We start from the raw sequence: 54482 nt of genomic DNA on the forward strand, positions 1-54482 counted from the left end.
GTCCGTGAAGGAAAAGGCAAACCAACGTAGCGCGGTGGCGATGCTTGAAATAAGCAGCACATGGGTGATCCGGACTCGCTCGAAAATTCGTTTGGCAAAAAGCAGGAACGGAACTTCGCTGAGTGCAGAAATAACCATCGACCAGCCTAGCAGAACATTGTCGCCCCCCATAGCCTTATAATAAACGGGGAAAAATGTATAATAATAACCTAATGTAATTTGCAGCACTACGCTAATCGCCAAGTAGACCATCAATTTTCGCTGTTTAAACAACACCCAAAACTTCACCTTATTACCTGTAGACTGATGGCCGGAAACCTTGGGGAAGCGCAGCAATAAAAACAGGGAAACCAGCATAACCAACGCATATACAGGAAATATATAACTAATTTCGTGCTGGGCTACGTAACCAAAGGCGATAGACATCAAGGCAAAACCAATCGTGCCACCTAGACGAATTGGGCCATAGGACCAGCGCTTTTGTTTATCCAGCTCCTCCAGTGTAATCGCATCACTAACAGCAAAGATCGAAGTTTGGAAAAAGGTTAATAAACCAACCATCGCCATTAAATAAACAAACGCCGTAGACAGCGGGAACAACAGCATCACAATGCCACAGCCGACAATCATAATCATTAAAACCGAATTTTTACTCTTAGCCCGATCTCCCTGCAAGCCCCAGAACGGCTGGGCTAATACAGCAACTAATGGCCCTAAGCTCAGCAGCGTGCCAATTTCGGAGGGGCTAGCCCCGATTGACTGAAAATACAGAGGAATAAAGGTGCCATATACGGCATTGCCCATATAAACAACGGTATAAAAAAGCAGAAAAACGACCATCACAGTTGTCCTGACGTTATGCCTGATTCCATCCTAGCTACAAGCCAACGTTTAAATTCATAAGGTGCTAAAGGCTTTTGCAAGTAATAGCCTTGAATAATATCGCATCCATACGATGCCAGCATGTTCCAGCTTTGCAAGTCTTCAACCCCTTCTGCTACCACTTTAAGACCCAGATTATGCGCAAGAAATATAATGGAACGTACAATCATCGAATCCGTCGCATCATTTGCCATATCGGCAACAAACGATTTATCAATTTTGATGGTATCGACCGGTAACGTTTTCAGATATGCCAACGAAGAGTAACCCGTTCCAAAATCATCAATGGATAATTGAATCCCCATCTCATGAATGTTCATTAAAACCTCTTTAGCGCGAACCGGGTCCGCCATAATGAAGCTTTCGGTGATTTCCAAGGTAATTTTCCGAGGGGATACCCCATATTGCTGCAGCAAGGCTTTTAAGCGAATAGGCAGCTCCGCATCCTGCAAATTTCTCGCCGATAAGTTAACGGCAATCTCGATATCAATATGTTCCGCTTCCCATAGCTTGCTTTGCTTAAGCGCCTCGTTCAGCACCCAGGTTGTAATCGCATTAATTACGCCTATTTGCTCGGCGATCGGAATGAAATCCGAGGGTGGAATGAGGCCTAGCTTAGGATGTTTCCAACGCAGCAAAGCTTCAGCGCTTAGGATCGTATTGGTTTTTAATTCAGCTTTAGGCTGGTAGACGAGATAAAGCTCATTTTTTTCGATCGCCGCGCGCAGGTCACCCATCAATAATAGGCGATAGGGGTCTTTTTCGTCCTGCTCCTCACTATAAATCGAATAGCCGCTTTTAAGGCGCTTTGCGCTGTACATCGCAACATCGGCACGGCGCAGCAAGGTCTGGATATCTTTACCATGCTCCGGGAAGGAGACGATGCCCATACTAGCTCCAATCGATAAATTAACCTCTTCCACAGAGACGGGCTGGTCAATGTTCGCTAAAATAATCTGTGCAGTAGACAATCCCTGAGTAGGTGTACAGTTCGGGATCAGTACAGCAAATTCATCACCACCCAAGCGGAATATGGTTTCAGCATTAGATAACCATTGCGTTATCAAATTTCCTATTTTCAATAATAATAGGTCACCAAATTGGTGCCCTAATGTATCATTAATCGCTTTAAAATGATCCAAATCCATTAATAATAGCGTAAACCCTTTTCGTTCATCAAGGACGAGGCTATTAATCATTTCATATAGCTTTTTGCGGTTAGGCAATTGGGTTAGATGGTCATGGGTCGCCATATGCTCCAATTCAAGCATCTGGTTGAAGCGGACGGAAATGTCTCGAATGGTGCAAACGAATATATAATTGCCGTCGAGCAATGAGGTTTTCAAATGGATATCAGCACGGAAGGAACGGTTGTTTTTGCTGAATAAGGTAATTTCACACTTTTCTATACTCATGACCTGGGTATTGCCATAGGCCTTCAGCAATTCAAGAGGGATCAGAAGTTCCGCTCCCCGCCCCAAAACCTCACTTATTTGATAGTCAAACATACTTTCTACGGTCGGATTAATACTAATAATTTCATGGGCGGTATTGATGATCAGGATCGTATCGGCAGAGGTTTCGCCAATCAACCGATGCAGTGCCTCTGATTTTTTCAACTCTTGGGTGACCCTGACCAGCTCCTGATTCGCGTTTTCCAGAGCCTTGGTCTGCTCAAAAAGAGCTTCGGTTTGCTGCTTCATCCCTCGGGCATTTATGAATATTTTAATTAATTGCTCGACCTTCAGCTTTAATACATCCGGATCAAAGGGCTTAAACACATAATCAATAGCTCCTGCCGTATAGCCAGAAAATACATGCTCGGGCTCCTTATTGATCGCGGTTACAAATATGATGGGGATGTCTTTGCTTTTTTCCCGTGATTTGATCAGCTTGGCTGTCTCATACCCGTCAAGGCCAGGCATCTGCACATCCAGCAAAATAAGCGCATACTCCTCTTTCATCACACATTTTAACGCTTCTTCCCCAGAAAGACATTTCGTTAAATGTACATAAGGATAATCCAGTAACGCCTCCAAGGCCAACAAATTTTCCGAGCGATCGTCTACCAAAAGGACATTTATCATATAGTCTTGATTCATTACCGTTCACCTCTCTACATGTTAATTGATCCGTTTATATATTTTCTGTAAGGAGCTCATGTTGATAAATTGGGAAGCATGCTTCGTAAACCGCAGTGACTCTCTACTGCCTAATGCCAAAAAACCACCCAAGCCCAAGCTATCATAGAGCAGGTCATGTACATGCTCCTGCAGGCGATGGTTAAAGTAAATAAGGACATTCCGGCAAAAGATAACATGAAATTCGTTAAAGGAACGATCATCCACTAAATTATGGTGGGAAAATACAATGTTTCTTAACAGCTTGGCATGCAGATAAACCTGTTCATCCTTAGAGGAGAAGTAAGAATGAAACTGTTCCTTGCCTCCTGAAGCAAAGTAATTGCGTGTATAAGCCTGCATCTTGGAAAGCGGTAACGCACCAGTTTTAGCTTGAGCGATAACCCCCTCATTCATATCCGTAGCATAAATGCGGCAGCGTTCATACAGCCCTTCCTCTTGAAGCAGGATGGACAAGGAGTAGGCTTCCTCTCCTGTTGCGCAACCAGCTACCCATACACGTATAAAGCTTTCCTTTCTCAGCTCAGGAATGACTTCATTTCTGAAATAATTAAAAAATTGCGGATCCCGAAACATCGCGGTTACATTAATAGAGAAATCGGCAACAAGCTTATACGCATATTGCGGAAACTTTTGCAATCGGTCAATCAGCTCGGCGGCATTGGCCATACGCTCGGTAATTAACCGCCGCTGCAGCCTTCTCTGGATCGTAGCCATTGCATAATCTTGGAAATTGTAGCCTGTCGTTGTATAGATCTCGGATAATATTAAGCTAACAGCTTCCTGCGGCAGTTCATAATGGAAGGGCACCTCTGCTCGCTCCAATTCCGTTTCCTCCATCTCTATTCCTTAACATGCAACCTCTACTCCTTAACATACAACCAAACCTTCAGTAAAGATAGCAGCTGTTTAATATCAACCGGCTTTGTAATGTAATCTGAAGCTCCTGCTTGAATACAGAGGTCGCGGTCATCCTTCATCGCTTTCGCTGTTACAGCGAGAATGGGCAGGTCATGGTATTGCGGCATTTGGCGAATCCGCCTTGTAGCCTCATATCCGTCCATCTCTGGCATCATAATGTCCATTAGGATCATTTGAATTTGATCATTTTTAAGCAAAACCTCAATCGCTTCGCGGCCATTCTCTGCATAGATAACGTCAAGCCCATAGGACTCCAAGACACTAGATAAAGCAAACACATTACGAATATCGTCATCCACTAAGAGGATGGTAATATCATTGAAGGGCAGCGATGATTTCTTGGGCGCGGTTATTTCTGGCTGCTCAGGTGCAACAGAGTCTTCAGCTGTTGTAGCTACTAACTCTCTCGCATCTACAACTAAAGCTTTTACAGGCTCTATAGCCTCAGTAGCTGCAACGTCCATAGGAATTAAGAAAGTGAAGGTACTGCCTTCGTCTATCTTGCTTTGCACGTTGATTTCACCGCCTAATAAATGGGCGATTTCTCTGCTGATTGACAAGCCAAGCCCCGTGCCTCCATATTTGCGGCTTGTCGTGCCATCTGCCTGGACGAAGGCCTCGAATACAATATTCAGCTTGTCCTTTTCAATACCGATTCCCGTATCTTGGACGGCAAATTCGATCATGGGCTGCCCTTGTTCTGCAAACGACTTAGAGCCGTTTGGATTCGTGGATATGGTTAAGGCCACACTTCCACGCTCCGTAAATTTGAAGGCATTGGATAGCAAATTTTGCAAGATTTGCATCAGCCTTTGTTGGTCAATCAGGATGGTGCTAGGAACCCCAGCATTCAGCAGGACATGAAATTGGATACCCTTCTGCTGGGCGATCGCTTCGAAATTGCGCTTAACTGCACCAACCACATCGGAGAGCACCACACGTTCAACCAGCATATCCACTTTTTTGGATTGGATTTTGGCTAGCTCCAATATTTCATTAATTAAAGCCAATAAATCTTGCCCGGATGAGAAGACCGTCGAAGCATACTCTACCTGCTTCGGGGTAAGATTCTTGTCCTTATTATCCGCCAGCATCTTGGCAAGAATCAGCATACTGTTCAGCGGTGTCCTTAGCTCATGGGACATATTGGCCAGAAACATCGATTTGTAGCCTATCGCTTCCGTTAACTCCACCGTTTTGTTCTGAAGCGTTAAGGTCGTCAATTCCAGTGAGCTGTTTTGCAGCTCCAGCTTCTGCGATTTTTCCCTTAGCTCTTCATTGGCCTGCTCCAAATCAGCTTGCTGGTTTTGCAATTGGTGCTCGGATTCTTCAAGCGCAGCCGTATGCTCCTCAAGCTCCGCATTCATATGTGCTAATTCCTCTTGCTGGCGCAAGAGCTCCTCGGACTGCTCCTGAAGATCCTTTGAGACTCTTTGTGATTCCAGAAGCAATGCTCCTATTTGCGATTTGTTTTTAATTTTATTGATATGAATGGCTAACAACGCTGAGAGCTGCTCCAAAAAATCGATCTGTATAGCCGTTAATGTGTTGAGACTGGCTAATTCAATAACCCCCTCAAGCTCATCGCCAACTAATAGCGGCATAATCAACACCTGCTTAGGAACGCCTGTAATAAGACCTGACTGAATTTCCAAGTATTCGGGCGACACGTCTGTCAGCTCAATTCGCTTCTTCTCCAAGGCGCATTGCCCGATAAGCCCCTCTCCCATTTGGAATGAATCGGAGCGGGTAGTTGCACCCGGTTGTCCAGCTGCGTATGTAGCCATTTTAACGAGCTTGTCCTTGGTTGCTCCTTCTGCCACGTCTGCCTTGATGTAAATCACACCAAAGGCCGCACCGAGCTGCGGCATAATTTGGAATAAGGCATCTGCTGCTGCGGCTTGAATATCCTCTATTTGTTGGATAGAGGTGAAAAAATTAGAGATATTCTCATGAAGCCATGCATGCTCCCCAAGCTGCCTTGTCCACTCCTGCTCTCGTGCGCTTTGTACCTCTAGAGACTCAACCATTTGATTAAATGCCTTGGAAACCACACCAATCTCATCATTGGACTTTACTTCCAGCCGCGCACCTAAACCAATAACCCCTAAAGAGAAACCTCCCATCACATCGGAAACTCTTACTAATCCTCGTGTAATTTGCCTTGTGACGGAAGTGGTAAGAATGCCGCCCATAATGAAAAACAAAAAGGCCGCGATTGCCAACAGCAGAATCGAACGATTGTTAGCAAAAGCAGATTCTTCTACAGCCTGCTTCATGATAAACTGGTTAATACTAACCAGGTCATTAACTTGATCGAACAAATTTTGCTGATACCTTTGCCCATCCTCCGTCAGTAACTGAGAGGTTTCTTTGTTGTTACCTTCCTCAAGCATAACAATTATCTTTTGCTGAAAATTCATATATTCTAGTGCAGCTACCTTGAGGTGATCGATGATTAACCTATTTTGTTGGTCATTGGCCATTTTCTCCAAAGCCAATAAAGCTACCGTACCGCGGTCGCGGGCTTCATTCAATTTGGTCTGCTCTTGCTGCTTGACAACCACTGATTCTGATAAAGCATAGTTTCTAATGGCTTTGGCAATATTGTTGACTTCCATTCGGATCTCTGTCGAATGCTGCACCTTTACATATTGCTCATTTACAATTTTGTTAATGGAGCCATATAAATGTTGGATGGTATAAACAGAATAGCCCAGAAGCAACACCATGCTTATAAATAATGCCGAAAATAGTAAAAACAGCTTGCTTTTTATTTTCATAGAGTCCCCCGTTTCTATCTCTTATTTCCATATTATCCTGCTTGCATTTTCTTTTCAATATATATCCCTTATTATAGTAAAATTTCCCGAATTGACGGCTAATTTGTCAAAGCATGTAAAAAAACGTCAGGGAAGAGAATTGCTCCTGACGGGACTTTATGCTGTTAACCCCATGCAAAAAAAAAAACAGCCCTATAGGCTGCTCATCCGCTCCGTTTTATATTTCTTCAAACCATTGTAAGCCATCTCCAACTGGCTATTAATATGCGCTTCCGATGATGAATCCTTCATCAGGCCGCAGGCTCGGACAAGGCTGTCAATGACACTAAAGAGCTCAGGGTCGGTGCGGTAGCAATCCGTGGAAATGTCCTGCATCTCATAAATCTTATCCATAACGTCCGGGTAAGCTTTTAATTGCGTCATGTTCATCCATTCCCTTCTTGAATTAAGAATTAAGAATCACATAAATAGTGCACATTATATAGAAAAAAATGTTATTTAGTGCGTGTTAATAATTATAATAACGCTTACAAGTGGTAATTGCAATATGCTATTTGAAATATTTTCAATTTAAATGGGCTTAAATCCAAGCCTGGAGTACCCTCATATCCAGTTAATGATAACACGGGTTTCTTCCAGTATAATAAGAGAGAAGAAAGCACTCGAATAAGGAGGTGGCCTGATTGAACGTATTGATTTTAGGCGGAACAGGTGTGATTAGCAGGGAGATCGTAGCGCAGCTGCTGAGCGCTGGCCATGAGGTTGTAGTCTTTAACAGGGGAACCCGGAAGCTGCCATTTTCCAGTGATGTGGAATGGATAATCGGGGATAAATCGGATAACCAAAGCTTTAATGAAGCGGTGAAGAAGCGGACGTTCGATGTCGTTATCGATATGATCAGCTTTAATGAAGCCGATGCCCGCTCTACGGTAAGCACCTTTAACGAACGCGCTGGGCAGCTGATTATGTGCTCCAGCGTTGCTGCATACAAAAGACCTTATAAATCCGCTCCGATTAAGGAGGATGCAGAAGAGCTGTTCGATAACCCCGAATTCGCCTATGCCTTTCAAAAGGCTGAAATGGAGCGTTATTTACAACGCAATATCGGTAAAGGGCAGCTTCCGGTCACCATCATTCGGCCCTCATTGACCTATGGAATTGGCGGCAGCAATCTGGGTGTGCTCAGACAAAATTATAATATTGTGCAGCGCATCCGCAATAACAAGCCACTACTTATGTTTGGTGACGGAACAACCCCTTGGGGATTTACTTTTGCTCCCGATTTGGCTAAAGCATTTGTTGGCGCTGTTGGGAATAAACGAACCTACAACCAGGCTTACCATGCTACGAACGAAGACGTGCACATATGGAACAACTTATATGAAGAGTTTGGCAACATTATCGGGATCGAGCCGCAAATCGTCCACATCTCTTCCGAACTTCTCGTAAAAGCAAACCCTAGCTTATTCGCGCATTTAGTATTTGAGAAAAGCTACTCTGGGCTGTTTGACAATAGCAAAATCAAAAGGGATATCCCCGGCTTTGAAGCGAGCATATCGTTAAACGAAGGCCTGCGGATGATGCTCAATTGGTATGAAAGCGAAGGCAGCATTGTAGACCCGGAAAAGGAGCAGCTGGAGAACCGGTTAACAGATATTTATATGGAGTGGAGTAAGCAGATGGAACAGTTCGAAGCTTAAAAACAAGCCGTTCAAATCCGTATGGGAGGATTGAACGGCTTTTTTTTGCCAACTACATATAAACAAGCTTAATTGCTTACAACGACATCATCCACTTGCATGGCCATACTGCCTGTTGTGCTGTGAGTGGCGAATTGAATCGTATCAATTGAGAATACGGCCGCTGCGAAAGTGCCAGAAGCAGCTCCCGAGTTGCCTCTAAAAGTCTGCTTCTATACCGCTGTACGTATATTTTTTACACTAATGGTTTTTACTTTTGTTGCCGCCAAGAAAATTGGGGATGCCAGCCTAAGACCTGCTTCGCCTTGGCGTTGCTGACCAGAGCCTGGTGCCCCTCCAGGCTTTCACGGATAGCTACATCTGGATAATAGGTGCTAATCAGGCTTTGTGTATCCATCTCACAGAGAGTGTCATCTGCGGTTATATTCAAATCGTTGCAGCCTAGATGGTCCTTCTCCAACGCCGCCAAGCATGCAGACGCCGCATCCCGAATATCGATATAGCTCCATAGGCTTGATTTTTGCTCGCCTGGATCGCTGGCATTTTGTTCGATTTGCTCATATTTATCCAAGGTGACAATCCAGGAAAATCGCAGTGAGGTGATTTGCATTCCATTTTTGCGATGAAACATAGCAGCAGTGGCTTCATTAACGATTTTGGATAAGCCATAGCACTCCTCAGGTAGCTGGGGGAAGCTCTCATCGACAGGAAAATACGGGTAATGAAACGGCTTTTCCGCCCAGGCGTAGCCATAGGAGGACTCACTGGAGGCCGAAACCACCTTCGTTATCCCTAATAGCGTGGCAGCTTCCAGCACATGATAGGTGCTTAATACATTACTGGCAAATACAACCTCATTCGTAAAGCCCCTTGGAGCTGGAATCGCCGCCAAATGGACTACTGCATCAGCTCCTGCCAATGCACTAACAACCTCACCAAAATTCACCAGATTGACCTGCAGGCATGTACACTTGGGCAGCTTCATCGGATGCTGGTCAATGGCAATGACTTTATACCCTTTTTCTAATAAAGCTCCTGCAACCTGGCTTCCTAGTCTACCGTTTGCTCCTGTAACTGCTACTACCTTCATTGCATCAACCTCCGTGATTACCCATAGGATAGGTTACCCACATAGGATGGGATCGTATCTCCTTTCAATATACAATAGGAAGCCGCCGAATAGATCACAAATAAAAGCAGCCCAAGAATAAAACCTTGAACTGCTGCTTTCCCATAGAATCTATAGCCCAGATTCCATTTACTTCCTCATTTATTGTTTTCAGTCACTTTTCACGCATTTATCCCAGTCCACCTTGGACATGTACACATTATCCCTTCCACCCCAATCGGATGAAAAAACAACGTATTGATCGTCACGTCTAATGAAAATTGCTCCTTGCTCGTTGCATCATGCTGAGAAATCATATAAGTCAGCCCATGGACAATATTCAGATGATCCAGAAATTGATCCAGCCCTTCCAAATTTCCCACAGTTGCTGCTATACCTACAACGCTGAAAGCCCGCCCTGCGAGGGACGAGCTTGAAATGTCATAAAAGCAACTTTATTTATTGGATGGCTCGGCTACCTTAACTAGCTGCTTACCCAAATTATCACCGGTAAATAGCCCTATGAACGCATGCGGTGTTTGTTCAAAGCCATCTACGATATTTTCGGCATATTTCAGTTTTTTCTGTTGCAGCCATTGTGCCAGCTGGCTGACCGCTTCAGGAAATCGGGCGGCGTATTGGCCGACGAGAAAGCCTTGCATCAATGCAGTATTGACCAGCAATACACTTTGGATGCGGTTGCCAACATCCGCCTTGCCTAAATTGTACAAAGCAATTTGCCCGCAAATCGGAATTCGCGCATTTTTGTTGATAAGACTAAGTGCAGCATCAGATATAGCTCCGCCTACATTGTCAAAATACACATCGATTCCATCCGGGCAAGCCTGCGCCAGCTCGGCATGAAGATCCGCGGTTGTTTTGTAATTGATCGCGGCATCAAAGCCTAATTCTTTAATCAAATACTCGTTCTTTTCGTCCGATCCGGCTATGCCTACAACACGTGCCCCTTTGATTTTGGCAATTTGCCCAACGATCATGCCAACAGCTCCCGCTGCTCCTGAGACCACAACAGTCTCTCCCTCTTTGGGCTGGCCGATATCCAATAAGCCAAAGTATGCAGTTAGCCCTGGCATGCCAAGTACACCTAATGCAGTCGTAATAGGAGCTATATTAGGATCAATGACGGTTAATCGCTCTGGTTTGGCAACGGAATATAACGTCCACGTCGAATTGCCTAATACCACATCCCCCTTTTGAAAGCCTTCGGCATAGGATTCCACCACCTCACTGATGACGCCTCCGGCTATTGCTTCATTTAAGGCAAAAGGTGGAGCGTACGATTTGGCATCATTCATCCTGCCGCGCATGTAAGGATCTACCGAAATATATAAAGTACGCAAGAGCACTTCCCCTTGCGCAGGCGAAGGTATCTGCGCTTCCTCAATGGAAAAGTTGTCTAGGGTTGGCATTTCCTTCGGGCGGCTTACTAATTTGATCACCTTATTAGCTGGCATTTTCTAGTCTCCTTTATGGATGATTAAAAGCCTATCCTGCTTTAAAATCTATAGTTGCTTGTTTATAGTCTTACTAACTATTACCCTAATCCCCATATTTTACACCAAGAACTCTACAAATGGGCAAGCTGCCGGATGGTATGTATCAAATCCTTAACGATAAAATCTGCCGCTGACTCCTTTTGGATGAGCTCGATGCGTTGCTTTATTTGGGATGCAAATTTTTCTTTGGAGAAAAAATGCCGGAGCTGGACAGCCAATTCGTCTGTGCTATTGGATATGGCGGCGATTCGCTTTTTCGCGAGATATAAAGCATTTTCCTTCTCCTGCCCCGCAAAAGGCTTAAAAATAAAACAAGGCACCTGTAACACAAGCGCCTCCGATAACGTAATGCCGCCAGCCTTGGTAATCATACAAGAGGAAATTAACATGAGCTCATGGATGTTATCTACAAAACCAAAGATGCGTAAAAAGGGCTCATTTGCATATTTGGTTTTTAACCTCCGTTCCAGCTTTTCATTTTTTCCGCAAACGACCACCAATTGACATTCCTGCATAGATAGCAAAGAACGGATCATTTTATTGATAACTTTTAATCCGTAAGCGCCCGCCATTAGTAATACCGTTTTCCGATCCGGATCTAGCTTATGAAAGCTTTCACTTAGCTTATTAGGAGCATCTTCAAGAGCATGGCGGCCAAATTGTTCACGTAGCGGGATTCCACTTACTTGAATGCGTTGCGCGGCAATACCACACGTTACCATTTCCGTTTTAAGCTCCTCCGTTGCCACATAATATTTGTCAATATCGGGGTGGAGCCAACGGGAGTGTAACGAAAAATCCGTAATAACGGTAAAGCTTGGAATATTTAAGCTTTTGCACAATAACGGAGCGGCACCAAAAGGAAATGTGCTAATCACCGCATCCGGCTGCTCTTGTTGAATCAGTTGTTTGAGCCTCTTTATCCCTAGTCTGTTGTAAAAGCGATTCCAGACGTTATTAGGTTTAGCATGACGAGTTATGTAGTAGCTCCAGCCATAATAATCGAACCCGAATTGGGAGGCTGCCGTACTTTTCATATAAAGCTTAGTGGAAATTTTATTGAGAAGTGGATGTGCTTCTTTCATCAGGTCAATAATTTTCACTTGCTCGATACCTGCTTTGCCAAAGGACTGTCTCAGGGCGCGGGATGTCTGTACATGACCCTCTCCATAGCTGGCAGTAAGAATTACAATTCGAGTTGGACTGCTCTTCATTTCGATTTCCCCCTGATGATTTCGAGCCTTTCGCCAAAAAATCCCGACCCTGGGAAGGACGAGAATGACCTCACGAAGCCTATTTAGCTTGAGCGCCGCCCGTTCCTGGACGAAGAATCAAGTTCTTGTCACACCTTATTTGCTCCAACCATTATCGAAAATAAATATCATTAAAAGTATAGGTTCATTTGGAAGAACCGTCAATTCCTATTTCATTTAGCTTTTGGCTGTAAAAGCCATTGATTTATCTCCTGATCCTCGCCATATGCGCCCATTATAGCATATCTATCAGGCTTCTTGGACTACCTGCTGTAACGGCAAGCTTAAAGTAAAACGGCTGCCTTTCCCTTTTACACTTTCCATAGTAAGGCTTCCACCAAGCAGACCTGCGAGCTTTAAGCTGATCGATAAACCAAGCCCAGTCCCTCCATAACGACGAGTAGACGCTCCATTTTCCTGCTGAAACGCCTCAAATATTAAATGCTGCTTGTCCAAGTCAATGCCAATCCCGGTATCCTGTACACTAAAGACGATACATCGGGATTGGGGATTATCGTTCATGCGTACCCGCAGAGAAATACTGCCTTGCTCGGTGAACTTAACAGCATTTATCAACAGATTGCGCAAAATTTGAATCAATCTTTGGGCATCCGATATAAAGCTGTCAGCAACATTGGCTTCCACATCTACTTGGAATTGGAGCGCCTTCTGTTTGGTGATTGGAATAAACTGATAGTTAATTAACTGGATCATTTCTTCTATAGAGACCATTTCCCAAATGATTTCCATCTTGCCGGTTTCGACCTTGGAAATATCCAAAATATCGTTAATCATTTGCAGCAGCTCATTGCCAGAGGCATTAATAATGTCTCCATAGCTTTTTTCCTCTTGCTGGCCGTTCGAATCATCTTCTTGCAGCAGCTGGGACAACGCAATAATGCTATTGAGTGGTGTCTTTAATTCATGGGACATATTGGCGATAATATCGCCTTCCTTTTATAAGTCCACGATTTTCGGTTATACAATTTAATGAGAAGAGCGGCCAAGCACCCGAGTAACAAAATATTAATAGAGCCCGTAATGGCTGGATTCGTAAACCCTGTAATCGTATACCTGGAAAGGGCAATACCCAAGCTAATTATAAGCACTAGCCTCGGATCCCGAAAAATCAACGTACCGAATATGATCGGCACCGCCCTCAGGTCGAATATTGTGGATTCTGCCCCTTTAACAGCAAAAACCATCGTAAGCCATCCCGAAAATATAAAAACACCTACCAATACCACCTGTTTCGTCTTCCAAGTCGCATTATGAAATATATATTTAAAACATAGATTGAATAAATAGGCACTAGTGACCAGAACACTTAGACTGATAAGAAAATTCGTATAATAATTAATAATTGTCACCTCCTACTGCCATTGTACAATATAAAAAGTTGAAGCTCTAGTTGAATTAACTATCCCATGTTGGCCTTATAATAAAAAAGGCGATTATGTAAACTGGTTCAAGCAGCTTCCGTGGACCATGGCATTGACCAAAAGTAAGCTAATACCATTAGAGCCCCCGCATCCACCTTTATAGTGGGTACGGGGGCTCTTTGTTGAATTTGAACCTGCCTCTCAGCAGCAAGAACGTATATCCCATTATTTTACAATTTAACTATATAATCTAGGCCCATAATGAATAGAACCACTGACCCCAACAGTACCAAGATCCATATTAAGCTTGTTGTATCTCTTTTCTTTTTTCTTTTTAATGCTTCCTTCTTTAATACTTTTTCCACAGATTCCGCAAGCAAGTTAAATTTCTCTTCGACAGTATGAATGACAATTCCGCCACAGTGCGAACAAAGCCTTTTGAACTCCGTTTGTTTAAAACAATTAGGACATTCGACCATAATTCGTGACCACCTTTAATCGTTAATCAGGTACAGCTGCTTAATTCGATAGGTATACCAATATTTCTTATGTTATCATGAATATAATGGAAAAGCTTCGAAGAGTATGTACTGAGCTTGCATTAAATATCGATCAGAAGGCTTAACAACTTTTCCGGCAATAAAAAAGAAGCCCCTAGGGACTTCAAGTAATAAAAGATAATGCCACCTTATACACATCCTGCAGCACTTTGCGATCGGTAGCGGATTTGCCCATAACGAACAGCCCCTGCCTCGTATTAGCCAAAAATCGGGAAAGCTGGCGCAGGCTGTGCTTACTCTTAATGCTCCCCGCTTGCTGTGCTCTTAACAAAAAGCTGTAAAACAAGTTTTCCACACTAAGATTATACGCTTCTACACGTTTGGAAATATTAGGATCCATAGGTGCGAGCTCAGCCGCTACATTGATCATGAAGCAACCACGCCGATGCTTTTCATCTCTCATGGCATTATCAATGATCATTTCGAAAAACCGTTCCAAAACCTCTTTCGGAGCCCCAGGCTCTTCCAGAATAAAAAACGAATGACCCTTGGCGTTCTGCCAAAACCGATCCAGACAGGTTAGAAACAATTCATGTTTGTCTCCAAACGTGTCGTACAGGCTGCCTCGGTGAATCCCCGTATATTTGCATAAATCCTGAATGGATGTGCGTTCATAGCCTTTCTCCCAAAAGAGATGCATCGCCTGATCCAGCACAAGCTCTTGGTCAAACTCTCTAGGCCTTGCCATGATGGACAACCTCCCCCCATGGAAACCATTATATCCATTTAAGAATGATCAATCAACTATGCACACTGACAGCTTCTCAATAGTCCGTTAGCTGAGCTTAGCACGGTTAGGCAGTTAGCGACGGCGGTTAGCGACGGCTAGCCAACCTGGTTCCCAAGCCCGCTCCATGTCATCCAAGGTTTGTCCGGGAGCTACAATCTTATCGATGGCATCCAGTACATCTGTACTTAAGCGCAGCTCGATACCTTTGAGGGATTCTTGAAGCTGACCCCTTGTACGTGGGCCGATAATTGTCGAAGTCACTGCAGGATGTGCCTGCGTGAAAGCAACCGCCATATGTGCGAGTGTTAGTCCTGCTTCATTCGCCAAATCCTGCAACAGATGGATCTTCTCGAATTTCACCCGGTTTTCTGGTCGATGTGGATCGACTACATTCCCTAGTACATTTCCCTTAAACCGCTCCGCTCTAGAGCCTGCCTCTGCCGTTTGTCCTACGCTATACTTGCCTGTCAATAGCCCACCCGATAGGGGACTCCATACCAATACACCCAATCCATATTTTTGTGCTGCCGCTAGAACATCAAGCTCTATCGAACGGTTAAGGATCGAATATGGCGGTTGCTCGCTTGCAAAACGTTCCAGCTTCCACCGTTCACTTGCCCATTGGGACTCGGTAAGCTGCCAAGCCTGAAAACCGGAGGTGCCGATATAACGAATTTTCCCTTCCTTGACGAGATCCGTTAAGATCCCCAGTGTTTCTTCTATATCTGTATCGAGATCCGGCCGATGAAGCTGGTATACATCCACATAATCCGTTTGGAGCCTTCGCAAGCTGTCTTCCAACGCGTTTTTAATCCATCGCTTCGAATTGCCCCTTCGATTAATTCCGTTGCCCATCTGCATACCCACTTTGGTTCCGAGCACAATTTCCTCACGCCGACTTTTCAGAGCCTTGCCCACGATTTCCTCGGAGACCCCGCCAGCGTACACATCGGCCGTATCAATAAAATTAATGCCCGCCGCAATGGATTCCTCCACGATGCGTTTGCATTCCTCCTCATCCGTATTTCCCCAGCTGCCAAATGCTCCAGTCCCCAGCGTAATGCTGCTTACCTTTATACCCGTACGCCCAAAATTCCGATATTCCATTTGTCCTCAACCTCTCCTTTGTATGAATAGCTGTCACTATATCAATTAAAGAACGATAGGTCAAGTATTTCATCCAAATATTTCAATATATAATTAGTTATTTTCATATTTTAAGTAATATCAAGCAAATAAGGAATATATAATCGAGAATTTTATTGTTTAATACCATAAACCTATTTTAATCAAAGAATCCACAAAAATAATACTTGACCGACCATTCTTTAAAGGCTATAGTAAAAAAAAATGAAATATGAACGAATCCATTATGCGCTTGGCCGGTTATTTTATTAAGAAATATAGGAGGATTTAAGATGCCAAACGTGCAAAAGGCTTCCAAATTTTATTACGGCTGGGTTGTCATTGCTATTGTATTTCTTACCCTGCTTGTATCCGCGGCTATTAGCACCTTCCCAAGCGTCTTGATGCAATCTTTGGAAAAGGAGTACAACTGGGATCGCAGTACGATCTCCGGGGTTATCTCGATCCGAATTTTATTATTCGGATTAGTTGGTCCCTTCTCCGCATCACTGATGGCGCGGTTTGGTATACGGAGGATGATGGTATCCTCCATGCTTGTGCTGATCTTCAGTCTTGGCTTCACACCCATGATGACAGAGGTTTGGCAGTTCGTACTGCTATGGGGCATAGTTGGCGGGCTTGCGACGGGTACATTAGCCAATGTATTGGGTGTGACCGTTGCCAATCGCTGGTTTGTCAAGCACAAAGGGCTCGTTATTGGCCTGCTGACGGCCAGCGCCGCCACAGGGCAGCTGCTGTTCCTTCCGTTGCTTGCGCAAATCACGACGGAAATAGGCTGGCGATATGCGGTATATACCATTATCGCAGCCCTGCTGTTCTTACTCCCCGTCGTGGCCATCTGGATGCGAAACCATCCCTTTGACGTTGGCGCCGCCGCCCTCGGTACAACTGAAATCAGCAAGCCGGCTCCCTTCATCGGCAACCTGTTTCTTACGCCGATTCTTGTCCTGGGCTCCGCGATGCGAAGCGTGACGTTCTGGCTGCTCGCCGGCACCTTTTTCCTTTGCGGCTTCTCCACGAACGGGTTGATCGGCACGCATCTGATCCCTGCCTGTGGGGATTATAATATTCCCATCGTAATGGCGGCAGGGCTGCTCGCGCTTATGGGGTTGTTCGACCTCGTGGGCACCACGCTTTCCGGCTGGCTGTCCGACCGCTTTGACAGTAGATGGCTGCTGTTCTGGTATTATGGGCTTCGTGGGCTCTCGCTTATTTTCTTGCCCTATGCACTCGAAATGGGGTATATGCAGCTTACGATATTTGCTGTATTTTATGGGCTCGATTGGATCGCCACGGTGCCACCTACCGCCAAGCTAACCTCCGATACATTCGGGCGGGAGAAAGCAGGAATGGTATTTGGCTGGATATTGGTGGCCCATCAGGCAGGTGCGTCAACTGCCGCATATGGCGCTGGTGTTATGCGGGAGCTGTTGGGCAGCTATACGATTCCTTTTGTATTCGCGGGCTTTGTTTGCCTATTTGCGGCTTTAATAGCGCTCAAAATCCGTTCCCTGAAGAAAGCAGCACCCGCTGTTGCTTGATCCAGGCAAATCCAGTTCATACAGTCAATAAGATTGTGACTTTTGTACAGCATCTTTGCCCATTGCTTGGCCAAGATCATAGCGCAAAAAAACCGTCCGGAAATAGCACCGAACGGTTTTTTTGCGCCTGAAGTCAGCTTCTCCTGCGCTTGGTAACAGATCTTCAACCAACTAAAACTTGTTTTAAATATATATATGCGATATATTGCATATATACTATTTTTGAGGTGATTGGATGCCTATTCCAAGTGATTTTTCCAAACCAACTAGAATTTCCGCTAAAGAACGTGCGTTTTCACAAATCCAAAGATGGGTAATTGATGGAACCCTCCAGCCTGATGAGAAGCTGGTTGATGCTGAATTGGCAGAAGCTTTAGGTGTAAGCCGGACACCGATCCGGGAAGCTTTACAGCTATTGGAGGTGCAGGGTCTAGTAGAGATGCATCCTGGCAAAGATACTAGGGTGAAATCGATTAAGAAGGAAGACATTCTTAAAATGTATTCCACGCTTGCCGCTTTGCACGCGCTTGCCGCCGAGTCCGCAGCCAAGCTTATAGTGCCGGAGCTGACTGAACAACTTAAGGGCTTTAATGCCCAATTCGCCGAAGCGATTGAAGCCGGGCAGCCGTATCAGGCGATGGAGGTTGATGAGCAATTTCACAATGCTATCGTCGATATTGCCGACAACCCTTACGTAGCCTCATTCAGCTCTTCGCTTCAAATTCATATTCGCCGCTTTAAATATGTGTTTCTGAAGCAGCCAATCACTGCTACTTATGCCTCTGTACATGAACACACGGCGATCATTGAAGCTCTGGAACGACGTGATCCTGAAGCAGCGTCTAGCATGATGAAGCAAAATTTATTAAGACCTATGGGCGAGCTATACGAATTGATCAAAATATGAGGAGCTGGTACTTTTGTCGGACCAAGATATGAACAAGGATACAAACAAAGAAGATTTACGTATTCGCAGTATCGTTATTAGTGAAGGGGTTAACCGCGTCCCCAACCGCGCCATGCTGCGGGCAGTTGGTTTCAAAGACGAGGATTTCAAGAAGCCGATGATTGGTGTGGCAAGCACTTGGAGTGAAGTGACTCCCTGTAATATGCATATTGATAAATTGGCATTGGAAGCCAAAAGAGGCATCCAGGAAAGCGGCGGCGCGCCGCTGATCTTTAATACGATTACGGTATCTGACGGCATTTCCATGGGCCATGAAGGCATGCTGTTCTCCCTGCCAAGCCGTGAGGTCATCGCCGATTCGATCGAAATCGTCGTAAATGCAGAGCGCTTCGACGGTGTGGTTGCCATTGGCGGCTGCGATAAGAACACCCCGGCCTGCCTTATGGCGATCGGCCGAATGAATTTACCGGCTGTTTATGTATATGGCGGAACGATCCAACCCGGCAAGCTCGATGGCAAAGACGTGGATATCGTGACAGCCTTTGAAGCTGTCGGCCAATACCATGAAGGTAAAATCGACGCGGAGCAATTGTACCAGGTAGAATGCCAAGTTTGTCCGGGAGCTGGCGCTTGCGGCGGTATGTACACAGCTAATACGATGGCTGCGGCTGCTGAAGCCATGGGCATGAGCCTTCCAGGATCTTCTTCAACCTCGGCCATTGCGAACTATAAAGCCTTTGAGTGCGCGGAAGCCGGTAAGCTTGTAATCAACCTTTTGGAGAAGAAAATTTATCCAAGGGATATTATGACCAAAAAAGCTTTTGAGAATGCAATTACGGTCGTTATGGCGCTTGGCGGCTCCACCAATGCCTTCTTGCATCTGCTAGCGATCGCGCATTCGGTCCAAGTTGATCTATCTCTGGACGATTTCGAGGCGATTCGCGTGAAGGTTCCTCATCTGGCCGATTTGAAGCCAAGCGGCAAATATGTAATGCAGGATTTAAGCGATGTCGGCGGTGTGCCGGGCGTGATGAAATTGCTGCTGGAGCAAGGACTTTTGCATGGCGACTGCATGACCGTCACAGGCAAAACCATAGCCGAAAACCTAAGCGAGGCTTCGCATTTAGTGGCAGACCAAACCATTATCCGCCCTTTTAACAATCCGTTAAAGAAAAGCGGCCCGCTGGTCGTGCTTAAAGGAAATTTGGCGCCAGAAGGTGCTGTAGCTAAAATGTCCGGCATGAAAATGCTTCGTTTCTCAGGTCCCGCCCGTGTCTACGACAGTGAGGAAGAAACCACACAAGCGATTATGAATGATGAAATCGGCAAAGGCGATGTTGTGGTCATCCGCTATGTTGGTCCTAAAGGCGGACCCGGCATGCCTGAGATGTTATCTGTGACTGCCATGGTGGTAGGCAAAGGTCTTGGCGGTGAGGTTGCCCTGATTACAGACGGAAGGTTCTCGGGAGGCTCGCACGGATTTGTAGTTGGCCATGTCGCACCTGAAGCGCAAGTCGGCGGTCCGATTGCCCTGCTTCAAACAGGAGATATTGTAACCATCGATAGTGAGACGTTGGAAATTAAATTTGACATTACGCCCGAAGAGCTGCAAATCAGGAAAAATAACTGGGTCAAGCCGCAAGCCAGGTACCCCTTTGGTGTATTGGCAAAGTATGCCAAGCTTGTATCATCGGCTTCCAAAGGTGCAGTAACCGATTTGGATTTGGAACTTTAGGAAAAGCAGGAACCGGTATATTCATAGCCGGTTCCTTTTTTATCGATATCCTTCAATCGCAAATTATGACTAGAAGCTAGTGTTTTCAATGCAGGAACAGCCTGGAAATCAGCAAATATTAAGCAAGGCGCTGGCGATTAAGTCGGTAATCGACCGTAATTTTAATCTGATAATTCCAGGTAGTCGGACACCTCACAATTTACTAATTTCGGCGTTTAAGCTCCATGATCCGCACAAAGGCCTCCTCCACACCTAGCAAATTCGGCTCCATGCTGCCCCGTTCTTTATATTCAACCAAGCCTTCGGCAGCATGCTTGCCTACAAGGATTCTTACAGGAATGCCGATAAGGTCAGCATCCTTAAATTTCACACCAGCGCGTTCATCACGGTCATCCAGTAGCACTTCAATACCAGCATTGCCTAAACGGGTATACAATTGCTCTGCCAACGCCATTTGTTCTGGAGCCTTGACCGATATTGGAATTAAGTGGACCTGATAGGGGGCCATGGAAACAGGCCAAAGGATGCCGCCAGCATCGTGGTTTTGTTCGACTACAGCGGATAAAATTCGGGATATTCCGATCCCGTAGCAGCCCATCACCATGATCTGCTCTTTTCCTGATGAATCCAAATAGGTAGCTCCCAATGCCTTGCTATACTTGGTACCAAGCTTAAATACATGGCCCAGCTCGATCCCGCGGGAAAATTGTAAAGCACCCTGACATCGGGAACATAAATCGCCCTCAGCCACATTCCGAAAATCGGAAGCCGTATGTACCGGAAAATCCCGGCTTGGGCAAACATTTCGTAGATGGTAGTCCTTCTCATTGGCTCCCACAATCCCTACAGGCATGGCCGCTACCTCTTTATCCACGAGAAGAGGAATCGTTAATTGGATAGGTCCAGCAAATCCAAGAGGCGCCCCAGTTATCTGCTCCGTCATGGCAGCATTAGCTAATTCCAGCACTTCTGACCCCAAAGCGTTTTTCACTTTAGTCTCATTGACCTCATGGTCACCCCTCACCAGAACAGCAACTGGGTTGCCATCCGCTATAAATAGTAAGGTTTTTATCAATTGCTTGGCTTCCACACCTAAGGCTTGGACAAGCTCCTCAATTGTACGTACGTTTGGCGTATGGATTTTTTCATAAGCGGTGATCGAGGCGTACGGGCTGCCTTCAGTATAAGGAATAGCCTCCACAACCTGTATAGCCTCCGATATGGACTCGGCCTTTTCAAGATTGGCGGCGTAATCGCAGCTTTCACAACTTACGATGGTATCCTCGCCAATATCGGCTAACGCCATAAATTCATGCGTGCCTCCATCTCCACCAATCGCACCCGCATCTGCCTCAACTGCACGAAAGTTCAAGCCCAAGCGTCTAAAAATCCGGCAGTAGGCTTCATGTAAAACCCAATAGGTTTTATCCAGGCCTTCCCCATCCAGATCAAAGGAGTAAGCATCCTTCATCAGAAATTCCCGTCCCCGAAGCAGTCCAAACCGAGGTCTTCGTTCATCGCGAAATTTAGTTTGGATTTGGTACAAATGAAGCGGAAGCTGCCTGTACGAATTAACCTCATTGCGAATTAATGCAGTAATAACTTCTTCATGTGTAGGCCCTAATACAAATTCCCGTTCGTGGCGATCCTTAAGCCGAATAAGCTCAGGACCGTATATGGCATAACGACCCGATTCCTGCCAAAGGTCGGCTGGCTGCATAGCTGGCATGAGAATCTCCTGCGCATCGGTGCGGTCCATCTCCTCCCTAATGATATCAGCCACCTTCTTCAATACACGCCAGCCTAAAGGCAAATACGTATAAATACCAGCGGCTACCTGCCTGATGAATCCAGCGCGCAGCAGCAATTGATGGCTGATTGCCTCAGCATCCGATGGGGCTTCTCGCATGGTTGGCAACAATAATTTACTTTGGCGCATGTTTGAATTCACTCCTCTTTCGTAGTGTAGACTGGTGTGGACGACAAAAAAACACATTCGAAAGGGACGAATGTGCTCGTGGTACCACCCTAATTAATCGTCATCACAAATAACGATTCTCATTTAGATAACGGGATGATCCCGATAGGGGCTACTAAATCTTTCACCGCTACAGCTCGCAAGGTAGGCAGCTATCATTCGTATCGAGAAGCCTTTCAGCAGGAGGCTCCCTCTCTGTATCGACCGATTATGAAGCTTATGTCCTTGGTCTATGCTATTTCTGGTATTAACATAATTTCCAGAATTTTAACATTAAACCATACTCGTGGTCAAGAGATTCGTCATCCCTGAATAATTTTAAATAAAAAACAGTTAACCACAAAAACAATTAACATAACAAGTTAGTTTATATAACATTTAATGTTGATTTATATAACATTATGATTTATGATATATTTCGAAACCATACTTAATTATAGAAAAGAGGAGCAAAGACATGAAAAGTAAATTTTTATTATGTGCGATTGCGGCAAGCGTAATGATCTCATGCTTTAATTTATCTTTTACTCCAAGCCAAGCAAATGCAGCAACCCCAGAAGGATTACCTAAGGTTACCATTGTGGGTATGGGCGGAACGATAACCAGCACCGCTTTGGGTCGCGAGCTTTTTCAATCCTATGGCACGCCCAAAGTTTCTATTTCGGATATACTCGCAAGGCTTCAACCCGAAATTGCTAAAGTCGCAGATGTGAATGTGCGTGAAGTATACAATATTGGTTCAGCCGAAACTACAACTGCCAACCTCTATAACCTAACGCTTGCTATTGATGAGGTATTGGCAGATCCAACCGTTGACGCTGTTGTCGTTAACAACGGCACTAACATTATGGAAGAGCTTGCCTACTGGACAGACCTCACTGTACAAAGCCAAAAGCCGGTTGTTTTTACTGGTTCTATGAGACAATCCAATACGTTTTCCTTTGATGGCGAAGCTAATTTATTCAACGCAATCAGGCTTGCAGCGAGCCGTGAAACGACATGCTACGGCACGGTCCTGATGATGAACGATGAGTTTTTTGCTGCACGTGAAGTAACGAAAACAGACGCCTTGCGTCTTGATACATTCGATGGCGGTCGTTACGGTGCACTTGGAACTGTCGATGAGAATCGCATTCGTACCGTTAGAGCACCGGCTCGGATTATGAGTTGTGGCACTGAAGCATGGAAAACCCCTTTCAACCTGAAGAATGTTAAAGCTGAGGATTTGGCTAAAGTAGAAATCGTATATAGCTATACGGAGGCCGATGGATTGCCAATTACTGCGTTAGCAAATGCCGGAGTAAAAGGAATTGTAACAGCTGGACATGGTGCTGGCGGTATATCTACCTCTCAAAGCCAGGCTCGTAAAGAGGCCATTGAAAAGGGTGTCGTATTCGTGAGCGCAACCCGTGCTGGCTCCGGAGCTGTCTATGACACGAAAGCACCAGGAATTATTGGCGGCGCTGATCTTCTACCCCAGAAAGCGAGAATTTTGCTTCAATTGGGGCTTACCTTCTCCAAAGATACCGAGCAAATCAGAGGTTGGTTTGAATCGATCGGATTACCAGAATTCAATATGTCTAAACATTAGAGACGACTTTATTAACAAAAAAACGTCAGGAGCTACTCTCCTGACGTTTTTTATTGCACTAACTCCTGCATGGATGCGCCGGAAACGGACACTTCATTCGCACCCCATCAGCCTTTCAGTTACCCCTTCACCGATCCAAGCAGCATCCCATTGAAAAAGAGGCAGTCCAGTTGCATTAATCATAACAACAAATTAAATTGATATGCATTTAACACTTCTTCCCTACAATGATACAAGAGGGTTTAAAGGGAGGGATTTTATACATGAATATTAAAAGGTTACAGATCCATCCAGAATGGTTAGGCAGGGCAAGAATGGTGATTCCACCACCTCATTTTGCTGTCGCCGTAAGAAAAAAACTGATAGGATCTTTCGTAATCGTTATACTTTTGGGCTTTTTTGGATGGACCAGTCTGAGCAGGATCGCATCGATACAGCAGGATAACGAAAACATCACAAATTTTTGGCAATTTAACATAGAAACAATGAACAAGATAAATGGGCTCGCTGAACAAATGCCTGCCCTCCAGGGGAACAGGAGCTTGGAACCAAATGAAGACATTAAAAAGCAGTTGATGCCTGAGGCGTTAATGCTGTTCACCGCCGTTGAATTAAATCTCCAGCATTACGAAACGAAGATTAGAACCGAAGAGGAACAGGTTTATTGGGATATGCTGTCTAACGCGTGGAAAAACTACAAAGATTTTCATTCCAATGCCTCTATACTTTCAACCCAAGTGATTGTCGTCGATGACCCTGGAACGAACACTGATCCATCTACGAAAATGCTCACCAGTACCCAGGATGCCTACGATAGGATGCAAAAGCAGCTTGATCTGTTGATCAAGCTGAATCGTGAAGGAAACTTGGCTTCCACCGCTGAAAACGAACGTCTTTATAATCAGGCGCTGGCAGAGACGGTGATGACTTTTCTCTTTGCTGCAGCCATAGCCGCCGGATTGTCACGGGTTATATCCAAACTATAAAATCCAGGATGCTGCCTAGGAGCGGAAAATCGAAAGGATCTATCCCACAATTATACTTAAAGCATGGCAGGCTTTCTCTAATGGCATCAATTACACCTCTCTTTTGAATGACCCAAACTCAATCGCAACTGGAGCCGATGGTGGAGCACAGCACAAAGATAAGTCCTTGGCATCCCCCGCTGATTCAAACTCCGAATCTTCTTTGGTATAAAAAATCTCCCAAGCGTTTCCATCAGGGTCATACACCCACACTTTATCTTGGATCGCATAACAGCAAGTGGTATTCATCTCGTCAATAAGGAGCAAGCCTGACTGCCTCAGCCTTTCACCCATAGCCAGCACTTCTTCCGTACCATTAACTTGAAAGCCTAGGTGGTTCAATACGCCTTCTTTTTCAAAAGCACGGACATTCAGCGAAAAATGCAAAGCCGGTTCTTCCAATTCGAATTTCGCATAATTATCCTTGATTTTCGAAGGCTCTACTCCAAAAAAGCTTCGATAAAAATCCAGTGATTTAACCAAGTCCGTACAATTTATGGAAACATGCATTCTTTTAATCATCGACAACACCTCTTACTTTCCTTCAGTTATATATTTTTCGATTCGTGACTTAATCGCATCCCGTACTTCTCGGAATTTGTCCATAATCTCCTCTTCTGTTTCTGTCGCTTTCGCAGGATCCTCAAAGCCCCAATGCCATTTCACAACATCGTTATTGGGGATTACCGGACAATGCTCATCCGCAGGCCACACAAGGTAATCACATAATCAGCACGGTTTAATAAACCCACTTCAATGACCTTGGATTTGTTCTTGCTTTCCATTTGCCATTCCCTTCCTCATTTTTATGATATTAAATTCAGCCACAAGTACAGGCCAGTCAATGAAATGAACAGCGTAGGTACCGTAAGCAGTTAACTGCAGCATTCGTTTTCTTCACAAACAAGTTGATTGATCTTCACCTTTTGTGAAGGGAGCTGTTTCAAAATTTCAGCAATATAAGGTTTGTCTTGGACCGTTAAGGAATAATAAACCCATTGGCCCCTCTTGGCTTCTTTCACCAAGCCACCGTCTTTCAATTTGCGCATATGTTGGCTGATGTTTGGCTGGCTGGTGTGTAAAATATCCACGATCTCGCACACACATAGCTCTTTTTCATTAAGCAGGGCGACAATCGTCAATCTGTTCTTATCTCCCAGCAGCTTGAGCACATCAGCTATTTCTTCGATTTGACTCATAGATCTTCTCTCCTTTTTAAGCGACGGGGATCTTCATCCACTTCAGCAGGCCAATCACTTTTAATTCCCCGCTATAAAAGCTCGCGAAGGCTTCAGCCATTTGGCTGCGAAAGCGAATTTGATAGCAAAGAAAGTAAATACGGGTTAGTTTTGTTTTCATTTTCTCACACTCCTTTTCAATTGTAAATGATTATATAATTATTTACTTATTAATAAATGTTAATAAATTATTAATGTTAAACTGATTGAGGTTTTTCTCTATAAAATGAAAGTGTCATTGGATTTGATAAAAAAAAGGGCTCTTTCGCAGACCGTGCGAACAGAGCCCTTTTTTGCAATGGTACCCCAAAACTAAAACGCCAACTTACTAGAGATCTCTAACTAACTCCCTGATTGTTTACTGTAGCAATGTAATCGATAATCAATTCAACGGCTTCCTCTATGGTCTGCACCTTAAAGATAACCCGGTTTTCCTCTATATCCTTAGCCGTATGCTCATAGCGTGGGTCATAATAGTGTTCGAGCAGTAGTTTGACAGCTTCCGCAAATTCATCCGCAAGTAAATGTGCTTCTATTTCTTTGGCTATCGGGGTATGGATACGGCTTTTAATATGCCGGAATGCCTTTAGGCATTCTTCTTTATGCTCCCATGGACGGTAATCCTCTAGGGTATGCCGCACCCGTTCTTCGATCGGCACTTCGATAAACAACTGCACCCCGGTGTCTTTGGCTTCAACGACAAACCCGGGAAGAACTGCCTTTCCTATCCGTTTACTTTCGGCCTCGAATAACACAAACGGCGAATCGTTATGCTGCAGCAGATCCTTTAAGAGCAGCGTTTCAAATGTTTTCTGGTTATTTGATTCCAAACCGATTTCCCCAAAAACCGAACCTCTATGGTTAGCCATTGCCTCAAAATCTAGCACAGGGTATCCTTTTTCTTTCAAGCTTCGTAAAATAAGGGTTTTTCCAGAACCCGTGTTTCCATTAATAACAAAGGCTTTCGGTTGAAATTTAAATTGGCCAAGGGTTTCTACTACCCATTTGCGGTAAGCCCGAATGCCTCCGGACAACCGATAAACCCGAATGCCCATAAGCGATAGAACCGTAGCTGTCGTCCTGCTTCGCATGCCGCCGCGCCAGCAAAATACCGTTTTTTGGCCCTCTATCTGCTCGAATGTTTTGATGAATGCAGGCAATTTGGCAGAAAAAATTTCCAAGCCTTTATCTTTGGCAGCCTGTACACTCACCTGCTTGTAAATGGTTCCGACCTCCGACCGTTCCGCATCATCAAATAAGGGAATATTCAAGCTTCCCGGAATCGTAGCATCTTCAAACTCGGAAGGCGACCGTACATCAATCAGAACGAGTTCCTTTTGGTGCTGCAGCTTGAGCAGCTCTTCTATGCTGATATCTTGAAACAACGAACATCGCTCCCTTTAAATAACTACAATATGCCCTCGATGATCGGATGTCGTTTCACCGATTAAGCTTGCTTCAACACCTGCTTGCAGCATGTCCGCAAGGAGGCCAGCCGCCTGGTCGCCGGCTACAGAAATCAGCAGTCCTCCTGAAGTAACGGCGTCGCACAGAATCCATTGATCGATTTGGTCCAATGCTTCCGGGAATGTTACGGAGCCCTGCAAATGGGCAAAATTATTTTTGGTCCCACCAGGCACAAAACCCTCTTCTGCCAGCTCTTTTACACGTGCTAAAACAGGTACCTGCTTCTGGAATATACGCAAGCCGACATCACTTCCCTTTGCCATCTCCGAAGCATGTCCTAACAGACCGAAACCGGTGACATCCGTACAAGCATGGATCTCATAGGGTTCCATGATTTCTGCGGCTTTTTTGTTCAGTGTCGCCATAACCTGGGTGATCCGTTTTACTTCTTCCTCGCTTAGACGATCCTTCTTGATCGAGGTCGTTAGAATACCAATTCCAATTGGTTTAGTCAGAATCAGCTTATCGCCAGATTTCGCTCCGGCATTCGTCAGCACCTTGTCAGGATGGATGAGTCCTGTAACGGCAAGCCCAAATTTGGGTTCATTGTCATCAATGGAATGCCCTCCGACGAGAGTGATACCAGCTTCTTTCATTTTATCACCAGCTCCACGCAAAATGTCGGCCAATACCTGTTTGTCCAACGTCTTAATTGGAAAAGCGACGATGTTAAGTGCAGTTAGCGGCTTGCCTCCCATGGCATAAATATCGCTTATTGCATTCGCCGCGGCGATTTGCCCAAAGGAATAAGGATCGTCCACAATGGGTGTGAAAAAATCCACGGTTTGGACGATAGCCAGTTCATCGTTGATCTTATAGACCCCTGCATCGTCACTCGTGTCAATCCCCACAAGCAGATTCGGGTTTGGAATGGCCGGTGGCAGACTGCTGATCACTTGCTTCAGGTCGGCAGGACCGATTTTGCAGCCGCACCCTCCCTTGGTTGAATATGAGGTTAGTTTTATGGTCATGTATCGTTTCCCCTTTAAATAAATGATATAAGATACCGTGAACTATTAAATGTGCTTACGGTTATGTTATGATGATACACGAATTTATGTTTAAAAACTAATTTTCGGAGGATCATATGTCTCAGTCTTACGAGTCAACTCAAGAACAGTCAGCTCGCAAAAAAATTATGCTATCTGTCATTGTATTTCTAATAATAGCAGTGGCTGGCTTGACCTATGTCAAATGGTGGCCTTACTATTTAAAAGCGTTGGATGCCGCCGCCAACCATACCATAGGCACCTCTATTATTTCCGGCAAAAATGCGCTGGCTCCCAGTCCTTCCTGGAGTGCAGCATGGGATTATGCCCTAGCCTATTACAAGTCAGTTTGGAAAGCTGCTGTCTTAGGTATTGTGCTCGGTTCTTTATTACAGGTGCTGCTCCCTTCTACCTGGCTGCTCAGAGTATTAGGAAAAACAACCTTCGGCAGCACGGCGATCGGTGGACTTGCCTCTATTCCTGGAATGATGTGCACCTGTTGTGCAGCACCCTTGGCGGTTGGCATGCGGAAAAAGAATGTTTCCGTTGGAGCCAGCCTTGCTTTCTGGTTAGGAAATCCTACACTCAATCCAGCTACGTTAGTGTTTATGACTTTTGTTTTATCCTGGAAGTTCACGCTTATCCGACTCGTTTTCGGATTCATACTCACCTTCGGTGTAAGTTATTTTGCAAACCGTTTCGCTGGAACTTTGACACTTCCTCCAGAGGTTAATTCGGTGCAGAAAGAGACGATCAAGGAGCATTCCGACCCTTTGTGGGTTAGATGGATGAAAAGTATGGGGACCATGGTCCTGCATATCGTCCCGGCTTATGTGGTTGCTGTTCTATTATTAGGAGCCGCCAGAGCCTGGCTTTTCCCTGCCGTAGGTGAAACGGCGGCCAACAGCTTAATGACCATTATTGGATTCTCTATAGCAGGAATGCTGTTCGTTATTCCCACAGCAGGGGAGATCCCGATTATCCAATCCTTAATGTCCTTTGGGCTTGGAACCGGCCCTGCCGCTGCTTTGTTGCTGACATTGCCTGCTGTCAGCTTGCCTTCCTTGCTCATGATATCAAGATCGTTTCCTAAAAAGGTCATCATCTTTGTTGCTTGTGCGGTCGTTGCTCTTGGAATTCTCAGCGGTATTGCAGGTTCAATTTTTCTTTAAGACATTCTAGCGCTTCCCCTGCTTCGACATCAACCAAATTTTTACATCCCGAATTGTACTCTCAAAAAGGGCAACGTGGCATCAACTTGACAGTAGTTGAATAAGGTAAATTTCCCTATTTTGTTATAAAAATACAAAAGAAGGTGAATAAATGGAAAAATCTTTATCAGATATGTCACTTGAAGAATTATGGGAACTGTTTCCGATTATACTGAAAGAACATAATCCAATATGGAAAGACTGGTATTTACAAGAAGAAAAACTGCTTAAACACATAATCAGTAATCAATATATCGAACGAATAAATCATATAGGAAGTACCTCTGTAAATGGATTGTTAGCAAAGCCAACGATAGATATATTGCTTGAAATAACAGAAAACTGCTATTTAAAGTTTTTAGTTAGAGTGTTGGAGGAAAACGGGTATATCTTTGAAAAGCAACCACATAAGCCATCACCTCATATGATGTTTATGAAAGGCTATACTGAAAATGGTTTTGCCGAAAAGGTATTTCACCTTCATATTAGATATAAAGGCAACTGGGATGAACTATATTTTAGGGATTATCTAAGAGAACATAAGGATATTGCAGAGAAATATGCTCAATTAAAGCTAAGTTTAAGAGACAAATATCAGCACGATAGAGATGGATATACAGAAGCTAAGGCAGACTTTGTTGAAAAATATTCTAAAATTGCAAAGGAAAGTATATCTCATTGAGTAAATAAAAATTTCTTCAGATGTTAAATGACAGGATTGTAGTTTTTGATTTTTATAAAGATAAACAGGTACTTTTGTTTAACAAGAATGGGAAACCCTTGAAATTGGGTTTCCCATAATTTTATCAAGAAAAATCAACATTAAAATTTAACAGTGCCAAGATTTTAAATGTTCTATGGATGCAAAGACATCTAATTTGTAATTTCCGCCTTCATAAATTAGCTTTGTTATCGAGCACTCAGGAACCAGGTTGCTTTGTACTGCCACAAAAAATTAGGGTGCCAAACATTGAGTTGGTTCTCGGAAAATGTATGAACCAGAAAATCAGTTATTAATCCTCCATGAGTAACCATTATAATCTTACTTTCGGGCGGATGTTTCTTTGCCAATTCTAATAATAAAGAGGATAAGCGTGCACCTGCCTGCTTCGCAGAATCACCTATGGGTGGTATATAGTCGGGATCACGTGTACACCGCTCCCACATTGCGACAAATTCATCAAATGTTTGTTCAGGTAAATCTCCCCAGTTGGCACGTTCCCGCAAACGACGATCCTCTGAAATCGTTGATTTCGTTTTTAATGCAATATATTCGGCGGTTTTTTTCGCCCTTCTGAGTGGACTCGTAACTATGGTTGTTATCGGTAAGTTACAAAAGCTTCGAGCTGTCGCTTGTGCTTGTAGTATACCATTGGGGGTAATGGAGACATCTCCAATCTTCTTTTCTTTTATAGCATGCCTGACAAGAAAGAAAGTTGTACTCATTTAACCAAGCCTCCTGCTTGTATTTTACTGTTTTTTTCACAGCTTAGGCTACAGGTATTTTAATCACAATTTTTTTGTCATGGGCTCCCTATTCATTTCACATTAACGAACATATGTTCCTTAATAATCGATTTAATTCTCATTAACCTGCCTGTTAGATGAAAAATGGCTGCCTCTCGGCAGCCATTTTGGCATTGAACTATCGTACTCGGTAGTTGATATACAGATTAATTCAAGTCATAGATTCTGCTTCCAGCAGCTTTTTCAAAAGCTTAACAGCATGAATGAATCGTTCGGGGCCGTCTTGATCCGTATACTTATTTTTCGTACTCAGATGCTTTCTTTTTCAATTCGTCAAATGCTTGTTCCGGTGTTGATTTGCCGAACATTAGTGCTTCAGTGATCGATTTGTATTCTTTGGCTTCAAAGTTGCTCCATCCTTTGGAGCCGGGGTTAAACGGCTGCGCTCCAGGCGTTGCCTTCGCAATCATATCGACGGTCAATTTATCCGCTGCCGTAAATTTAGGCTGCAGTTGGGCAACTATTTTGTTGGAAACCGGTACGCCGCGTGTTGTGCCGGATATTTCCCCAACTTCAGGGTCATTAATAAACCAATCAATAAACTTGGTAGCTTCCGCTTTATTCTGAGAGTCTTGGCTTACACTGAAAAAGAAAGTTGCTTTCAACCAACTGCCGCCTTCCTTACTTCTAGGCGTTGCGGAAACCCCTATACTACCGGGCTTCAAGCTCTCCCACGAGGAAGCTTGAGCCGCGTGGGCATTTCTGAAAATAATTTTCCCGTTAATCATAAGGTCAAGCTTGGGATCCAGCTCTTTATCGCCAACAGCTACATCCGCCGGGGGTATAATGCCTTCTTTTCTAAAATCACTATAAATTTTAACCCATTCCAGCCAAGTATCCCTGTCGAAATTGAATTTACCATCCATCGTTATCCCCAGACCCTTGCCCTTGCTTAATTGATAGGAGTAATATGCTTCTCTACTGGTCGTTCCATCCTGCATGACGTATTGATCTTTGCCAATTTTAGCTTTGATGTCTCTGGCCATTTTAAAATACTCTTCATAAGTGATACCGTCTTTTAGCTGAAACCCGAGCTTGTCCAGCGATGCTTTATCATAAATGACTCCCCAAGCATTATTACCGAGCGGTATGGCTGTTTGTTTACCTTTAAATTGCCCCGCTTCCGCAAGCTTGGGATCGATATCCTTAATATTGATGTTGCTTAGATCAGCCAGTTGGTTTCTAGCATTCCAGTCGGCTAACCAAGCCGCATCCATCTGAACAATATCAGGCGCATTTTTGGCTGCAGCTTGTGTGGTCAATTTATCGATATATCCGTCGAAGCCTGAAAATTCCGGTTCAAAGGTGACGTTAGGATTTTTCTTCGTATACAGTTCGAGAATTTTGAGTGTTGCATCATGTCTGGGCTGGGAGCCCCACCAATTAATGCGCAGCTTTACAGGCTTGTTGCTTGCAGCTGCCGGTTGACTGCTATCCGGTGCTACCGCTGTTGGTGCCGCACCTCCACAACCCGCCAATGATAATCCCATTACTGCTGTTAGTACGGAAAGAGTGACTTTTCTTCGCATTGTCAACATACTCCATATCCCCTTTGATTTTATATTCTACGTCGGACAAACTCTAGTTTACCTCTTTACTAGTAAATCGCTTTCAAACCAATCATAACAACATTAGCAGCCTATTTATATAATACTAGAACACAATTTGCTTCAATATTGTCAGAATGTTCATCAGTTAATGATAAAGATTATTAGCCTTTAATTCCTGAAGTAGCAATACCTTCAACAAAATGCTTTTGAGCAAGGAAAAAAATAATTACTGAAGGGATCACGGATACAAGTCCCATGGCCAATAATTGTCCCCATTCCTGGACGGATTGCGAATCATTAAACATTCGGAGCGCTAAGCCCACCGTATATTTATCAACAGAGTTAATATAGAGCAAATGACCAAAGAAATCATCCCAGTTCCACAAGAAGCAATAAATGAGCACAGTGACAAGCGCAGGCTTAGTTAAGGGAATAACGATCCTCCAATAAATACCAAACCAGCTGCAGCCATCTATTTTGGCTGATTCGTCCAACTCTTTAGGAATCCCTCTAATAAATTGAACCAGCAAAAATACGAAGAATGCACCCCCTGCACCCCCTGCAAGAGAATGGGGAACAATGAAAGGCAAATAAGTATTCACCCAGCCAAAGCTATGAAAAAGCGCATATTGCGGAATAATCGTAACTTGTCCGGGGAGCATGAGCGTGAGCATCAATATAGAAAACCAAAAATTACGAAGTGGAAAATCCAGACGCGCAAACCCAAAAGCAACAAGGCTGCATGAAAGTACAGTCGTAATTAATATCCCAAACTCCAATTGTGCATTGTTGAGATAAAAGTCGGTAAACGAATGTCCGGGTATAGCGTACCAGCCATTCTTGAAATTACTCCACAGGGGATTTGCTGGAAACAGATTTGGCAGGCGCATCTCTTGATTCGATTTCAAGGAAGCACCGACCCACCAAATAACAGGATACATCATGATCAAGCTGAGTAGAGTAAGCCCCAGATGCCTGAACAGAAGATTACGTCTTAGGTTCATCGACTTTTTCCCCCTTCATTCTCATAAAATACCCAATATTTCGATGTCAGGAATATAAGCGCCGTGGAGGCCACGATAATCAAAAGCATGATCCAAGCAAGACCAGAGGCATACCCCATTTGAAGCCTGCTGAAAGCCCGTTCATATAAATAAAGCGAATAGATATAAGTCGAATTGGCGGGTCCACCATTCGTGATGATCATCGCCGGTGTGAACATCTGGAAGGCTCCAATAATCCCCATCACTGTATTGAAATACAGGGTAGGCGAGAGCATCGGTAAGGTAATATTAAAAAACTGCCTCATCTTGCCTGCTCCGTCAACCGACGAAGCTTCATATAAATCAATCGGTATTTGCTTTAAGCCTGCCAGAAAAATGACCATTGCGGAACCGAATTGCCAGCCCACCAGTAAAATTAAAGTCCATAACGCCGTATCGGGATTGGTTACCCATCCGGTGCCCTCTATACCGAACATAGCCAATATATTGTTAATAAAGCCCTCCTTCCCAAAAATATTTTTCCATAGAATCGATACGGCGATACTGCCACCAATTAAAGAGGGGAAATATATGGCGGTTCTATACGCTGACATCCCCTTGATGCTCTTGGCAAGTAAGATCGCTACGAATAAGGCCGCAATCAGTTTTATTGGGGTTGAAGCCACCACGTACAGGAAGGTCACCTTGACAGCTTGTATAAAGCGATCATCGGATGTTAGTATTTGGTTATAATTTTTAAAGCCTACCCAATTAGGCTCTTCCAAAAGGGAGAAATCCGTAAACGAATAATATAACGATTGCACAATGGGGTATAAGGTCAAACCGAGAAAACCGATCAACCAAGGCGATATAAACAAATAGCCGGCAATGGGTGACTCCCATCGCTTAATCTTGGGTTTGGGGCGCGTTGCCAATGGCATTGGTAATGACGTTGTTGTACTTTCTTTCATTTAAGCCCACCTCATTTATGATATGATATGATATGATGATTTTCTTATTATAGATTTGAGCAAGCTTCATGCCTATAAGGGTATATCACTATTTCTTTTAAATTAGTCCGAACTTTGTGGTTGGAGGAATATCTATGTGGAAGATCGCGATCATTGATGATGACAGACAGGTTCTTAAAGGAATGAAGCAAGCGATTCCTTGGGGTGAGATTGGCGCTGAATGGGTCGGCGAAAGCACGAATGGCGCAAATGGGCTTGAGCTTATACGGCAAAAAAAACCGGATATCGTCATCACAGATGTGTACATGCCTGGGATGGATGGGCTAAGTATGATTGAAAGGCTGCGGGAAGAGCATTATGAAGGCAAGTTTCTCATTCATAGTGGATATTCCGATTTCGAATTCGCCCGTAAAGCATTAAGGTTGAATGTGGAAGACTATTTATCCAAGCCAGTTTCCCGAAAAACGCTTCATGAAGCACTTCAACGTGTCATCCTTGCAGCTGAAAAGGAAAATAAAATTCAATTGGAGCAACAAGAGCTTAGAGATAAAGTGATCCTATATGAACCGTTCGTCCATAAAGAATGGTTAAAAACTGCAGTTATTGGAACGATGGATGATAGCAACAAAGAACACCCGATGTTCAACAGTGATAAGTTCCTCAGCCATTTAGTGCTTGGAATTGAAATTATGAGAACCCCTCGTTTATCTAAAGTCAGCGCACCAGACCGGTCTTTATTCCGATTTGCCATTCAAAATATTATTCAAGAAATACTAAACGAAGACAAGCTTTCCTTTGATTATGTTGAACTGCATGGTTACCATGTAGCGTTAATTCTTCATTACGAGCAAGAATCCAAATATGAGGAATTTAAAAATGAAGCGATCCAAGTTGCCCAAAAAATCATCGATTCTGTACAAAAATATCTATATATCAATCTACGTATCGGTATTGGGGGTTTAAAAAATCATTGGTCCTCTATATCCGAATCTTTGGAAGAGGCGTTCCATTTTTTATCTCAGGAAACAACATTAATGCCATCCTCAAGCTTGTTTGAATTCTGTGATGCTACAGGTAAACGTTTTCACACAGAAAGTATGCTCGCCAAGCCGATGAGATTCTATCACCAGATAATCGAGGATATCAAAAATACGCAAGGTAAAATGGCTGAAAAGATCATTAACGACTATATTTCCACTCTAAAAGAATATAAGGATTCCTCCCTCCCACCTTCGTTTAACGTACTCGGTGCGCAGTTTTGGATGATCGCCAGCTATGCGCTGAATGACGAAAAAATTCGTCTATGGGAGATATTTACGGAATCCCAAATCGAATCGGAGCTGCTGAACATCCATACCGCCGATCAATTTGAAGGTTGGTTGAACGACAAGATCAAAGGAATTTGCATCAATCAGAATTGGCATGAAAATCTTAAGCATAAGCAGGCCGTGGATTTCATGAAACAATATATCCATGAAAACTATACTAGGGAAATCACTTTAGCTGAGCTCGCTGAGAAAGTATTTATATCCAGAAATTATTTAAGTCTTATTTTCAAAAATGCAACCGGGGAAACGATCAATCATTATATTATCCGGGTAAGGATGGAAAAAGCAAAAGCGCTGCTTTTGAAGGGAACGCTTAAAATTTATGAGATTGCAGAAAGCGTCGGATATAAGAATATCCCGTATTTTAGTACTACCTTTAAGAAACATTTTGGTATTACACCTGTAGAGTTAATTAGATAATGAGGGTGGGAAATGAATGAAGCATATGTTCAAAAAATATCCAATTTATTATTTGTTATATGGGGGTTTCTCCAGTTTCATGGTCATCCTATTAGTTGTCGTGATAGGGCTTGCTTATTCGCTTTCCGCTCAGGAAATGGTTAAAAATACATCTTATTATCAACAAAACGTACTGAATGAGCTTTATAGCAAGATTGGCATCCAGATGCGTTCCATTGAGCAAATTTCACTTGCCGCTTCGCGGAATTCCATACTTTTCGACTATTCACCGTTATCCAGAGATCAATATTCAGATCATAAAAAAAGCGCAGAGCTGGAAGAATTTCTAGCCAATATCACCTATGCTACACCCATGATTTCATCGATTCAATTTTACACAAAGAATGTAGTCCCCATTCAATCTCAGACACCAGTTGTGTTTATCGAGGAAGAGAAGGCTAAACAGGAGGTTTGGTACGATTGGGTTCAAAATACAGATTTTACCTGGATTGGTGAACGGACGATTAAACTATTTAACGGTGAATTTGCCGTTATCAGTTTTGCCCGAAAAGTGTATTCACCTACTGGTGAATACAGCGGGTTATTGCTGTTGAATATCAAAGCGGCAACGATTCAAGCTCTAGTCCGCGGGGAAACATCTGACGCCAACCGTATTTTACTGGATTCCGGGGGAAGGACGATTACATTGATCGGAGATCCAGAGCTTAGGAATAATATCAAAGATTTTCTCCCCTCCATAAACAATGGATCTGGATATTTAAAAGTGAATACCGAAGGTTATACGCTGGCCAATTCCCAAAGCCACTTGATGGTATGGTCCAAGCATTTTAATTCAGACTGGACCCTTGTTGAGTTTACACCTTGGAAGCAGATTACTGCGGGCAGCGTTCATAATGCGTTTATCTTGTGGCTTGTTGGGATATTGACCATCTTCCTATCATTATTTTTCACTTTATTATTTTCGAACCAGTTTATTAAGCCGATCCGGCTTTTGCTGCATGAAATGGGTAGATACTCTGCGAACGCCAATAAAGTAAAGCTTCCTGAGGATTATTCCAATGAATACGGAGTCTTATTCTCGGGGTATAGGAAGCTGATTGACCGCATTCAAGAGCTATATCTGTCTCTGGAAAATCAGTACAAAGGACAGAAGAAAGCAGAAATTAAAGCGCTGCAGGCGATGATTAACCCGCACTTCCTCTACAACACGCTCGATCAATTAAATTGGATGGCTCTTGGGGCGGGGCAGGATAAGATGAGTGAAATTCTCGAGCTGATGGGTAAAATGTTCCGGATCGGCTTATCCAATGGCGAAAGCTTGATTACGATTCGTGAGGAGCTCTTACACGCAGGCTGCTATATGCAGATCCAGCAGTTACGTTGGGAAGAAGGGTTAATTGTCAGTGTGGATGTACCGCATGAGCTGGAATCCTTTTTTATACCAAAAATGACCCTTCAGCCCTTTATTGAAAATGCCATCATGCATGGTTTTGACGGGAGAACAAGCGGGAGTATCAGTATCCATGCTGCCAAAGAAGCAGAATCGATTGTGATTACGATTTCGGATGACGGAGTCGGGCTCAAAAAGAACTGGAATTCTGGAGAGAAAAGAAGTACTGGAGGGTATGGAATTCGTAATGTTAAAGAAAGATTTGAGGCTTTTTTTGGGATTGTCTATGGAATTGAAATTAGTAATAATGAGCTCAGCAGCGGGGTAACCGTAATCATTCGAATTCCACAGCTTACCAATAATGACATTGAAGGTCTGGGGAAGCCTGTAGACAGCCTGGCTTAACCATCGAACCAGCGTCTGGAGGTATTGATTAAAAAAAACCTAGCCTGTGGCTAGATCCTTGTCTAAGCTCATACCTTTGTACGCTCCCGAGGACATGGGTATGGGGTTCCGGTCGCTGATGAAGTTCGTGTTCCTTGAATTTTTGGCTTCCAGCGGTTGGAACACGAGCTTCAAAGGCGAACGCTTCGCTCCTCCACCCCACACCCATGTCCTCTTTCATTCTTTTGGTGCTGCCTCCCACTTCTTATTCCCAAGCTTATCTTCAATCTTGTATCCATAACCGTGAACCCCCTAAGCGTCAATCCTTTCAATATTGGATTATTGTATCCCGTTAGCTCAACAAATTTGTGCCACAAAATCGATGATCACGGAATTTTGCCTTCTTCGTTCTTGCGGTTATAGCAGGGAATAGAATAAATAATGTGAAGATGGATTCATCAAGGGAGGATAATAATGGCATACGGATCATTCCGTCCATACAAAATGGTAACCTATACATCGATCATTCGCGAGGACATCCCTTCGGGTCTCAGCTATGAAGCTCTTGTAGCGGCATTCGAGCGAGAACTGGGGCGGTGGGATCCGGTCGTCGAAACGGCGCTCATTGAGGAAAAAGCGCCTTGGGAGAAAGTGGAGCAAGCCTTTCAACGTATGGCGGGTCCCCATGGACTAATGATTTTTTCTCATGTGGATCAGGGTCGTTTAACCTCACTTCATAATGGCATTAAAAAATGCATTCTGTATATGGTCGGCAACGGAGTCGTCGCCGAGCCCATACTTACCATAGATATTCGAGCCAGCTTGTACGTACCGTTCCGGGTTTGTCTTTATGATAACGGCAACCCGGACGGCGCGATCATTGGATATCAGCGCCCATCGTCTTTTCTGGCGACACTGAATCAACATGCTCTATATCCCTATGGTCACTTGCTTGACTACAGAATGGACTGTGTCATTCAGTGCATTTTAAGAAATTATCGAGGTTAGCAAGCAAAGAGCCAATCATATGTGCATCATGCAAAAGCTAGCCTTGCCTTCCAATGATTTTGGAGCCTGCCTCGTATTCAACATACAACGGGCATAAAACAAACGCTAAAAAGACGCATTCTCCTACATCTGTAGAAGAACACGCCCTATTAATTTTGTTTTAGCAGCTACACCGGTTAAACAAGCACAGCCCTTATTTTTCTAACACTTGTGATCATTGTATGAATACTTAATATGACCTAGAAGTTTTCCAGAATATTTTCGATAACGTTGGTTTCAGTAACCGATCTGTCTTTGCACAGCATTTTACATTTCTTCTCAGACAGGAATTTTCTGGCCAGCTCTTTATCCTTAATAATGTATTTAAGTGAATGATTATCCGATACCGGTAAATAAGTGACCATTTTGTAGGCATTATACTCGGCCGATGTTATCTCTCTATTCAAATCCCGGATTACTAATTCTGATTCTTTGAATCCCGTCATGATGAGTAATGAAATATCCTCGTTATAGCCTTTTTCCGGAAGATTTCCATTCATATAATAACATTTTACCATTCATATTCCCCCCATTCATTAAACGGCCTCATCATTGAAAATACTTAGAGGTAAGTATGCCGAAACGATCCAGTTCGGTTTATCAACAACCTCGCTGATTTTGAGGTCAACAGCAACCGAGCACAGCTGATAGGACTCCTCACGGGTTAGGCCATACTCCTGTACCAGGTGATCGACCATCTGGCGAACCGATTACTTGGTTGCATCCATAAGATCCGGCTCGATGCCGGTTGTGGCGAAGTAGCCTTTGCTATCCGTCTTGGTAAGAGGACTTGGCGTGATAAATTGCGGTCCGGGAATTGTGCGGCCTTTGCGAAGGTGAAACCGCAGCGTGACCTGCATAGGCGCCTCAATACCATTGATACAAACTTCGCCGTCCCCTTGTGCGGCATGACAGTCACCAGCTGAGAATAGGGCACCCGGAGCGTAGACCGGCAAAAAGAGCGTGGAGCCTGCCACAAGATGGCGAATATCCATGTTGCCGCCTGCGCTGCGAGGTGGTGTGGTTACGAATGCGCCTGGCTCGGCAAGTACAACACCCATGCAGCCACAGAAAGGCTCTAAAGGTATACGGATGCCAGGCTTAAAATCGGTATAACCATCCTTCAGGTCCCAATGCGTAATAAGTGTTTCAAACTCACCGGGGAGCAGGCCGCTTTCCGGGGTACAGCGAGTCCATCCCCAGCCTTTATGCTTAAAGTCTAGGATCTCCACAGCGATGCTGTCACCCGGTTCGGCACCCTCAATAAAAATGGGACCCGTTAATGCATGGCCTTTGATTTGACGGGGGGCGAGCATTTCTTCCAAAGTACGATCGGGATGCATATGGCCATTGGACGCATCGCGGCAATCCATGATAACCGTATCACCGGGTTGAATGGTTAACCTGGGTGGTATCGAGTTGTCCCAGGTATGGTGAACGATTGAATCATCCAGAAAATGTTCGTTCATTGGACCCTCCTTGTTATTGATGCATCAGCATAATGAATTCACGGTACATCTATCATGTCTCCTAAACCTTGGAGGCCAGTTCTTTTTTCGGTTCCGAATTGGCAACAATCGGGCTTGCTGCTTTGGATTCCGAAATAGATTGAGCAAGAAATATGGCTACCATTAATAGTACAGCAGTACCCACAAATATTCCATGTGTGGAAAACATGCCCCCGATCAGACCTCCGATCATTGGTCCGATCATCGATCCCAGCTGATTAGCCGTATTATTAAGCCCGAATGCCCTTCCTCTGAAATCACTCGGAGTGCTTCGCACGACCAGCCCGTTTATTGCAGGAATAACTGCACAGAAGAAAGCTCCGTAAATAAAGCGTACAATGGAAAATCCCCATATATCATGAAAAAAGATTTGGGCAAAGCTTCCTATGGCTCCACCCGCCAAGCCGATGATCAAAACAGAGCGGAAGCCGATACGATCGGCTAATTTACCCCATGATGTAGCGAATAAAATGCCGGTAATTCCCACGAGTGAGAATACAAAGCCTGCTAATAATGAAGTGTTTTTTGCAGCCCCACCGAGCTCTACTATATATAAGCTTAAAACTGGCTCTACCGTCATGACCGAAATAGAAACGATGCAGGATACCATTAAGACCATAGAGAATGTACGATTGGACGCTGCCAGCTTAAAGGACTCAAAAACTGAGCTTCGTGTACCGGATATGGCAAATTTTTCTTCCTTCACCAGAAAGATAACGGATAAAGTAGATAAAAGCACCAAAATTCCGGCAAAAGCAAACGCAGCGCGATTATCAAACAAATGGGCTATACCGCCACCTAGCAGCGGTCCCATGATACGGCCAGATGCCGTTGCTGTAGATATGGTGGTCAATGCATAACCAACCTTGTTGTCAGGTGTGTTGGTGCCGATCAAAGCGATCACAGCGGGGATATACCCAGCCATCAAACCATGAAAGATTCGAAGAGCAAGCAGCTGATAAGGATTCGTCACAAGTGAAGTTAGGGTAAAAACAATAAACAGCACAAACCCTGCTCTTATAATCATTTTTTTTCGTCCGTATTTGTCAGCTAATGAACCTAAAAATGGAGATGAAATGGCAGCAGCCATAAAGGTGGAGCTAAATAGCAAGCCAGCCCACATCTCCGTATTTTCATTTACGCCTATATCGATTAAAAACAGGGGCAAGAATGGAATTACCATCGTCAGACTTGCCGATGCAACAAAAGTACCAAACCATAACACCCATAAGTTTTTTTGCCAAATTTCCATATGTCTCTTCCTTAATCTTCCTTAGTATAAGTGACATGCAACATACTGCTGCGGCATAATCTCACGAAGCTCGGGGCGTATTGCCTTGCAGTTGTCGAACGCCTTGGGGCAACGAGTATGAAAGGCACAGCCGGAAGGTGGATTAGCAGGATTCGGGACGTCTCCCGTTAGAACAATGCGCTCACGCTTTAAGCCCCGCTTGGGCTCTGGCGCAGCTGAGAGAAGCGACTCTGTGTAAGGATGCAAGGGCGCGCTGTACAGTTGAGATTTAGGCGCAATCTCAACCATTCTGCCTAGGTACATCACCCCTACCTTATCACTTACATGCTTAACAACTGACAAATTATGGGAAATAAATAGATAGGACAGGCCAAATTCCTTGCGCAGATCATCCAATAGGTTGATAATCTGCGCCTGGATGGAAACATCCAGTGCAGAGACGGCCTCGTCAAGCACCATCAATTTAGGGTTCAAGGTAAGGGCGCGGGCAATCGCAATCCGCTGGCGCTGTCCACCCGAAAATTCATGGGGATGCTTAAGGCTTGCCTCCTGAGGTAAACCGACTACTTTTAATAAATGGGAGACCCGCTCCCTTATTTCCTTATGACTCATTTTCGTATTGACTTGAAGCGGTTCTTCAATGATCGAACCCACTGTCATCCGTGGATTCAGCGAAGAATATGGATCTTGAAAAACCATCTGGAAGTTTTGACGCATCTGCCGAAGCTGATTCCCTTTGATTTTGGTAATATCTTGTCCGTCAAAGAAGACGGAGCCTTCAGTCGGTTCATATAAGCGCATAATTACCCGACCGGCAGTAGACTTCCCACAGCCGGATTCACCAACCAATCCCAGCGTCTCACCTCGTTTAATGGCAAAGGATATATTATCGACTGCCTTAACCTCGCCTACCTTACGCTGTAAGATACCGCCAGTAATCGGGAAATACATCTTTATGTTACGAACATCTAATAAATAGTCCGAGGCTTCGCTGGTCTGTGCAGGGACTTGCTCCTTCAGGATCATCATGTATCCACCTTCCGTTATGTTCTATACAAAATCACAGCGGACAAAATGCCCCGGACTTATCTCGCGCAGCTCCGGCATGTTGTTATGACAGCTGGGATGCACACAGGCACATCGTTCTGCAAATCTACAGCCCACTGGAAAATTAGCTGCACTCGGCACCGTTCCTGGAATAGCCGTAAGCCGATCCGTTTCCCCATGAATCGAAGGAATGGACCCCATGAGGGCCAATGTGTAGGGATGCAGGGGCTTATCGAATACCACATCGGCTAAACCCGATTCCACTATCTGTCCGCCATACATAACTACCATATCATCGGCCATCTCCGCCACGACACCAAGATCATGGGTGATAAAGATAATGGAGGTTCCAGTCTGGTCCTTCAAATTGCGCATTAAGTCAAGCACCTGCGCTTGTATGGTTACGTCTAAAGCAGTAGTCGGCTCGTCAGCGATTAGCAATTTCGGTTCGCAAGCCATCATCATGGCAATCATGACCCTTTGACGCATACCTCCGGACAATTGATGGGGATAAGATTTCACTATATTCTCAGGCTTCGGAAAGCCGACACTTCGAAGCTGTTCAATAGCTTTAGCAAGTGCGTCAAATCTCGTAAGCTTCCGATGCCTCATCAGCACTTCGATAATTTGATCCCCGATTTTAAATAAAGGATTCAATGCGCTCATCGGTTCCTGAAAAATCATGGCGATCTTATTACCCCTCAAATCGGACATTTCGTTTTCGTTCAGCTTTACCAAATCCTGGCCCTCGAACAACACTTCACCATCGACAATTCTTCCTTGAGGGCCTGGAACCAGTCCCATAATAGACAATGAAGTCATGCTTTTACCGCTGCCGGACTCTCCGACGATGCACAGCACTTTCCCTTTTCTGACCTCAAAATCGACACCATCAACGGCCTTAACCTGAGTTTTTGCTGTGGAAAAATACGTTTTTAAGTTCCGAACCTTAAGCAAAGCTTCCATATTGCTGCACCGCCTCTTTTGAGGATCTGTTAACTCTTGATATTAAATGTACATTTTTCCTTAAACGTAGCTCATCGCAGCTGCCTTCAAGCTTACGGAATCAGTAGAAAATGCCTTTGATTTCATGTTATACAAAGCACCTTCCAGCACATGAGCCGGCGAGGTTGTGGCCGCACAATCTGTTACCAGAATGTTGTCGTATCCAAGAAAATTCGCATCCTGTAAGGTAGCCATCACACATTGGTCCGTATTGACCCCTGCGTGGAACAGAGTGTTGATGCCGTTCGCTCGCAGAATAGCGTCCAGACTGGAGCCTGGGAATCCGCTAACCCGGTATTTATCGACCCAATAATCGCTCTCTGCATAAGAATCCTCCAGCTCTTCCACCAGAGCTGCTGACCAGGAATCCTTGATAAGCACAGATCCAAGGTTATCAGGCAAAGGCTGACCAATGCCTGGCCGACCGTTTTTCTGCCATGAATAGAGCAGACTTGGGGGAAGGTTGGCCGTATCAAGCCTATGGCCCCAGTTGACCCAAATAATTTGCATCCCTAATTCACGACAGCTTTTTACAGCAGAGGTTATGGCCGGCACCAGCTTTAACGCTCCATCCGGGCGTCCTAGTAAGGGAGAGCAAAAATAATTTTGCATATCGATAATAATAAAAGCGGAACGTTCAGGATCAAATTTCAAGGTTTTATTTTCATCTAATTCAATTGAAGTTGTTGTAGCAGAACCTCGGCTCACATCAAAATGATCGCCTTCAACTATCCAATAATTTACTCTATTACCAAATCTCATGGATCTAGCCTCCATATTTTTTAATTTACGGTTTCCAGCAAGCTCGAAGCAGCCATCAAACTTTCAGAGACAGCCATAAACGACCTTCCCCTCATGTTATATATGGCTCCTTCCATTGCATAGGAGGGCGATGTCGTAGCCGTGCAGTCTGTCAGAAGAACATTATCGTAACCAAGAAAAGCCGCATCCAGCAGACTAAACATTACGCATTGATCCGTATTAACTCCGGTATGGAACAAAGTATTAATTCCGTTCGCCCGCAAAATTTGGTCCAGGTTGGTGCCAGGAAATCCACTGGTCCGATATTTATCAACTAAATAATCACTCTCATCATACAATACTGCCAATTCATCAATTATTGCGGCCGACCAGGAATCTTTAACAAGCGCCAATCCAAGATTATCCGGCAAAGGCTCACCAATATGGGTACGCCCTCCTCTTTTCCTTGAATACAGCATATTGGGAGGGAGGTTGGCCGTATCGGCCCTATTCCCCCAGTTGACCCAAATAATTTTCATTCCTAATTGACGGCTGCTCCTTATGGCTGAAGCGATGGCCGGCACCAGCTTTATAGCACCGTCCGAGCGACCCAGCAGGGATGAACAAAAAAAGTTCTGCATATCGATAATGATCAAGGCTGAGCGTTTAGGGTCAAATTTCAAGGTTTCATTTCCTTCGATTTCCATGGTGGCAGCTTCAGCCGTGCCTCTGCTGATATCAAAATGATTGCCCTCAACAATCCAATAATTCTCTCCGTTTCCATATCTCATGCTAGAGCCTCCATTAAATTTGATGATAAATCAAACCTTGATTTTTGACTGCGGATCGAATTCATCCCGAATCCCTTCACCTAATAAAGTGAATCCGAGCACCAACAGAAATATCGCCAGACCGGGAGCGAATGAAATCCAAGGCGACATTGTTAAAAAGTTAGTGCCGCTTTGCAGCATTTCACCCCAGCTTGGATAAGGCGGCGGAGTTCCAAGTCCCAGATAAGACAAGCTTGCCACCACCATGATGGCATGGCCCATATTCAAATTGCTCGCAACTGTAAGCGAGGTTGATGCGTTAGGTAAAATATGGCGCAGCAGGATTCTCCAGGTCGGTACTCCGTGGCTTCTGGCCGCTAGAACGAATTCACGGTCACGGATACTGAGCACCTGTCCTCTTGTAATCCGAATAAATTGAGGTGCCATAATAACGGCAACAGCAAAGGATGCATTAATAAAGGAAGGCCCCATGATAAACGCAATGGCCATGGTGAGCACCAAGCCTGGGAATGCCAACCAGGTATCCACGATTCTCATGAAAATTTCGTCAAGCCAGCCACCATAAAACCCTGAAATCAAACCCAAAGGAACACCAATCAAAAACGCTAAAGTAACAATGACTATACCTGAAGCAAGGGACTCGCGAGCCCCCCAAACTACCCGACTGAACACATCACGTCCCAAATTATCGGTTCCGAATAAATGCGACAAACTCGGTGGCTTAAGAGCCATGGTGTAATCATTAGCAAACGGAGAGTAAGGAACAAAAGACGGCAGGATAAGAGCCATGGCAATAAATCCAATTACGATGATTAGTCCGGACAAGATCAACTGATTTCTCCATATTTTTTTAAGGAGGAGGCTCGTTTTTGCCTTCACCTTTGGACGACCGATCTCAATTTCGGTTCTTGCAACATCGATTGACATAATTTATATCCCTCCCCTTAGGAATAGCGGATTCTAGGGTCCAAAAATGCGTACAACACATCCACAAACAAATTTGTTAACAATATCGTTCCACCCATAAACAATACGCTGCCGTTAACTACCGGATAATCCCTTTGCACTATTGCGTTAAGCACCAATTGACCCATGCCTGGCAATGAGAATATGGATTCGATGATAACAGCCCCACCTAAGAGTCCACCCATCTGCAGCCCGATAACCGTAATGACAGGCAATACTGCGTTTCGAAGCGCATGCCGCAGCAGGACTACTCTTTGCCGCATGCCTTTGGCTCTTGCGACTTGAATGTATACCTGGTTCAACACTTCAAGCATTTCGCCCCTTAGCATTCTAGATTCCATGGCAGCCAAAGGCAGCGACATTGCAAAAACGGGCATGATCAAATGGTAAAGGTTGGTGCCCAGTCCCTCCGATAGGGGAACCCAGCCTAGTGCTGGAAACCATTGAACGGTTACTGAGAACAGGAAAACCATAACCAATGAAACCCAAAAGGTTGGAATTGCAGCCCCTGCGAGCGCCATAAATCGTCCAAAATGATCAATCCAGGAGTTCGGATATTTGGCGGATAAAATACCCAAAGGCAATGAGATGCAAAGGGACATCAGAATCGACAGGATGGCAATTTCCACGGTAATAGGAAGCCTTGTAACAATTAGATTGATAACGGGCTGGCTCCCATACAACGAATTCCCAAAATCACCATGTAAAGTATTTGATAAGTAACGTAAATATTGAATCGGCAGCGGCTGATCCAGGCCAAGCTTGGCTTCCAATAAACGGATGGACTCCTGACTTGCTTCCTCCCCCAGGATTGAGTGTGCAGGATTTCCCGGTACCAAATGGATTAAGCTAAATGTAAAAGTAATCAGGAGCAAACATACCGGAATAAACCATAGAAGGCGGCGCCCAATATAACTAGCCATTGATTAATACCTCCTTTATTTGCTTATTGTAGTCTTGTACAGTCGCAATAGCTGGTCAGGATATACATCAAATCCCTGCACTTTGTCTGTCCATACATCTACTACAGGCTGGTATCCGGTGAAAATACCTGGCACTTCTTCTATCAAAATAGCTGAGACCTGAGAATAAATCTTTTTGCGAACATCATTAGAACTACTCTCACGTGCCTCCTGCATCAGTTTATCAACTTCCGTGTTGCTGTATTTTCCATAATTGAAAGGGGCATTGGTCACTATAAATGCATAACTGTTTTGATCGGGATCTATCATTCCACTCCAGCCGCCGCCTGTAACCTCCCAATCCCCGCTGTTCCTTTTTTGGGTGATAGCTGCACTATCCAAAGCTTCAATTTTCATCGTAATGCCTACTTTAGCTAATTGGCTTTGGAACAGCTGCGCTAACTGCATGCTCTGAGGATCATTGGCACTTAGGAAGGAGAAGGAGAAACCGTCTGGATTCCCGGCCTTTTTCAGTTCTTCTTTGGCTAATTCTACTGAATAAGGAACCTTTATACTCGGGTCGTTGGCAAAGCCAGCCGGTGAAAAGAAGGAAAATCCTGGAACGAATTTACCGAAATAAATAATTTGGTTGATTTCGTCACGGTTAATTGCAAAATTAATTGCTCTACGGTTATTGATGTTATTGAATGGCGCCTTCTGGAGATTCAAGGTCAATCGAGAGTAACCAAAGGAGGTGGCAACTCCAAGTTTGAGCGATTTGGTGTTTTCTACTTTGGGGATATCCTGGAAAGGTATGGAATCCACAAGATCCACCTGACCTGAAATGAGCGCATTTAGCTTTTGGGATTGATTAATAATAGGCTTAAATTCAACTTCATCCAGCTTCGGCTGGTCCTTTTCCCAGTAATTAGGATTCTTCTTAATCGTTAAGTGGTCATTTTTATTCCATTCCACGAATTGGAAGGGTCCTGTTCCAACCGGAGCCATTTCATATTGATCCCCGGCTTTTTTCTTGGCTGTCATGGAAGAAATCAATCCGGTACGACCGGTTATCGTTGCGATAAAAGGAATGAAAGGTGTCTTTAATTGGACAACCAACGTATAAGGATCCGGTGCCGTCATGCTCTCAACCAAAACCAAATCCGATTTTCGGGGAGAAGCATTTGCCGGGTCTATAATCCAGTTCCAGTTATCCATAACAGCTTGTGCGTTAAAGTCAGTCCCATCGTGGAATTTAACTTCCTTCCTTAGTTCAAAGGTATAGGTTTTACCGTCTTCGCTGATTGTCCATTTTGTTGCAAGACCTGGTAAAAATTTACCGTCAGGAGTCAGCTTTACCATCGGATCATAAATATTGTTATACAACTCTTCATCAATAAGTCTTGTTGATTTGGCCGGATCCAAAGTTCCAAAATCAGTAATAATTCCAACCCTTAACTTCCCACCTGAAGCTGCAGTGGTGGCTTGCCCGGCGGTTGGTGTAGACTGGGTTGAAGTTGAAGCAGCAGGCGTGTTCATGCATCCAGATAAGATTCCAACTAAAATCGAAGCAGTCAATGTCGGGAATAAAAGCCTCTTTCTAATATTAGTCTTCAATTTCATATAAATCCTCCTCTTAAAATTCATTTATTTTATAACAAGCAGCAATCTCTGGATGATTCAATGATTTGACCAAATTTTATATGTTACTTTTTATTACATATACATAACACGTTTTTATCTTGCCTTCATCATATATGGAGTTATCCGAATCGTAAATAGCCTTTTTTAGATACTTACATTCATTTTTTGGATGTAAGCGTGTTCCCATGACCGTTTTATGTGATGTATAATGACATTACTTCTTTAGAGTGGAGGAATGCCAAAATGAATATTGATCAAATTATTACGTTTCTGGGTGTGTACCATGCGGGGAGTTATCAGAAGGCGGCAGAGCAAATGTATTTACCGCAGTCTACCATCTCAAACCGGATCAAAATGATGGAACTCGACTTAAACAAGCTGCTCTTCATTCGGAATAAGACTGGCATCCAACTGACGGAGGAAGGGCATACCTTCCTCCCGTATGCGCAAAGGGTCATCACTACTCTCGAAGAAGGGAGGCAGGCCGTTGAGCAACTACATCGGGTGCAGTCCGGTAAACTGACAGTCGGCTGCAACAACTCTTTCACCAGCGCCCTGCTGCCTTATGTACTGGCAAATTTCAAGACCGATTACCCTGATGTCTCCATTCAGGTGATGGGGTGTTCTACCCGAGAGCAGATCCGTAAAATCAATTACAACGAGCTCCGTCTGGGAGTCAGTCGTTATGCCTTGAACATTCCGTCTTTAACATTCATCAATATTTTTCAGGAGGATGTGAAGTTGATCGTCTCTAAGAACCACCCGCTTGCCCGGAGAAAGCTGGTAACGATTGAGCAAATTACTGCAGAGCCTTTTATTTCTTATGAGCTCGACACATTATATCGTAAGACTTTGGAGGTAACGTTCGGTCATTTAAATGTAGCCCATGAGATTAAATATGAAAGCAACAATTTACCATTGCTGAAACATTGGATAAAAGAGGGCTGTGGAGTGTTCTTGTCAGGAGGACTGTTATTCCGTGAGGAATTGCTCCATAAGCAGGTGGTTTCTATTCCTATCGAGTCCAATCCATTCCCATTTGATAATGTATTTCTCGTATACAAGAAAGGAAATCTAAACAGTCTGGATCAATTGTTTATGCAGCATATTACTAATACTTTGCAACATATAACCGTTTAGTTTTGAAACGATATGAATAAGCCTGAACAACTATTAAACAATTACCTTCTAAAGCCAGTAGTCGTTTTTTCAGGTCCTCATTTCCGAGGCAGGCAGAAATCACGGAACCCCCTGCACTGGCTCATCATATACTGAGGATAATTTTCATAATTATTAGCCGCCATATCAGCTAAAAGTCCAAGGAGGATAAGAAATGGATGACAAGCGTACTTGTCGATTGATTCGTTCATCTAGAACATATCTTGGAAAACAAGGCTTTAATTACGCAGAAGCCATATCAAAGGAAAGCGTGGGTTCTCAAGGGATATGCATGCATTTATTGACTATTCCTCCGGGCAAACGAGCGAAGGCACACCTTCATCAAGATCACGAAACAGCTATTTATGTGCTTCAAGGAAAATGTGCAATGTGGTATGGGGATAAGCTTGAAGAGCATATGGAGTTGAAAGAAGGAGATTTTTTATATATTCCTGCCGGAATGCCGCACCTCCCTTACAATCCAAGCGATGTAGAATCCTGTACGTCCATTATTACGCGTACCGATCCCAATGAACAGGAGAGTGTTCTCCTGCTCCCTGAGCTCGACGCCATCTATGAAAAGAAACAATCATAAGCATAACTCAGCATTTTGTTTTGGAATAGCGATACTAAAGCACGTTGCAACATGTTGCGAGTTGCGTTCTCATCGCCATCTACTGTGTATCCACAATGATCACAGCGATGAACACGAACAGAGAGGGCTTTCTTTACTGTATCTCCACAGTTAGAGCAAAGCCCTCGGCCAAGATAAATACAGACTCTCCACGATAAATTGGTATTACTCAAATACTAAAGAATTGGCGAACAGATAGGAAAGCAAACAGCAATCCATAAGAAACCACATTCGATTTTAATGGTATAATTAACCATATATTCTAAATTTAATATAGTGAGGCGGTACTTATAATGAAAACAGGCAATCAAACAATAACAGTAGAAACCACAGTTCATACACCCGTTGGAGAAGTGTGGAAATATTGGACGGAGCCACAGCATATAACAAAATGGTGTTATGCTTCTATTGATTGGCATGCGCCAAATGCCGAAAATGATTTAAGGGTTGGCGGGAGATTTCTTACAAGAATGGAAGCTAAGGATGGTAGCTTTGGATTTGATTTTAGTGGTGTTTATGATGAAGTGAGAATAAACGAGATTATTTCTTACACTATTGAAGATGGAAGAAAAGTTACAATTACTTTTATTAGCCAAGAAAACGACACAAAGGTAATCGAAACTTTTGAAGCAGAAACCACCAATTCCGTTGAGATGCAAGAAGCAGGCTTTCAGGCGATTCTGGACAATTTCAAAAAATATAGTGAAACCTCCAAAGAAGATTAGGATAAAATCATACTTTACCAGACCGTTACAAGTACCGTACATAGCATAAGAAATAAACGTCCCGAATCACTCGGTACCGGAAGCAAGAATAATGGTATCACCAGCATGAGAAGATGAGAGTGCAGTTGTGAGGCAGATAGCGGTGCTGCAATTTACTGTGCTTGTGGCATACCTTGTAAAAAAAATGTTTCACTAGTCCTAACCCGTGACCCCAGCCTCGAGACGCTTGAAAGCCGTTGGCGGTGGACCATCTTCGAGTCGCTTGCTGATCAAGTCAGCACACTTTTCGGGGCTTAGTACCGAAGTATCAACCTCAAGGTCATAAATACCTGGCACGTGGACAGACTTCTGCCACAAGCTTACTGGCTTTGGCACAGAGCCGTCATCGAGGTATCCGACGTGCCAGGTTTCTATCCGTCGCTCCATGACAACCTCAATGGGGCAACGCACGCCTACGAATAACACCGGAAGGTCCTTCAGTATGCGAGCACAGTTGGAGAGAATCCCCAATGGAACCGAGTAAACGTCATGGTGCCCTACATCCACCACAAGATTTAGTCCTAAGCGGCTGTGCACAGCAATAGACTCGTACATCGCTCGATATAGGGTCACAATGTGAGGCTCGAGGTCAGGGCGTTCACCTCCAGGTCTCAATCCGATCCCGGGCTGATAACGTTCAGGGGTCATCTGTATGAACCGATCGACCCCCATATTCATCCACACGCCTTCGAATGTATCCTGGATAACGACGGCAATGCTGGACTTCCCTGATCTGGGAGTACCATTCAGAATCACAATCTTTCCATAGGTTTCTGCCTGTAGCATGTTTTTCCCTCCTTAGAAATCAGTATTCATATTTTGAACTCCTGTCCTTTAGCATAGAAGGCTACTGACCCTTACTTTCGGCAGCCTTACGAACTCTACTGATTCATTTTGCAGAACGTATGAGCTGAACTCAGGTTTACCGCCAACACTAATCCCATACTGAAGTCACCACTGAGTGAGGGGGTTGCCACACCACAGCCCTTTGGTTTTGAACTATCCTGCACCGTTAGTTGAATTATCGGAATGACTTTCTTATATTTTCAATATAATTTCACTAACACAATGTTTTATATCCTTATTTGAGCAATCAAGAGTTTTATCACTATACTTCATGTATAGAGGAACTCTTTCCTCGTAAACGTCCTTAAGACTATTTCCTTTCTTTATTACAATGCCTCTGGTTGTTATGTTTATTAGCCTCCTTTTAATTTCTTCATAGGGGACATGTAAATAAATAATCTGTCCACCCTGTTTAAGGACATTCATAGCATTTTCTGAATATATAACACTTCCACCCGTAGATATAATGCAATTTTTTAGTTGCAATTTAGACACCGTTTTTTCTTCGACTTCCATAAATTTTTCGATACCATCATTATCAATTATATCTTGTAACAACCTACCTTCATGTTGTTGTATAACAATATCTGTATCCACGTAATCCATTCCTAAAGCTTTTGCAAGCAACACACCTAAAGTGCTTTTACCAGCTCCAGACATACCTATAAGAACAATATTCATATTCTTCTTCACTTTTGTAATGCCTCCATTTTTTTCTTTAATTAAACCGAACTAAATGCCACGTTAGCACAGCGAAGGGCTCTCCTGAGGCAGCTCTTTTGGTATTGAACACCTTCCGTTGGGCTGCAACCTCGAATTCATTGAGGAGTCTACGACCTAATCCAGTTTTTCGGTGTTCATTTTTTACAAACAAATAGTTCAGATAGCAACGAGTTTTATTTGTTGGGCCTGTCATACCAAGAGCAAATCCTAAACCTCTACCGCATTAAATATAATAAAAGTTTGAAAATGTCTTTTAATATCCTCTATTGTTTGCAAAAGCGGTTCAATAGTATAATCTTCATACAACACGACTTCGGTTTGATAGGCTAATTTTCGAGAAGTTCCTCTGCATCGGTATTAATCGCTCTCGTAGGTATAATACTCATCTCAACCAATTTCCCCATATTGTAGCATTTTTTTGAAATATAGGTAAAATAATTTCTGGCTATCTCTATTTAACAAAAGCCTACCCGTTACTTAATAAACCAAAAAAGGAGCTGCCACACGGCAAGCTCCTCCACTATCGTTTCCGTTAATTGAGTTACAACATGTTTAAAAACACGATTAATTTATGCGTTGTAAACTAAAAGTATAGTTATTATTTTTCAGGGGTTTCCCCAAAAACTTTAAATCAATTCCATTCTGAATGTAACATATTCCCTCAATTTGTGGATAGGATATAATACTTATCCCTATATTTCTATGTTTTTAGTGAAATTTAGATAACAAAAAAACCTTAAAAGGTTACTCTTAAGGTTTTTTACTAGGCTTGGCGGCGTCCTACTCTCCCAGAACCCTGCGGTTCAAGTACCATTGGCGCTGGAGGGCTTAACGGTCGTGTTCGAGATGGGAACGTGTGGTTCCCCTCCGCCATCGACACCAAACGTGGATATACCAAGGTTTGTACCTTGAAAACTAGATCCGAAACAACCATTTCTGCGTCGAGCAACGCACCCCCTTTAGCTTGCGCTTCAGGGGGGACTTCCTTTGGATAAGCCCTCGACCGATTAGTATCCGTCAGCTCCATGCCTTGCGGCACTTCCACCCCGGACCTATCTACCTCATCGTCTATAAGGGGTCTTACTAATTGGGAAAT

49 protein-coding genes, 2 rRNA genes, 3 pseudogenes and 1 other annotated feature (1 of these 55 only partly in view) are annotated in these 54482 nt (G+C 44.0%); of the genes and pseudogenes, 14 read left to right on the forward strand and 40 right to left on the reverse strand.

Annotated elements, in window-relative coordinates; all coding sequences use genetic code 11:
* The 5 genes from G9U52_RS29895 to G9U52_RS29915 all read right to left on the reverse strand — a co-directional run.
* Positions 1–840, reverse strand: the 5' portion of a protein-coding gene (locus tag G9U52_RS29895) for an MFS transporter (protein WP_166154578.1). The gene continues 303 nt to the left of window position 1, outside the view; the window shows 840 of its 1143 coding nt (coding positions 1–840); the start codon lies at positions 838–840; its stop codon lies beyond the left edge, outside the window.
* Positions 840–2984 (reverse strand): two-component system response regulator, encoded by a 2145-nt coding sequence (locus G9U52_RS29900; protein WP_166154582.1) that lies wholly within the window; start codon positions 2982–2984, stop codon positions 840–842. The genes G9U52_RS29895 and G9U52_RS29900 overlap by 1 nt, the downstream gene beginning before the upstream one ends.
* Before the next feature lie 21 nt (positions 2985–3005).
* Entirely contained in the window at positions 3006–3863 is an 858-nt protein-coding gene (locus tag G9U52_RS29905) for a CheR family methyltransferase (RefSeq protein ID WP_166154584.1), read from the reverse strand.
* 23 nt (positions 3864–3886) lie between these two features.
* Complete coding sequence (locus G9U52_RS29910) at positions 3887–6727, reverse strand: response regulator (protein ID WP_166154586.1); 2841 nt, start codon at positions 6725–6727, stop codon at positions 3887–3889.
* A 192-nt stretch (positions 6728–6919) separates the two neighbouring features.
* Positions 6920–7156, reverse strand: a complete 237-nt coding sequence (locus G9U52_RS29915; protein ID WP_166154588.1) for a hypothetical protein — start codon at positions 7154–7156, stop codon at positions 6920–6922.
* A gap of 254 nt (positions 7157–7410) precedes the next feature.
* On the opposite strand from G9U52_RS29915, the gene G9U52_RS29920 reads away from it, so the two are divergent.
* The gene (locus G9U52_RS29920) at positions 7411–8427 is read left to right on the forward strand and encodes an NAD-dependent epimerase/dehydratase family protein (protein WP_166154590.1); all 1017 of its coding nucleotides are present in this window, start codon (positions 7411–7413) and stop codon (positions 8425–8427) included.
* A 250-nt stretch (positions 8428–8677) separates the two neighbouring features.
* Here G9U52_RS29920 and G9U52_RS29925 read toward each other — a convergent pair whose 3' ends face one another.
* From G9U52_RS29925 to G9U52_RS29955, 8 genes are all read right to left on the reverse strand, one after another.
* Positions 8678–9517, reverse strand: coding sequence for an NAD-dependent epimerase/dehydratase family protein (locus tag G9U52_RS29925; RefSeq protein ID WP_166154592.1), 840 nt, complete (start codon positions 9515–9517; stop codon positions 8678–8680).
* A 200-nt stretch (positions 9518–9717) separates the two neighbouring features.
* On the reverse strand, positions 9718–9918 hold the full coding sequence (locus G9U52_RS39465) for a hypothetical protein (protein WP_207953303.1): 201 nt from the start codon (positions 9916–9918) through the stop codon (positions 9718–9720).
* 72 nt (positions 9919–9990) lie between these two features.
* Entirely contained in the window at positions 9991–11010 is a 1020-nt protein-coding gene (locus G9U52_RS29930; protein WP_166154594.1) for an NADP-dependent oxidoreductase, read from the reverse strand.
* 113 nt (positions 11011–11123) lie between these two features.
* The gene (locus G9U52_RS29935) at positions 11124–12266 is read right to left on the reverse strand and encodes an MGDG synthase family glycosyltransferase (RefSeq protein WP_166154596.1); all 1143 of its coding nucleotides are present in this window, start codon (positions 12264–12266) and stop codon (positions 11124–11126) included.
* A 288-nt stretch (positions 12267–12554) separates the two neighbouring features.
* Positions 12555–13250: a sensor histidine kinase gene (locus G9U52_RS29940; RefSeq protein WP_311764943.1), complete on the reverse strand. Its 696-nt coding sequence runs from the start codon at positions 13248–13250 to the stop codon at positions 12555–12557.
* Positions 13223–13675: a LytS/YhcK type 5TM receptor domain-containing protein gene (locus G9U52_RS41880; protein WP_207953304.1), complete on the reverse strand. Its 453-nt coding sequence runs from the start codon at positions 13673–13675 to the stop codon at positions 13223–13225. The genes G9U52_RS29940 and G9U52_RS41880 overlap by 28 nt, the downstream gene beginning before the upstream one ends.
* 675 nt (positions 13676–14350) lie before the next feature.
* Positions 14351–14935: a TetR/AcrR family transcriptional regulator gene (locus G9U52_RS29950; protein WP_166154602.1), complete on the reverse strand. Its 585-nt coding sequence runs from the start codon at positions 14933–14935 to the stop codon at positions 14351–14353.
* Between the two features lie 114 nt (positions 14936–15049).
* Positions 15050–16084 carry an aldo/keto reductase gene (locus tag G9U52_RS29955; protein WP_166154604.1) on the reverse strand — a complete coding sequence of 345 codons (1035 nt, stop codon included), beginning with the start codon at positions 16082–16084 and terminating at the stop codon, positions 15050–15052.
* A gap of 311 nt (positions 16085–16395) precedes the next feature.
* On the opposite strand from G9U52_RS29955, the gene G9U52_RS29960 reads away from it, so the two are divergent.
* The 3 genes from G9U52_RS29960 (at position 16396) to ilvD (ending at position 20306) form a co-directional block, all read left to right on the forward strand.
* Positions 16396–17664 carry an MFS transporter gene (locus tag G9U52_RS29960; RefSeq protein ID WP_166154605.1) on the forward strand — a complete coding sequence of 423 codons (1269 nt, stop codon included), beginning with the start codon at positions 16396–16398 and terminating at the stop codon, positions 17662–17664.
* Positions 17665–17899: 235 nt separating this feature from the next.
* Positions 17900–18571, forward strand: coding sequence for a GntR family transcriptional regulator (locus tag G9U52_RS29965; RefSeq protein ID WP_166154607.1), 672 nt, complete (start codon positions 17900–17902; stop codon positions 18569–18571).
* Between the two features lie 28 nt (positions 18572–18599).
* Entirely contained in the window at positions 18600–20306 is a 1707-nt protein-coding gene (ilvD, locus tag G9U52_RS29970; RefSeq protein WP_166154687.1) for a dihydroxy-acid dehydratase, read from the forward strand.
* 202 nt (positions 20307–20508) lie between these two features.
* Here ilvD and G9U52_RS29975 read toward each other — a convergent pair whose 3' ends face one another.
* Entirely contained in the window at positions 20509–22245 is a 1737-nt protein-coding gene (locus tag G9U52_RS29975; RefSeq protein ID WP_166154609.1) for a proline--tRNA ligase, read from the reverse strand.
* A 59-nt stretch (positions 22246–22304) separates the two neighbouring features.
* Positions 22305–22526 (reverse strand) — a binding site (T-box leader).
* A gap of 215 nt (positions 22527–22741) precedes the next feature.
* On the opposite strand from G9U52_RS29975, the gene G9U52_RS29980 reads away from it, so the two are divergent.
* Both G9U52_RS29980 and G9U52_RS29985 read left to right on the forward strand, forming a co-directional pair.
* On the forward strand, positions 22742–23875 hold the full coding sequence (locus tag G9U52_RS29980) for an asparaginase (RefSeq protein WP_166154611.1): 1134 nt from the start codon (positions 22742–22744) through the stop codon (positions 23873–23875).
* Between the two features lie 263 nt (positions 23876–24138).
* The gene (locus G9U52_RS29985; RefSeq protein WP_166154613.1) at positions 24139–24861 is read left to right on the forward strand and encodes an MCP four helix bundle domain-containing protein; all 723 of its coding nucleotides are present in this window, start codon (positions 24139–24141) and stop codon (positions 24859–24861) included.
* Positions 24862–24951: 90 nt separating this feature from the next.
* Here G9U52_RS29985 and G9U52_RS29990 read toward each other — a convergent pair whose 3' ends face one another.
* The 6 genes and pseudogenes from G9U52_RS29990 to selD all read right to left on the reverse strand — a co-directional run bounded on the left by G9U52_RS29990 (position 24952) and on the right by selD (position 28576).
* Entirely contained in the window at positions 24952–25422 is a 471-nt protein-coding gene (locus G9U52_RS29990; protein WP_166154615.1) for an ArsI/CadI family heavy metal resistance metalloenzyme, read from the reverse strand.
* A gap of 12 nt (positions 25423–25434) precedes the next feature.
* Positions 25435–25679, reverse strand: a pseudogene (locus tag G9U52_RS29995) (low molecular weight phosphatase family protein); the annotation flags it as partial.
* 96 nt (positions 25680–25775) lie between these two features.
* Entirely contained in the window at positions 25776–26099 is a 324-nt protein-coding gene (locus tag G9U52_RS30000; RefSeq protein ID WP_166154617.1) for an ArsR/SmtB family transcription factor, read from the reverse strand.
* Positions 26100–26115: 16 nt separating this feature from the next.
* On the reverse strand, positions 26116–26259 hold the full coding sequence (locus G9U52_RS30005) for a hypothetical protein (RefSeq protein WP_166154619.1): 144 nt from the start codon (positions 26257–26259) through the stop codon (positions 26116–26118).
* Positions 26260–26476: 217 nt separating this feature from the next.
* Positions 26477–27523, reverse strand: coding sequence for a tRNA 2-selenouridine(34) synthase MnmH (gene mnmH / locus G9U52_RS30010; protein ID WP_166154621.1), 1047 nt, complete (start codon positions 27521–27523; stop codon positions 26477–26479).
* Between the two features lie 15 nt (positions 27524–27538).
* Entirely contained in the window at positions 27539–28576 is a 1038-nt protein-coding gene (selD, locus tag G9U52_RS30015) for a selenide, water dikinase SelD (RefSeq protein ID WP_166154623.1), read from the reverse strand.
* A gap of 116 nt (positions 28577–28692) precedes the next feature.
* Here selD and G9U52_RS30020 point away from each other — a divergent pair, with 116 nt between their 5' ends.
* On the forward strand, positions 28693–29766 hold the full coding sequence (locus G9U52_RS30020; RefSeq protein WP_166154625.1) for a permease: 1074 nt from the start codon (positions 28693–28695) through the stop codon (positions 29764–29766).
* Between the two features lie 151 nt (positions 29767–29917).
* Entirely contained in the window at positions 29918–30487 is a 570-nt protein-coding gene (locus G9U52_RS30025) for a GrpB family protein (protein WP_166154627.1), read from the forward strand.
* A gap of 227 nt (positions 30488–30714) precedes the next feature.
* Here the strand turns inward: G9U52_RS30025 and G9U52_RS30030 are convergent, their stop codons facing one another.
* The 4 genes from G9U52_RS30030 to G9U52_RS30045 form a co-directional block, all read right to left on the reverse strand.
* Positions 30715–31251, reverse strand: a complete 537-nt coding sequence (locus tag G9U52_RS30030; protein ID WP_243767640.1) for a histidine phosphatase family protein — start codon at positions 31249–31251, stop codon at positions 30715–30717.
* Positions 31252–31568: 317 nt separating this feature from the next.
* Positions 31569–32870: an ABC transporter substrate-binding protein gene (locus G9U52_RS30035; protein ID WP_166154629.1), complete on the reverse strand. Its 1302-nt coding sequence runs from the start codon at positions 32868–32870 to the stop codon at positions 31569–31571.
* Between the two features lie 173 nt (positions 32871–33043).
* On the reverse strand, positions 33044–33886 hold the full coding sequence (locus G9U52_RS30040) for a carbohydrate ABC transporter permease (protein WP_166154631.1): 843 nt from the start codon (positions 33884–33886) through the stop codon (positions 33044–33046).
* Positions 33883–34836, reverse strand: coding sequence for a carbohydrate ABC transporter permease (locus G9U52_RS30045; protein ID WP_166154633.1), 954 nt, complete (start codon positions 34834–34836; stop codon positions 33883–33885). Before G9U52_RS30045 ends, G9U52_RS30040 begins: the two co-directional genes overlap by 4 nt.
* Before the next feature lie 134 nt (positions 34837–34970).
* Here G9U52_RS30045 and G9U52_RS30050 point away from each other — a divergent pair, with 134 nt between their 5' ends.
* The 3 genes from G9U52_RS30050 to G9U52_RS30060 all read left to right on the forward strand — a co-directional run bounded on the left by G9U52_RS30050 (position 34971) and on the right by G9U52_RS30060 (position 39366).
* Positions 34971–36584, forward strand: coding sequence for a response regulator transcription factor (locus tag G9U52_RS30050; protein ID WP_166154635.1), 1614 nt, complete (start codon positions 34971–34973; stop codon positions 36582–36584).
* Between the two features lie 16 nt (positions 36585–36600).
* Complete coding sequence (locus tag G9U52_RS30055; protein WP_166154637.1) at positions 36601–38379, forward strand: sensor histidine kinase; 1779 nt, start codon at positions 36601–36603, stop codon at positions 38377–38379.
* 453 nt (positions 38380–38832) lie between these two features.
* Complete coding sequence (locus G9U52_RS30060) at positions 38833–39366, forward strand: DUF302 domain-containing protein (protein ID WP_166154639.1); 534 nt, start codon at positions 38833–38835, stop codon at positions 39364–39366.
* Positions 39367–39605: 239 nt separating this feature from the next.
* Here the strand turns inward: G9U52_RS30060 and G9U52_RS30065 are convergent, their stop codons facing one another.
* The 10 genes and pseudogenes from G9U52_RS30065 to G9U52_RS30110 all read right to left on the reverse strand — a co-directional run bounded on the left by G9U52_RS30065 (position 39606) and on the right by G9U52_RS30110 (position 49240).
* On the reverse strand, positions 39606–39923 hold the full coding sequence (locus G9U52_RS30065) for a hypothetical protein (protein WP_166154641.1): 318 nt from the start codon (positions 39921–39923) through the stop codon (positions 39606–39608).
* A gap of 18 nt (positions 39924–39941) precedes the next feature.
* Positions 39942–40874: pseudogene (locus G9U52_RS30070) on the reverse strand (acetamidase/formamidase family protein).
* 61 nt (positions 40875–40935) lie between these two features.
* Entirely contained in the window at positions 40936–42165 is a 1230-nt protein-coding gene (locus G9U52_RS30075) for an MFS transporter (protein WP_166154643.1), read from the reverse strand.
* Positions 42166–42186: 21 nt separating this feature from the next.
* A complete protein-coding gene (locus tag G9U52_RS30080) occupies positions 42187–43194 on the reverse strand; it encodes an ABC transporter ATP-binding protein (protein WP_166154645.1) in 1008 nt (335 codons plus the stop codon).
* A 21-nt stretch (positions 43195–43215) separates the two neighbouring features.
* On the reverse strand, positions 43216–44178 hold the full coding sequence (locus G9U52_RS30085) for an ABC transporter ATP-binding protein (RefSeq protein ID WP_166154647.1): 963 nt from the start codon (positions 44176–44178) through the stop codon (positions 43216–43218).
* A gap of 60 nt (positions 44179–44238) precedes the next feature.
* Positions 44239–44979: a cysteine hydrolase family protein gene (locus tag G9U52_RS30090; protein ID WP_166154649.1), complete on the reverse strand. Its 741-nt coding sequence runs from the start codon at positions 44977–44979 to the stop codon at positions 44239–44241.
* A 20-nt stretch (positions 44980–44999) separates the two neighbouring features.
* The gene (locus G9U52_RS30095) at positions 45000–45749 is read right to left on the reverse strand and encodes a cysteine hydrolase family protein (protein WP_166154651.1); all 750 of its coding nucleotides are present in this window, start codon (positions 45747–45749) and stop codon (positions 45000–45002) included.
* Between the two features lie 30 nt (positions 45750–45779).
* Complete coding sequence (locus G9U52_RS30100) at positions 45780–46676, reverse strand: ABC transporter permease (protein ID WP_166154653.1); 897 nt, start codon at positions 46674–46676, stop codon at positions 45780–45782.
* Positions 46677–46693: 17 nt separating this feature from the next.
* On the reverse strand, positions 46694–47638 hold the full coding sequence (locus G9U52_RS30105) for an ABC transporter permease (protein ID WP_166154655.1): 945 nt from the start codon (positions 47636–47638) through the stop codon (positions 46694–46696).
* A 15-nt stretch (positions 47639–47653) separates the two neighbouring features.
* Complete coding sequence (locus tag G9U52_RS30110) at positions 47654–49240, reverse strand: ABC transporter substrate-binding protein (protein ID WP_166154657.1); 1587 nt, start codon at positions 49238–49240, stop codon at positions 47654–47656.
* 264 nt (positions 49241–49504) lie between these two features.
* Between G9U52_RS30110 and G9U52_RS30115 the strand changes: the two genes are divergently transcribed.
* The gene (locus G9U52_RS30115) at positions 49505–50401 is read left to right on the forward strand and encodes a LysR family transcriptional regulator (RefSeq protein WP_166154659.1); all 897 of its coding nucleotides are present in this window, start codon (positions 49505–49507) and stop codon (positions 50399–50401) included.
* 193 nt (positions 50402–50594) lie between these two features.
* On the forward strand, positions 50595–51014 hold the full coding sequence (locus G9U52_RS30120; RefSeq protein ID WP_166154661.1) for a cupin domain-containing protein: 420 nt from the start codon (positions 50595–50597) through the stop codon (positions 51012–51014).
* On the opposite strand, the gene G9U52_RS41080 is transcribed toward G9U52_RS30120, so the two are convergent.
* Positions 50993–51226 (reverse strand): zinc ribbon domain-containing protein, encoded by a 234-nt coding sequence (locus G9U52_RS41080; RefSeq protein ID WP_166154663.1) that lies wholly within the window; start codon positions 51224–51226, stop codon positions 50993–50995. The two genes, G9U52_RS30120 and G9U52_RS41080, sit on opposite strands and share 22 nt — an antisense overlap.
* A 120-nt stretch (positions 51227–51346) precedes the next feature.
* Here G9U52_RS41080 and G9U52_RS30130 point away from each other — a divergent pair, with 120 nt between their 5' ends.
* On the forward strand, positions 51347–51778 hold the full coding sequence (locus G9U52_RS30130) for an SRPBCC family protein (RefSeq protein ID WP_166154665.1): 432 nt from the start codon (positions 51347–51349) through the stop codon (positions 51776–51778).
* A 198-nt stretch (positions 51779–51976) separates the two neighbouring features.
* Here the strand turns inward: G9U52_RS30130 and G9U52_RS30135 are convergent, their stop codons facing one another.
* The 5 genes and pseudogenes from G9U52_RS30135 to G9U52_RS30155 form a co-directional block, all read right to left on the reverse strand.
* The gene (locus G9U52_RS30135) at positions 51977–52603 is read right to left on the reverse strand and encodes a chloramphenicol phosphotransferase CPT family protein (protein ID WP_166154667.1); all 627 of its coding nucleotides are present in this window, start codon (positions 52601–52603) and stop codon (positions 51977–51979) included.
* Between the two features lie 252 nt (positions 52604–52855).
* A complete protein-coding gene (locus G9U52_RS30140; protein WP_311764942.1) occupies positions 52856–53356 on the reverse strand; it encodes a shikimate kinase in 501 nt (166 codons plus the stop codon).
* 25 nt (positions 53357–53381) lie between these two features.
* Positions 53382–53582, reverse strand: a pseudogene (locus G9U52_RS42130) (GNAT family N-acetyltransferase); the annotation flags it as partial.
* Positions 53583–54153: 571 nt separating this feature from the next.
* Positions 54154–54270, reverse strand: a 5S ribosomal RNA gene (gene rrf, locus G9U52_RS30150).
* Between the two features lie 103 nt (positions 54271–54373).
* A 23S ribosomal RNA gene (locus tag G9U52_RS30155) occupies positions 54374–54482 on the reverse strand; the annotation flags it as partial.

Source organism: Paenibacillus agricola (assembly GCF_011440305.1).
Taxonomy (GTDB): Bacteria; Bacillota; Bacilli; order Paenibacillales; family NBRC-103111; genus Paenibacillus_S; species Paenibacillus_S agricola.

Coding starts and splice junctions, on each gene's coding strand:
- G9U52_RS30005 (WP_166154619.1), bottom strand. CDS start 26,259: ATGAAAACAAAACTAACCCGTATTTACTTTCTTTGCTATCAAATTCGC.
- G9U52_RS30055 (WP_166154637.1), top strand. CDS start 36,601: ATGAAGCATATGTTCAAAAAATATCCAATTTATTATTTGTTATATGGG.
- G9U52_RS29985 (WP_166154613.1), top strand. CDS start 24,139: ATGAATATTAAAAGGTTACAGATCCATCCAGAATGGTTAGGCAGGGCA.
- G9U52_RS30045 (WP_166154633.1), bottom strand. CDS start 34,836: ATGAAAGAAAGTACAACAACGTCATTACCAATGCCATTGGCAACGCGC.
- G9U52_RS29905 (WP_166154584.1), bottom strand. CDS start 3,863: ATGGAGGAAACGGAATTGGAGCGAGCAGAGGTGCCCTTCCATTATGAA.
- G9U52_RS30135 (WP_166154667.1), bottom strand. CDS start 52,603: ATGCTACAGGCAGAAACCTATGGAAAGATTGTGATTCTGAATGGTACT.
- G9U52_RS30130 (WP_166154665.1), top strand. CDS start 51,347: ATGAAAACAGGCAATCAAACAATAACAGTAGAAACCACAGTTCATACA.
- G9U52_RS30030 (WP_243767640.1), bottom strand. CDS start 31,251: ATGAGTACAACTTTCTTTCTTGTCAGGCATGCTATAAAAGAAAAGAAG.
- G9U52_RS29960 (WP_166154605.1), top strand. CDS start 16,396: ATGCCAAACGTGCAAAAGGCTTCCAAATTTTATTACGGCTGGGTTGTC.
- G9U52_RS30060 (WP_166154639.1), top strand. CDS start 38,833: ATGGCATACGGATCATTCCGTCCATACAAAATGGTAACCTATACATCG.
- G9U52_RS30085 (WP_166154647.1), bottom strand. CDS start 44,178: ATGGAAGCTTTGCTTAAGGTTCGGAACTTAAAAACGTATTTTTCCACA.
- G9U52_RS29950 (WP_166154602.1), bottom strand. CDS start 14,935: ATGGCAAGGCCTAGAGAGTTTGACCAAGAGCTTGTGCTGGATCAGGCG.
- G9U52_RS30100 (WP_166154653.1), bottom strand. CDS start 46,676: ATGTCAATCGATGTTGCAAGAACCGAAATTGAGATCGGTCGTCCAAAG.
- G9U52_RS30075 (WP_166154643.1), bottom strand. CDS start 42,165: ATGGAAATTTGGCAAAAAAACTTATGGGTGTTATGGTTTGGTACTTTT.
- G9U52_RS30110 (WP_166154657.1), bottom strand. CDS start 49,240: ATGAAATTGAAGACTAATATTAGAAAGAGGCTTTTATTCCCGACATTG.
- G9U52_RS29990 (WP_166154615.1), bottom strand. CDS start 25,422: ATGATTAAAAGAATGCATGTTTCCATAAATTGTACGGACTTGGTTAAA.
- G9U52_RS30025 (WP_166154627.1), top strand. CDS start 29,918: ATGGAAAAATCTTTATCAGATATGTCACTTGAAGAATTATGGGAACTG.
- G9U52_RS29975 (WP_166154609.1), bottom strand. CDS start 22,245: ATGCGCCAAAGTAAATTATTGTTGCCAACCATGCGAGAAGCCCCATCG.
- ilvD (WP_166154687.1), top strand. CDS start 18,600: ATGAACAAGGATACAAACAAAGAAGATTTACGTATTCGCAGTATCGTT.
- G9U52_RS29900 (WP_166154582.1), bottom strand. CDS start 2,984: ATGAATCAAGACTATATGATAAATGTCCTTTTGGTAGACGATCGCTCG.
- G9U52_RS30050 (WP_166154635.1), top strand. CDS start 34,971: ATGTGGAAGATCGCGATCATTGATGATGACAGACAGGTTCTTAAAGGA.
- G9U52_RS30000 (WP_166154617.1), bottom strand. CDS start 26,099: ATGAGTCAAATCGAAGAAATAGCTGATGTGCTCAAGCTGCTGGGAGAT.
- G9U52_RS30040 (WP_166154631.1), bottom strand. CDS start 33,886: ATGAACCTAAGACGTAATCTTCTGTTCAGGCATCTGGGGCTTACTCTA.
- G9U52_RS29915 (WP_166154588.1), bottom strand. CDS start 7,156: ATGAACATGACGCAATTAAAAGCTTACCCGGACGTTATGGATAAGATT.
- selD (WP_166154623.1), bottom strand. CDS start 28,576: ATGACCATAAAACTAACCTCATATTCAACCAAGGGAGGGTGCGGCTGC.
- G9U52_RS29965 (WP_166154607.1), top strand. CDS start 17,900: ATGCCTATTCCAAGTGATTTTTCCAAACCAACTAGAATTTCCGCTAAA.
- G9U52_RS30115 (WP_166154659.1), top strand. CDS start 49,505: ATGAATATTGATCAAATTATTACGTTTCTGGGTGTGTACCATGCGGGG.
- G9U52_RS30120 (WP_166154661.1), top strand. CDS start 50,595: ATGGATGACAAGCGTACTTGTCGATTGATTCGTTCATCTAGAACATAT.
- G9U52_RS29955 (WP_166154604.1), bottom strand. CDS start 16,084: ATGGAATATCGGAATTTTGGGCGTACGGGTATAAAGGTAAGCAGCATT.
- G9U52_RS29930 (WP_166154594.1), bottom strand. CDS start 11,010: ATGCCAGCTAATAAGGTGATCAAATTAGTAAGCCGCCCGAAGGAAATG.
- G9U52_RS30095 (WP_166154651.1), bottom strand. CDS start 45,749: ATGAGATATGGAAACGGAGAGAATTATTGGATTGTTGAGGGCAATCAT.
- G9U52_RS29935 (WP_166154596.1), bottom strand. CDS start 12,266: ATGAAGAGCAGTCCAACTCGAATTGTAATTCTTACTGCCAGCTATGGA.
- G9U52_RS30035 (WP_166154629.1), bottom strand. CDS start 32,870: ATGTTGACAATGCGAAGAAAAGTCACTCTTTCCGTACTAACAGCAGTA.
- G9U52_RS30090 (WP_166154649.1), bottom strand. CDS start 44,979: ATGAGATTTGGTAATAGAGTAAATTATTGGATAGTTGAAGGCGATCAT.
- G9U52_RS29925 (WP_166154592.1), bottom strand. CDS start 9,517: ATGAAGGTAGTAGCAGTTACAGGAGCAAACGGTAGACTAGGAAGCCAG.
- G9U52_RS30105 (WP_166154655.1), bottom strand. CDS start 47,638: ATGGCTAGTTATATTGGGCGCCGCCTTCTATGGTTTATTCCGGTATGT.
- G9U52_RS30080 (WP_166154645.1), bottom strand. CDS start 43,194: ATGATGATCCTGAAGGAGCAAGTCCCTGCACAGACCAGCGAAGCCTCG.
- G9U52_RS29910 (WP_166154586.1), bottom strand. CDS start 6,727: ATGAAAATAAAAAGCAAGCTGTTTTTACTATTTTCGGCATTATTTATA.
- G9U52_RS30065 (WP_166154641.1), bottom strand. CDS start 39,923: ATGGTAAAATGTTATTATATGAATGGAAATCTTCCGGAAAAAGGCTAT.
- G9U52_RS30020 (WP_166154625.1), top strand. CDS start 28,693: ATGTCTCAGTCTTACGAGTCAACTCAAGAACAGTCAGCTCGCAAAAAA.
- G9U52_RS29980 (WP_166154611.1), top strand. CDS start 22,742: ATGAAAAGTAAATTTTTATTATGTGCGATTGCGGCAAGCGTAATGATC.